The sequence below is a fragment of the Lentzea sp. NPDC036949 genome, from assembly GCF_055608075.1.
In genome coordinates this window covers 1-56,122 of sequence record NZ_JBVJRA010000017.1, presented here as the reverse complement: position 1 = coordinate 56,122, position 56,122 = coordinate 1, and the positions used below count along the sequence as shown (strand labels likewise).

Below are 56,122 nucleotides of genomic sequence, written 5' to 3'. Positions count from 1 at the left end.
GCGATCGTGGCGCCGGACTGGACCGACGTCGAGTTCGCCGCGCAGCGCATCGCCACGTTCGCCATGTACCAGGCCGGGCAGTCGTGCATCTCGGTGCAACGCGTGTACGTGCACACCGACGTCTACGACGCGGTGGCGGACGCCGTTGTGGCGCAGGTGAAGAAGCTCGACGTCGCCGGCGACGTGGGTCCGTTGATCAACGACGCCGCCGCCGACCGGGTCGAGGCGTGGGTGGCCGAGGCGGGGGCCACGGTGCTGACCGGCGGCACCCGCGACGGCCGCACCTACGCGCCGACCGTGCTCACCGACGTGCCCGCGACCGCGAAGGTCAACGCCGAGGAGGTGTTCGGCCCGGTCGTCACGCTGACCCGCGTCGACAGCGTCGAGGAGGCCTTCGACCTGGTCAACGCGTCCCGGTACGGCCTGCAGGCCGGGGTGTTCACGACCGACGTGCGGCTCGCCTTCCGCGCGGCGCACCGGCTCCAGGTCGGTGGCGTGATCGTCGGCGACGTGCCGAGCTACCGGGCCGACCAGATGCCGTACGGCGGGGTGAAGGAGTCCGGCGTCGGCCGCGAGGGGCTGCGGGCGGCGATGGAGGACCTGACCGAGCCGCGCGTGCTGGTGCTGACGGGCCTCGAACTGTGAGCTGAGCCGGTCGCGGTGCTGCCATGATGGCTCGCGTGGCCGTCACGATCAGGGATGTCGCTCGCCAGGCGCAGGTCTCCGCGTCGACGGTCTCGCGCGCGCTCAGCGCACCCGGTCTGGTCAGCGAGGCCACCCGGCAGCGGGTGCTGGAGGTCGTGCGCGGACTGGGCTACCAGCCCAACCGCGCCGCCCGCAGCCTGATCACCGGGCGCACCGGCAACCTCGGCATCGTGGTGCCCGACCTGGAGAACCCGTTCTTCCCCGCGGTGCTGCGCGGCGTGCAGACGCGGGCGGGCGAGGCGGGCACCTCGGTGTTCTTCTGCGACAGCAGGAAGGACGCGCTGGTCGAGGCCGAGCTGGTGCGGACGATGGCCGCGCAGGTCGACGGCCTGGTGCTGTGCGGGTCGCTGCTGTCCGACGAGCAGGTCGCCGAACTGGCGGACGCCACACCGCTGGTGCTGCTCAACCGCGTCGTGCCCGGTGTGTCGTCGGTGCTGATGGACAGCGCCCTCGGCATGGACCAGGTCGTCGCGCACCTGGAGTCGCTGGGGCACGCGCACCACGTCTACCTCGGCGGTCCGACCGGCTGGTCGAACCACCGGCGGGAGCAGGGCCTGCGGGGCCGTGCGGAGCTGCTCGGGTCGTTCGAGCCGAACTTCGCCGGCGGGCTGGTCGCGGCCGAACGGGCGCTGGCGACCGGTGCGACGGCGTTCATCGCCTACAACGACCTGGTCGCGCTCGGCGTGCTCAGCCACCTGGCGGCGCGCGGCGTGCGGGTGCCCGAGCAGGTGAGCGTGACCGGGTTCGACGACATCCTGTACGCGGCGATGTGCTCGCCCGCGCTCACGACCGTGACGATGCCGACCGAGGAGGGCGGTCAGGTCGCCGTCGACCTGCTGACGGACCTCCTCGGCGGTGGCGAGGCCCGGACGCGGGAGCTCCCGACGACGCTCGTGGCCCGCGCGAGCACCGGGCGAGCGCCTTGATCTCCAGCTAAGTGGAGCTCCTGGGGTCGGCGTCCTGACCGGTCGTCGAGGTGGGGGTTGTGATGCGGGCTGTTCGCGTGCACGGGTTCGGTGGTCCCGAGGTGCTCGTCGCGGAGGAGGTGCCGGACCCGGTCGCCGGGCCGGGACAGGTCGTGGTCGGGGTGGCGGCCGCGGACGTGATCTTCCTCGACACGCTGCTGCGGCGGGGCTGGGGCCTCGAGCACTTCCCCACGCACCCGCCCTACGTGCCCGGTGGGGGCGGTGCCGGACACGTGCTGTCGGCAGGCGAGGGCGTGGACCCGGCGTGGGTCGGCCGGCACGTCGTCGCGCGCGGCCCCGCGGGGTACGCGGAGCAGGTCGTCGTGCCGGTCGGTGACGTCGTCGCGGTGCCGGACGGCCTGGGCTCGCCCGAGGCGGCGGCGCTGCTGCACGACGGCGTCACGGCGCTGAACCTCCTGCGCCGCGTGGAGATCGGCGAGGGTGACTGGGTGCTGGTGGCCGCCGCGACGGGTGGCGCGGGCTCCCTGCTCGTGCAGCTGGCCCGTGCCGCCGGGGCCTTGGTCGTGGCGGCGGCCCGCGGTGACCGCAAGCTCGCCCTGGCGGAGGACCTGGGAGCGCACGTCACCGTCGACTACTCGGCCGAGGGCTGGCAGGACCGCGTGCTCGACGCGACCGACGGCGTGCAGGTGGCCTTCGACGGTGCGGGCGGGCCGCTCGGCCGGGCCGTGTTCGAGACCGTGGCCGCGGGTGGGCACTTCGTCACCTACGGCACGTCGGACGGCTTCGCGGACATCGACCCCGAGCTCGCGCGGCACCGGCAGGTGCACGTGGACAACCCGTTGGCAGACGGTCCACCCGCTCCGGCCACGGTGCACGAGCTGCTCACGGAAGCGCTCGCGCTCACGGCACGGGGCCGGCTCCGCCCGGTGATCGGCGCGACCTACCCGTTGACGCAGGCCGCGAAGGCGCACCGGGCGCTGGAGGAGCGCGCGACGCTGGGCAAGTCGCTCCTGCTCGGCTGAGGCGGGGTCAGCGCAGCGCGGCGGTCTCCGTGACCGCCCGCAGCGCGGCCACCACGGCCGAGAACGGCGGCAGGAACGGCCGGTCCACCGGCGTCTCCCCCAGCCAGCCGACACCCCCGCGGTCGATCCGCGACGGCGGCAGCGGCACGAGCGTGCCCAGCCGGTGCGTCAGCGCACCGCGGGCCCGCAGGCGGATCAGGTTCACCTGCGACGCCTCGTCGGCGGACTCGGTGAGCAGGAGCCACCGCCCGGGAGCCCCCGGCAGCGCCACCACCGGTCCGCCGAGCATCCGCAGGGCGAGGTAGTGCCGCACCTCCTCGCCGATCGCGGAACCGAGCTCGACGGCGGAAACCTGGTGGTCCGTGGTCAGCAGCAGCCTGTTCTCGGAGCGCAGCACGAGCCAGCCCCAGTCCGAGTAGCGCTGCTGGGCCGCGGAGAACGTGTCGGGGTGCGGTAGTACTCCCTTAGGCGAGCTCATGGATCTCACCCTCACTTGATCGAGGTGTAACGCCGATCACACGATTTGACTCCCCGCCGCCATGAACTCACTATCGGGCCGCCATCGGCACACTCGAACGGGGCTGGAGAGCGTGACTCACCTGCGTGAACGCCACCTGACCATGATCGCACTGGGCGGCGTGATCGGCGCCGGTCTCTTCGTCGGGACAGGGGCGGGAATCGCGATCGCCGGACCGGCGGTCCTCATCTCGTTCGGGCTCGCCGGGCTGCTCGCGCTGCTCGTGATGCGCATGCTCGGGGAGATGGCGGCCGAACACCCCAGCGGGGGCGCGTTCTCGGTGCACGCGGAGAAGGCGATCGGGCCGTGGGCCGGGTTCACCGTCGGCTGGGGCTACTGGTCGGCGGTCGTCGTGGTGCTCGCGGTCGAGGCGACCGGGGCGGCGAAGATCGCGTCCGGGTGGCTGCCCGCCGTGCCGCAGTGGGCCTGGGTGCTGGTGTTCATGTCGGTGCTGACGGCGGTGAACCTGGCGAACGTGCGGAACTTCGGCGAGTTCGAGTTCTGGTTCGCGGGCCTCAAGGTCGCCGCGATCGTGCTGTTCCTGCTGCTCGGTGGTGCCGCGGTCCTCGGTCTGCTGCCCGGCGTGGACTCCCCCGGCGTGAGCAACCTGCGCGACTTCCTCCCGCACGGCTGGGGCGGCGTGGTCGCCGGGCTGATGGCGGTCGTCTTCGCGTTCGGCGGACTGGAGGTCGTCACGATCGCCGCCGCCGACGCCGAGGACCCCAAGCGCGCCATCGGCAAGGCGGTGCGCACGTCGGTCACCCGGCTGCTGGTGTTCTACCTCGGCTCGATGGCCGTCGTCGTGACCCTGTTGCCGTGGAACGACTCCGAGGTCGGTGCGAGCCCGTACGTGGCGGTGCTCACCAGGATCGGCATCCCGGGCGCGGCGCAGATCATGAACGTCGTCATCTTCGTGGCACTGCTGAGCGCCATCAACGCCACCCTGTACGGCGCGGCCCGGATGCTGTCCTCGCTCGCCGACCGCGGCGAGGCGCCGAAGTCGTTGCTGCGGCGCAGGAACGGCGTGCCGCGCAACGCCGTGCTGGCGTCGGTGGCGTTCGGCTTCGTGTCGGTGGGGCTCAACTACCTGTGGCCGGACACGGTGTTCCTGCTGCTGCTCAACGCCGTCGGCTCGGCCCTGCTGGTCGTGTGGGGCTTCATCGCCGTGTCGCAGCTGCGGATGCGCCGCGGCATCGCCGACCCGGTCGTGCCGATGTGGGGCTACCCGTACCTGTCGTGGCTCGCGCTGGCGGCGATCGTGGGGATCGTCGGGCTGATGCTGGCCGACTCCCAGGCCCGCGGCCAGATCCTGTCGACCGGCGTGCTGTTCGCGGTCATCGCGGCCGTCGGCGTGGCCAGGTCGGCACGGCGGAGCACCGCCGGCTGAACCGCTTGCGGCACAGGCCCTGCTTGCCTGGTTCGGTATAGTTATACCGTGATCGAACTGAAGTCCGCCGCCGAGCTGGACGTCATGCGTGAAGCGGGTCGCGTCGTCGCACGGGCCCTCGCCGCGTGCCGTGCCCACGCCGCACCGGGGGTCACCCTGCGCGAGCTCGACGAGGTGGCCAGGGAGGTGATCTTCGGGGCCGGTGCGACGTCGCCGTTCCTCGACTACCACCCGCGGTGGTCGCCCAGCCCGTTCCCCGGTGTCATCTGCGCGTCGGTGAACGACGCCGTCGTGCACGGCATCCCGGGCCCGCAGGTGCTCGGTGACGGCGACCTGGTCAGCATCGACTGCGGCGCCGTGGTCGACGGGCTGTGCGGTGACGCCGCCACCAGCTTCGTGATCGGCACCGCCACCGACGCCGACCTCGCGCTCATCGACTGCACCGAACGCGCCCTGCGGGCCGGGATCGACGCCGCCCGGCCGGGCGCGCGGATCGGTGACATCTCGCACGCCATCGGTTCCGTGGCCCGTGCCGGCGGCTACGGCCTGCTCCGGCACCACGGCGGTCACGGCATCGGCCGCGCGATGCACGAGGAACCGTTCGTCCCCAACGAGGGCAAGCCCGGCGAGGGCCTGAAGCTCGTGCCCGGCGTCGTGCTGGCCCTCGAACCGATGCTGCACGCCGGCGGCCGTGACGGCTACAGCAGCGACGACGACGGCTGGACCCTGCGCACCGACGACGGCTCACGCGCCGCCCACGTCGAACACACCGTGGCCATCACCGTCGACGGCCCCACAATCCTGACCCTGCCCTGACTCCCTCTTGCCTGAACAGCAGAGGGGATCAGGCTGACTTTTGAGGGGTCAGGAGTTCGTTGAGCGCGTCCAGGGAGATGCCCAGCGCGCCGGCGAGCGCCGCGATCGTGAAGAAGGACGGTGTGGGGGCGCGACCGGTCTCGATCTTGCGCACCGTCTCGGCGGACAGACCGGCCCTGGCGGCGATCTCGACCATGCTCTCCTGGCCGCGCGCGTCGCGCAGCAACTGCCCGAGCCGCCTGCCCCGCTCCCGCTGCAGCGAACTCAAGGGGATGCGCACCATGCCTGCGGATTCTACGCGAACTCCGCCCTCCGGTCGGCGTGAGAAAAGTCCGTTGCACGGGCGGCCGACCAACGCATAGGTTCGAAGTACACAAGAGAGGAGGTGGTCCAAAGTTGTATAGCTATCGGACTCGTGAGGTGGCTGTCCGCTAGGACCAGCCCTCGGTGACGCCTGGCGAAACCCAGGCAGCCACCCGACCCCCGGACTTCGAGCGCTGGTCCCGCTCGGCCCGCTCACGCGGGAGTCGTCCGGGGGTTGTCCCATTTCCGGGGAACCGCACCGAGACGACCGAACCTCAGAGCGCCTTCTTCCGCACCGTGAGATCGGCGACGAACGCGTCATAGGACTCGGTGAAGTCCTCGGCCCTCAGCACGGCCGACGGGTGCACGGTCACGCCGACCCGCAGCCCGTCGTGCTCCACCACCCGGCCCCGGTTCTCGGTGAGCTTGAACGACGGCCCCAGCAACGCCTTCGCCGCCACGGCACCCAGGCACACCACCAGGTCGGGCTTCACCACCCGCAGCTCCTCGCGCAGCCACGGGAAGCACGCGACGACCTCGGAACGCCGTGGCTGCTGGTGAATCCTGCGCTTGCCGCGCGCGGTGAACCTGAAGTGCTTCACCGCGTTCGTGAGGTAGACGTCGGACCGGGCGATGCCCGCGGCAGCCAACGCCTTGTCCAGCAACCGGCCCGCCGGGCCGACGAACACGTGGCCGTCGACGTCCTCGCGGTCGCCGGGCTGCTCCCCCACCATCATCAGCCGGGCTTTCACCGGCCCTTCGCCGAACACCGTCTGGGTGGCGTCGCGGTACAGCTCGCACCCGCGGCAGCCGGCGGCGGCAGAACGCAACGCCGCCCAGCTCTTCCCCTCGGGGACGAACTGGGCGGCGGACGCGGTGTCTTTACTTGGTCGAGCGGAAGGCATCCTTGACCTTCTCGCCAGCCTGCTTCAGAGCGCCCTTGGCTTGCTCCGCGCGGCCCTCGGCCTGCCACTGCTCGTTGTCCGTGGCGTCGCCGACCGCGGCCTTGGCGCGGCCCTTGAGCTCCTCGGCCTTGTTCTCGAACTTCTCGTCGGCACCCATGGATCAGGCTCCTCCACTAGCGGTCAGCTACGCCGACCGGTTACCCGGCGAGCAGCGATCCAAACAGTTGATAAGGTGATCACTCGCGGTTGAGAACCCAGCCGCAAGCCGATGAGACGGCTTGCTCTGGGTGTGCCCGCCCTTCGCAAGATGAGCTACCTGGAGCGTCGTCGTCCCACCGGCATGCCGCTGTGACCATGACGACGTGAAAGGAGCCGGCGGTGTCGTCCGCGAGAATCACCGCCCTCGAGGCCGAGGTGGCAGGGTTGCGCAAGGCCCTGGCGTCACGGACCGTCATCGGGCAGGCCACGGGCCTGATCGCCGCACGCAAACCCTGCACACCCCAGCAGGCGTTCCAGCTGCTGGTGCAGATATCACAGCACCACAACATCAAGCTGCACGTCGCGGCCGACCGCCTGGTCGCCGCGTTCGTGCACGCCCACCTCGGCCGGCCGGTGAACCCGGCCGACCAGGTGTTGTGGGATCACGTCAACGCGACCACGGCGAACGAGTCCGGAGGAAGCGACGACGGGTTCGCCGAGGAGGTCAGCAGCACATCCCCGTGAGGCAGCGGGACGGGGGTCGTGCCCAGGTTGACCACCACGCGGGTCTGCCCGCGGTGCAGCACGAAGCACTCCCCGTCCTGCTCCACCACGAACCGGTCGAGTCGCGGATCGGCCAGCTCGGGGCGGGAGCGCCGCAACGCGATCAGCGCGCGATAGGTCTCGTGCACCTTCGCGTGCTCCCCCTCACCGACCTCGTCCCACCTCAGCCGCGAGTTCTCCACGGTCTGCGGCGACATGGGGTCCGGTACGTCTGATTCGCCCCACCCGTGGCGGGAGAACTCCCTGCGCCGCCCGGTCCTGACCGCCTCGGCGAGCTGCGGGTCCGGGAAGGACGCGAAGAACTGCCACGGCGTGGAGGCCGCCCACTCCTCCCCCATGAAGATCATGGGCGTGTAGGGCGAGCACAGCACGATCGCCGCCGCGCACAACAACTTCCCGGTGGGCACGGATGCGGGCAACCGGTCACCGGCCGCCCGGTTGCCGACCTGGTCGTGGTTCTGGGTGTAGGCCAGGAACCGGTGGCCGGGGATCAACGCCGTGTCGACCGGCTTGCCGTGGTGCTTCTCCCGGAACGACGACCAGGTGCCGGCGTGGAAGAAGACACCCTCCAGCGTGTTCTTCAGCGCTCCCGGTGCCGCGAAGTCCGCGTAGTACCCGAACGTCTCACCCGTCAGGGCGACGTGCAGGCAGTGGTGCAGGTCGTCCGACCACTGCGCGTGCAGGCCCGTTCCCCCGCCCTCCCGCGCGGTCACCAGTCTCGCGTCGTTCAGGTCGGACTCGGCGATCAGCGTCAACGGCCGCCCGACCGCCGCCGACAACGCGTCCACCTCGACCGCGAGCTCCTCCAGCAGGTGCACCGCGCTCCGGTCGGCCAGTGCGTGCACCGCGTCGAGCCGCAGCCCGTCCACGTGGAAGTCGCGCAGCCACTGCAGGGCGTTGTCGAGCACGTACCGGCGCACCTCGTCGGAGCCGGCGCCGTCGAGGTTGAGGCCGGGACCCCAGTCGTTGCTGCCCGCGAAGTACGGGCCGAACCGGTCGAGGTAGGCCCCCGACGGACCGAGGTGGTTGTAGACGACGTCGAGCAGCACGGCCAGGCCGCGGGCGTGGCAGGCGTCGACGAACCGCTTGAAGCCGTCCGGCCCGCCGTAGGGCTCGTGCACCGCGCCCCACAGCACGCCGTCGTAGCCCCAGCCCTCGACGCCGTCGAAGCTGTTGACCGGCATGACCTCGACGAACGTGATGCCCAGGTCCACCAGGTGGTCGAGCTTCCCGATCGCCGCGTCGAACGTGCCCTCGGGCGTGAACGTGCCGATGTGCAGCTCGTAGATCACCCCGCCGGGCAGCGCGCGGCCGGTCCAGCCGCCGTCCTGCCACTCGTAGGTGTGCTCGTAGACGCGGGACGCCTCGTGCACGCCGTTCGGCTGCCACAGCGACCGCGGGTCCGGCAGCGCCTGGCCGTCGACCACGAACGCGTAGTCGGTGCCGCTCACGTCGCAGTGCCACCAGTCGCCGTCGCGCTTCATCCCGTGGTCGACGCCGTCGACCCGGACGTGCACGGACTCGGGCTTCGGTGCCCACACGGAAAAGCTCACGATTCCCCTCGCACGAGCAGAGCCACCGGGTAGCGGTCGAGCAGCGCGGCCAGGTCCTCGGTCGCCGGCCGCCCGGTGAGCACGTCCGTCCACTCCGGACCGGGCAGCGGCAGCGCGGTGCCCTGCCAGCCCTTGCGCGCCAGCCCGACCGGGAGCCGGGTCGCGACGGTGATGACGTGCTCGCGCTGGAACGCGAGCACGTGCTCGGCGGCGGGTCCCTCCGCGCGCAGCGGGCGGTAGCCGTGGAAACCGCGGGCCTTGGCCTGCAACGCCCGGTGCACCACCAGCAGCTTCGCGGCGCCGGTGTCGTCGACCTCCGGCACCCAGCCGTCCTCGATGCGGGCCAGCAGCTCCCTGCGCAGCTCGTAGTCGACCGGCCTGCGGTTGTCCGGGTCGACCAGCGAGTAGTCCCACAGCTCGGTGCCCTGGTAGATGTCCGGCACGCCGGGCGCGGTGAGCTGGACCAGCTTCTGGCCCAGCGAGTTCGACCAGCCCGGCACCGTGAGCCGCTCGGCGAACGCGGCGACCTCGGGCAGCCCGAGCACCTTCGCGGGCCACGCGGCCACCTCGGCGTCGAACTCGGCGTCGCGGTCGACCCACGAGGTCTTGACCTTCGCCTCGCGCGAGGCCTTCTCCAGGTACTGCGCGAGGCGGTCCTCGGTGATCGGCCACGCGCCGAGCAGCGACTGCCAGGCCAGCCGGTTGAGCGACGGCTCGGACAGCCCGTGCCGCGCGGTCATGGTCTCCTCGAACGCCAGGTACTCGTCCGGGATCTCGGCCAGCACGGCGAGCCGGGCCCGCACGTCCTCCGACCGCTTGGTGTCGTGGGTGGTCAGCGTCGTCATCGACCGCGGCCAGCTGGCCTCGCGGGCGGCGGCGCGCTGGTGGAACTCCTCCACCGGCATGCCGAACCGGTCCAGTGAGCCACCGACCTCGTTGAGGGCCACGAAGTTCGTGTACCGGTAGAACGCGGTGTCCTCGGTGCCCTTGGCGACGACCATGCCGGAGGTCTGCTGGATGCGGGTGGCCAGCTCGCCGTGCGGGTCGGCGCGGACCTGCTCGTCCAGCGCCTCGACCGCGGGCGAGGACGACAGCCGCACCGCGGTGTCCCAGTGCTCCAGGCCCTCCGGCAGGTAGGACCGGTACACCGGGAAGTTGACCATCACCTCGGCGACGGCCGCGCACGCGTCCTCGAACGGCACGTCCTTCACCAGCCGCGCGATCCGGCGCACCTCGGCGACCAGGATCGAGTCGGCGACCTGGCGGCGTGACGCGTGCTCGACCTCGTGGAAGGTCGGCTGCCCGTCACGGGGTTCGAACGCGTCCGTCGGCGCGATGAACACGCCGCAGATCTCGCGCAGCGCGTCGTAGCCCGTGGTGCCGTCGACCGGCCAGCTCTGCGGCAGCGTCTCGTCCGGCCCGAGGATCTTCTCGACGACGATCCAGCCGTCGAACTTCGCGCGCAGCGCCCGGAAGTAGCCGCCGGGGTCGGCGAGGCCGTCCGGGTGGTCGATCCGCAGCCCCTCCGCGCCCCACCGCAGCACCTCGTAGTGGGTCATGTCGAACACGTCCGGGTCCTCGACCCGGATCGCGGCCAGCTCGGTGATGTCGAAGAACCGGCGGTAGTTGAGCTCCTGGTTGCCGCGCCGCCAGTTCACCTTGACGAAGTGGTCGTGCTCCTCGTCCTCGGCGTCCTCGGCCAGCACCGGCAGCAGCACCCGCCCCGAGGACCAGTCGATGTCGAAGTACTTGGCGTACTCCGACTCCTGGCCCTTTTCGAGGACGTCCTCCCACCACGGGTTCGGCACGGCCATGTGGTTCGGCACGATGTCGACGTACAGGCCGATGCCGAGTTCGGTCAGCTTGTCCTGCAACGCTTCGCGCGCCTGCTTGCCGCCGAACTCCTCCCGCGTGCGGGTCGGGTCGGTGACGTCGTAGCCGTGCGTGGAGCCTTCGCGCGCCTCCAGCAGCGGTGACGCGTAGAGCCCGTGCACGCCGAGGCGGTGCAGGTAGTCCGCGATGTTCTCGGCGTCGGCGAAGGTGAAGCCGGGGGTGAACTGGATGCGGTAGGTGGAGTACGGGGCGCCCATCAGGCGGTCCTCTCCAGCACGACCAGCGAGCGCGCGGTCAGCGCGAGGCTGCCCGCCGCCGCGATCGGCTTCTTGCCGGCACCGCCGACCTGGCCGGTCGCGGTGTCGACCACGACCGTCCACTCGGTACCGTAAGAGCTGTCGGGCAATGTCACCTGGATGTCCTCGTGGTGTGCGTTGAACGCCATCAGGAACGAGTCGTCGACCACGCGCATGCCGCGCGAGTCGAGGTCCGGCATGCCTTCGCCGTTGAGGAAGACGACGATGCACTTGCCGAAGTCGTCCTCCCAGTTCTGCTCGGTCATCTCCTCACCGGAGGGGGTGAACCACGCGATGTCGCGCAGCTCGTCGCCCTTGCGGATCGGCCGGCCCGCGAAGAACCGCTTGCGGCGGAACACGGGGTGGGCCTTGCGGAACGCGGTCAGCGCCGAGGTGAAGTCGACCAGCTCGGCGTGCCGCTCCAGCAGCGACCAGTCGACCCAGGAGACCTCGTTGTCCTGGCAGTAGGCGTTGTTGTTGCCGTTCTGCGTGCGGCCGAACTCGTCGCCGTGCAGGATCATCGGCACGCCCTGCGACAGGATCAGGGTGGCGATGAGGTTGCGCCGCTGGCGGGCCCGCAGGTCCACGACCTCCTCGTCGTCGGTCGGTCCCTCGACGCCGCAGTTCCACGAGCGGTTGTGGCTCTCGCCGTCGTTGTTGTCCTCGCCGTTGGCCTCGTTGTGCTTCTCGTTGTACGACACCAGGTCGTTGAGCGTGAAGCCGTCGTGGGCGGTGACGAAGTTGATCGACGCGTACGGCCGGCGGCCGTCGTCCTGGTACAGGTCCGACGACCCGGTGATGCGCGAGGCGAACTCGCCCAGCGTCGCCGGCTCACCGCGCCAGAAGTCCCGGACGGTGTCGCGGAACTTGCCGTTCCACTCCGTCCACAGCGGCGGGAAGTTGCCCACCTGGTACCCACCGGGACCGACGTCCCACGGCTCGGCGATCAGCTTGACCTGCGACACCACCGGGTCCTGCTGCACGACCTCGAAGAACGTCGCCAGCCGGTCCACGTCGTAGAACTCCCGCGCCAGCGTCGCCGCCAGGTCGAACCGGAAGCCATCGACGTGCATCTCGGTGACCCAGTACCGCAGCGAGTCCATGATCAGCTGCAACGTGTGCGGCGTCCGCACGTTCAGCGAGTTGCCGGTGCCCGTGTAGTCCATGTAGAACTTGGGCTCGTCGTCCATCACCCGGTAGTAGGCCAGGTTGTCGATGCCCTTCATGGACAGCGTCGGCCCGAGGTGGTTGCCCTCGGCGGTGTGGTTGTAGACCACGTCGAGGATGACCTCGATGCCCGCCTGGTGCAGGGCGCGGACCATGCCCTTGAACTCCTGCACCTGGTTCAGCGGCATGGCCGCGTAGCCGTCGTGCGGCGCGAAGAACCCGATCGTGTTGTAGCCCCAGTAGTTGCTGAGCCTGCGCTCCTGCAACGTGTGGTCGCTGATGAACTGGTGCACGGGCATCAGCTCGACCGCCGTCACGCCCAGCTTGATCAGGTGGTCGATCATCACCGGGTGCGCGAGTCCCGCGTAGGTGCCGCGCAGTCGCGGCGGGATCTCCGGGTGGTCGATCGTGAGGCCGCGGACGTGCGCCTCGTAGATGACGCTCTCGTTGTACGGCGTCCTGGGCGAGCGGTCGTTCGTCCAGTCGAAGAACGGGTTGACCACCACGGACTTCGACACGAACGGCGCCGAGTCCGCGTCGTTGCGCTCCTCGGGCGCGCCGAACTTGTAGCCGTAGAGCGCTTCATCCCACGCGAGGCCGTTGGAGATGGCCTTCGCGTACGGGTCGATGAGCAGCTTGTTGGGGTTGCAGCGAAGGCCCCGCTCCGGGTCGTACGGCCCGTGCACGCGGTACCCGTACCGCTGGCCGGGGCCGACGCCGAGCAGGTAGCCGTGGTGCACGAAACCGTCCACCTCGGGCAACCGGACGCGTGTCTCTGTGCCGTCGTCGTCGAAGAGGCAGAGCTCCACGTACTCGGCAACTTCGGAGAACAGGGCGAAATTCGTTCCTACGCCGTCATAACCAGCGCCTAGCGGATACGGCCTGCCGGGCCAGGGTCGCACGATGCTCCTCACGCGGTAGCGATACCCACACGACCCTATCCGTCTAACCGAGATGCGGCATTCCGCGCGGGTGGCGTTGCGCGGAGGCGCGGGTCAGTTCCCGCGGCCGTGCCGGGGTCCGGTCCACCGTGCGGGCAGCACGGGGTGCACCAACCCCGGCGCGTCGAGCGGTCACGCCCTTCCGTGCGCCAGCACCAGCTGCCCACGTGCGGCCATGAGCAACGTGCGGGCTTCCTGGATCTCGCAGTACTTCAGGTGTTCGACCGCCGCCTCCGCGCACGCCAGCGCGTGGGTGAGGGCCTCGTTGTCCGGTGCGGGACCGGCGTCCCGCAGCGCGTCGCGCAGCGATTCCTCCGCACGCCGTGCCCCGGCCAGCGGGTCGCCGAGCGTGGTCGGCCGCACGGCGGCGAGGACCTGCTCGACAGCCAGTTCCAGCACGTCGGTCGGTGTCCGCGTGCTCACGGCTGAGCTCATCTGGTATGCCACCTCCAAAAGATCCGGGCTTCGTCGTCCGCCGTCGGGTGACGGCCCAACAGTACTCCGCAGGTCGGCGACCTGCCGTTAAGCGGGTGTTTCCGGTGTGCGTTGACGCAGGGGGCGGGTGATGTCCCTGACCAGTGGGAAGAACTCGTCCAGCGGCACGGGGAGGGGGATCCGCCAGTTCGGGTGCTCGTCGACCGTGCCCGGCACGTTGGGCTGCCGGGTCTCCCCCAGCGCGTCCTGCGGTGAGGTCAGCACCAGCGCGCAGGGCGCGTGGGCCAGCAGCTCGTGGGCACCGGCGACGCGGTCGCCGGGGTCGATGCCCTCCGCGCGCATCAGCTCGTCGAAGTCGGGACCGTCCTCACCGGCGAAGAACGTCGCGGCGGTCGGCAGGTCGTGGGTGGAGATGCTGGCCATCGCCTTCGGGTTCCACTGCGCGGGCGGGACCAGCGGGTGGCCCTCCGCGTAGTAGTCGCGCTGGAAGTAGAGGACGGCGCTGGTGAGCATGCCGTTCTCCTGCAGCGTCTTCGTGACGACCGGCTCGACCGTGCCGAGGTCCTCGCCGACGACCACGGCACCCGCGCGGTAGGCCTCCAGCGCGAGCACGCCGAGCATCGCGTCCGCGTCGTAGTGGACGTACGTGCCGCGCGACGGCGGTTCGCCCGGCGGGATCCACCACAGCCGCCACAGGCCGGCGACGTGGTCGATGCGGATGCCGTCGGCGTGCCGCAGCACGCTGCGCAGCACCTGGCGGAACGGCCGGTAGCCGGTCTCGGCGAGCTTGTCGGGGCGCCACGGCGGCAGTCCCCAGTCCTGGCCGTCGGCGCTGAACGCGTCCGGTGGCGCACCGACCTTGACGTCGATGGCGAACGCGTCCGGGTCGGCGAAGGTGTCGGCGCCGCCGGGGTGCACGCCCACCGGGAGGTCGTGGATGACGCCGACGGTCATGCCGGCCTCGTGCGCGGCGAGCCGGACGTCCTGCAGCTGGCGGGTGCACAGGTGCTGTACCCAGGCGTGGAACGCGACCCGTTCGGCCGGTGGTTCCGCGCGGTCGGCCGGCCACGTGCGCCAGTCGCTGCCGTGGACCTCGGCGAGCGCGCAGTAGGTCGCGAACCGCTCCAGGTCGGCGTCCATCTCGATCTCGCCGCCGGGGAAGAGCAGCTCCAGCGCCTGCCGCTTCGCGTCCCACACGGCGTCGTAGTCGATCAGGTCCTCGTTGGCGGGGCGCAGGTCGCGGATGAGCTGCCGGGTCCGCGGGCAGGCCTGCAGGAACTCGGCGGTGTCGGTGATGCGCAGGTACAGCGGGTTCGCGAACCGGCGGCTCGTCGGCGAGTACGGCGAGCGCTCGACCGGGTGCGTCAGGCTGGGCGCCTGCACCGGGTTGACCAGCACGACGCCCGCGTCGAGCTCCTGGCTGCTGCGCCGGGCGACGGTCGCGAGGTCGGCGAAGTCGCCCATCCCCCACGACTCCTGCGAACGCGCGGCGTACAGCTGGAGCATCCAGCCCCAGGTGTGCGGCACGTCCGGCAACGTCCTGGGCGCCACGGCCAGGGTGACGGTCTGCGTCGCGGTGCGGATCGTGTGCCACCCGAGCGGCAACGAGTCCGGCAGGTGCCGCTCAACGCTGACCGTCCCGCCGTCCTCCAGCTCGACGGTCGCGGGCCCGCGCAGGTCGTACGTCTCCTGCTCGCGGATCACGATCGTCGGCGGCAGCGCCTGCTCCGCCCGCCTGCGTTCGACCAGAGCCAGCTCGCGCTCGACGGAGTCCGGAGTGGACGCGTCCACGCCGAACTGCGCGAGGACAGCGACGACGACGTCCGTTTCGACGGTCACCTGCTGCTGATCGGAGTTCTCGTACCTCGTGGCGACGCCCCAAGCGTCCGCCAGCCGCGCCACCAACTCCTCCACAGGTACAAGCTATGTCACAGGTGCGCGTCCATTGCCAGAGCAAATGGACCCCGGTCACCCGAAGGGTGCACACCGGTCGGGCACCACCCCGCACACCTGTTTTCGTCAAACATCCGATCGCTGATCGGGAATGGCGACCACGGCCTCGACCTCGACGAGAAATTCCGGCCCGAACAACGCCGCGACCTGGACGAGCGTGCTCGCCGGGTTGTGCACGTCTCCCAGCACCGGCCGCAGCATTTCGTCACGCACGTCCCGGACGGTCTGCACTTCCGACGCGTCGAGCACGTACCACGTGAACTTCACGACATCCGACCAGTCGGCGCCAAACCTCGAAATGACGTGATGAAGATTGCTCAGCGCCTGCCTGGTCTGCGCCGCCAGGTCGTCCACCCCGACCACACGTCCCGTCTCGTCCACCGCGACCTGACCGGAGACGAACAGGAGCCTCCCGCTCACCGCCACCGCGTGGGCGTAGCCGGGGGTGTCCGGCAGGGCGGGCAGCCGGGTCAGGCGCTCTTCGGCGGGCATGGCGCCACAGTACTTCCGCGGATGCGCCCCGCGGGGTCGCGCGGCGGCGGTACCGTCGGCCCATGGGGGCGTTGCGGATCGGCGTCAGGGTCGTGCTCGGTGTCGTGGCGCTCGTCGTCGTGGCGGTGCTGTGGACGGTGTTCTCCTGGGGTCTCGCGAGCACCCTCGCCGACCGCGAGGTCGACCGGATCACGGCGGCACTCCGGACGGCGGCGGCCGACGGCGAGCTGACCCCGGACGAGATCCGCTCGGCGGGCGGCTCCAGCTCGATGCGCTCCGGCGACGGCACCGTGTACGTGACCGCGGACAGCGGCGAGCCGCCGTGGTGGTCGCCGATCGACTGGCACCTCGTGCGGTACGCGGACTGCACGGTGCGCGGCAGCGCGGTCGAGGTCAGCCGCAGCACGCTCGGCGGCACGTACGGCGGGATCAGCTGACCGGGCCGCTGGAGTTGCGCACCACCAGCCGCGCCGAGTGCTCCACCGGTTCGATCTCGCCGCCCCTGATCAGCGTGAACAGGTCCGCGACGGCCCGCTCGCCCTGTTCCTTCGCGGCCCCCTCGACCGCGGTCAGGCCGACGACGCGGGTGAGCTCCTGGCCGTCGAGCGACACGATCGACAGCTCGTCCGGCACGGCCCGCCCGTCGCGCTGCATGCGCAGGAAGATCCCGACGGCCGCGGCACCGCTGGAGCTGATCACGGCGGTGGGCAGGCGCTCGCCGTCCAGGAGCACGTCGACCACCTGCTCGCCGCCGTCGACCGTGGGCGAGCACCAGACCGTCCACTCGGGACGCACGGTGAGCCCGGCGGCCACCAGGATCTCGTCGTAGGACTCGTCCACGCCGTCGGCGAGCACCAGCGCCACGTCCTCGTGGCCGAGCAGCTTCAGGTGCTCGACGGCGGTCTGCAGCGCGTGCCGCAGGTCGGTGTCGTCGACGGTCAGGTGCGGGACCTCCAGCGCCGTGAGCGCGGCCCGTTCCGCCTCGGCCAGCGCCATCGACAGCAGCAGCACCCCGTCGACCCGGCGGCCCAGCGGCATTTCGTCGAAGAACTTCGCGCGCGCCTCCCGCGTGCCCAGCACGTACAGCAGCACGTCGTACCCGGCCGCCCGCAGCGCGCCCTCCGCTCCGGCGAGCACCGGACTGACCTCGGCGGTCACGACCGCGATCGCGTAACGCCGGCCACCGGCCAATGAGGAGGCATCACGCGCGATGGCGTACTTCATCCGCCGCGCGACCTCGCTGACGTGTTGCCTCGTCGCCTCCGACACACCCGGTTCGCCGCGCAGCGCGCGCGATACGGTCGCAGCGGACACCCCTGCGGCCTTGGCCACGTCGGACATGCTGGTCACGGCCCCGAGCGTATTGGAGATCCATGAAGCCCGGCGACCTCGCCCCCGACTTCACCCTGCCCGACCAGGACGGAGTCGCCCGCACGCTGTCCGAACTGCTCGGCGACGGCCCGGTCGTGCTGTTCTTCTACCCCGCCGCGATGACCACCGGCTGCACCGCGCAGAGCTGTCACTTCCGCGACCTGGCCGCCGAGTTCGCCGAGGCCGGGGCCCAGCGCGTGGGCATCTCCACCGACGACGTGGCCAAGCAGAAGCAGTTCGCGGAGCTCAACGGCTTCGACTACCCGCTGCTGTCCGATGTCGAGGGTGAGGTCGCCGAGCAGTTCGGCGTGAAGCGCCGGTTCGGGCCGCTGCCGGTCAAGCGGCACACGTTCGTCATCGGCACCGACCGCAGGGTCATGGAGGTCGTGAAGAGCGAGTTCTCGATGAACGCGCACGCGGACAAGGCGCTGGCCGCGCTGCGCGCGCGTTAGCTGTCGGTGATCGTCAGCACGCCGTAGGGCCCGGAGGCCTTGCCCTCCCGGACGGTGGTGCCGTCGATCGTGTACCGGCCGTGCACCTCGGCCCCGTCGGCACCGGCCACGACGACGAGCATCACCGACTTCGAGAGCTCGTCGGCGGGCACCTCGACGGTGCGGGTCCACGGCAGCCGGACACCGGTCTCGTTCTGCACGGAAGCCCCGACGGTGGTGGCGACGGTGAACGCCGTGCCGGTGCCGGTCACCTCGAACACGACCACGCGCTTGCCGGGTGCGGGCGGCGGTTCCTGACCGGTCGGTTCCGCGACCGCCACCTCGCCGCTCGTCATCCCGCCGGCCGCCTCCCGCACCGCGTCGACGACCTTGCCGCCGTGGAGCACTCCGCCCACGGCCAGCACCGCGACCACGAGCAGCAGGACCCACGGCCACCGCGGTGACGGCGGGACCTCGTGCATCGGCGGTGCGACGCCGTACTCCGGTGGCTGCTTCGACATCGGTGCCTCCCCAGCAGAGAGGTCGATCTCCCGCGGCTCCCCGTTACCGCAGCCCGGCCAGCACGAAGTCCGCGATCTCCCCCGCCAGGGCGGCCGGTGACTTCGGCCCGTCCGGCCGGTACCACGTGGGCAGCTGGTTCACGACGCCGAACGCGATCCGCGCGACGGTCTCCGCCGGCACCGTCGAGCTGAACTCGCCGGAGGCCTGGCCCTTCTCGACCACCGCGAGGAACGTCTCGTGGTAGCGGCGGCGCTCGGCGCGGAAGTCGGTCATCCGCTCCTCGCCGAGCCGCGGCATCTCCCGGACGAACACGGCGGTCTCGTCGGCCCGTTCCGCGGTGGAGACCACCAGCGACGTCAGGATCTCCCGCACCGTCTCGGCCGCGGGCAGGCCCGCGGCGATGATCCGGTCCATGTCCGCGGACTGGGCGGTGATGAGCAGCCGGTAGATCTCGAAGAGCAGGTCGTCCTTGGAGCGGAAGTAGTGGTACAGCGCGCCCTTGGTGACCTCGGCGGCCGCCACGATCTCCTGCACCGAGGTCGCGTCGTAGCCCTGCGACGCGAACAGGCGGACGGCCGCGTCGATGATCCGCTGCTCGGTGGTGCCCGGCACCGCTACCCCTTGGGTGCCAGCGCGCGCACCTGCTCGACCTGGTCGCCACCGGTCGGGAGCAGGGCGATGATCGGGGTGTCCACGCCGGCGGCCTGGTACTCGGCGACGCGCTCGCGGCAGCGGTCGGCGGAACCGTGCACGACCAGGGCGTCGACCACGGAGTCGGGGATCGACCCCGCGGCGGCCTTGCGGTCGCCCGCGGCCCACGCCTCGTGCATCGGGCGCAGCTCCTCGCCGCGGCCCAGCCAGTCGTGGAACGCCGCGTAGGCGGGCACGGTCAGGTAGGTGCTGATCAGCATGCGGCCCAGCGCGCGTGCGGCGTCGGCGTCCTCGGTCGGGCAGACGAAGATCCGGGCGGCCAGCTCGGAGTCCGCGCCCAGCTCGGACCGGACCTGTGCGACGTCGGTGGCGGCGAGCCAGTTCGTGATGGCGCCGTCGGCCTCACGACCGGCCAGGCGCAGCATGTTCGGGCGCAGCGCCGCGAGCATGATCGGCACCCGCTCGGCCGGCGGGCGTTCCAGCTTGAAGCCCTTGACGGAGAACGTGTCGTAGTCGGCGCTGACCTTCTCCCCCGCCAGCGCGGACTTCAGGAACCGCAGGGTGTCGCGGGTGCGCTTGAACGGCTCCTCGAACGGGATCGCGTTCCAGCGCTGCACGATCGCGGGCGAGGACGAGCCGATGCCCAGCACGAACCGACCGCCGGTCACCTCGGCCAGCGTCGCCGCCGTCATCGCGAGCGTCGCGGGACCGCGGGTGTAGACGGGGGCGATCGCGGGGCCGAAGCGCAGCGACGACGACCACTGGGCGGCCAGCGCGAGCGGCGTGAAGGCGTCCGTCCCGGTCGTCTCGGCCGACCACACGTCGGTGTAGCCGAGGTCGGCCAGCTCGCTGACCAGCGCCCGGTGGTCGAGCACCGGCACGCCGATCAGCGGCAGCGTGATTCCCCAACGAGCCATGAGCGCCTCCCAAGTCCACTTGGGCGACACCCTACCGACCGGTCGGTATGCCTACAACTTCCGCGCGAGCGTCAGGCCGTCGGCGATGGGCACGAGCACCGACTCCACCCGCGGGTCGGCCAGCACGAACCGGTTGAACGCGTCGATCGCCGCCGCGTTGCCCTCGGGCTGCTCGTCGGCGGCGCCGCCGTAGTAGAGGGTGTTGTCCGCGAGCAGCAGTCCGCCCTGCCGCACACGCGGCACCAGCAGGTCCCAGTAGTGCGCGTACCCGACCTTGTCCGCGTCGATGAACACCAGGTCGATCGTGGGCTCCTCGGGCAGCTCCGCGAGCGTCTGCCCGGCGGGGCCCAGCCGCAGCTCGATGCGGTCCCGCACGCCGGCGGCCTGCCACGCCTCCTCGGCGATGCGGGTCCACTCCGGCGAGACGTCGCAGGTGATGACCTTGCCCGACGGTGGGAGCGCCTGCGCGAACGCGAGCGTGGAGTACCCGGTGTAGGTGCCGACCTCGACCACGGTCTGCGCGCCGGTGAGCTTGACCAGCAGGGAGAACAGGACCGCCTGCTCGTGCGGGACCTGCATCTCCGCCGAGTCGCCGAGCTCCAGCGTCCGCGCGATCAGCTTCTCCTGCACCGCACTGGGCTGGCCTGCCTGCTCGCGCACGTAGCGGTAGATCTGCGGGGTCATGACCACGGCCTTGAAGTCGTTCACGCGCGGCCTTCTCTCATAGTCGGGTGGCGAACGTCCTGAGGGTGTCGGCGTACTCGGGTCGCACCGGGTGCTTCGCGAGGTCGCGGTCCATGGCGGCGAAGACGGCGGCGCGGTGTGCACGGTAACGGCTGGAGCACACGTTTTCGCGGCTGACCAGGAAGAACTCGTCGAACCTGTCTCGTTCTGCGTCGGTGGTGGACATGCGCGCACGACCGGACTCCCGCAGCAGCGAGTCGCCGTCCGGCACGAGTCTGCGCATGACCTCCATGTGTGCCAACAGGTTCGCCTTGCTCGCGGAGGACAGGGGTGCGGCCGCCGCGGGCCCCAGTGCGGCACGGGCCCTGCGCAGCAGACCGGGCACGGGCTCGTAGTCACGGGCCCAGCGCCCGCTGAACGCGGGGTCGAACGACGTCATCAACGGCCGGATGACGTCCTCGTAGACCTCACGGGAACAGCTGCCCGAATACGCCAGCAGCACCGAGTACGCGTCGTATCCAAGCGCAGTGAGGCGGACTAGTTGCGAATCACGCTCGCGTATCAGCCTATCGAGTGAAGCCGAAAGAAACCTCCAGACGAAAAATGCGCCGTGGTGCCCCAGGAACCACCGGTGGACGGCCCGTCCGACCTCGTCATCGGGGACGCTGATCTCCAGCGGGATCTGGTAGCAGTCATCCGCGCACGGAATCAGTTCCGAACCGGGCATCGGCAGTCGCAGCACCGGCAGGTCGACGGCCGCGTGCCCCCAGACCGGGCTGAAAACGGGCGCGCTCATCCCACACCGTCCTTCTCCGTCGCGCTCTCGGCGGCGACGATCTCGTCCAGCAGGTCGGCCACCCGGCCGATCGCGGTGTCCAGCGGCCGGTCCTCCTCGATCGCCGGCACCTCGGCGGCGATCCGGTCGACCACGTCCGCGAGCCTCGGGGCGCGCGGGCGGCGGGCGCCGACGTGGACGGCCTGGCGCAGCGCGACGGCGAGCCCGCCGTGCAGGTAGCGCAGCAGCCTCGTCTGGTCGAGCGCGGTGAGCGCGGCCTGCGTGCCGAACGGGACGACGTCCTGGTTGTGCAGGTTGGTCGGCAGGCTCTGCGCCGAGGCGGGCAGCGTGGCCCTGCGCATGGCGGCGACCGTGGCGGTCGCGGAGATCTGGATGCCCTGCACCGCGTGCTGCTGTCCCGGCGCCGGGCTGAGCATGGGCGGGAGGCCGCCGGTGCGGTGCGGGTCGACCAGCAGGTCGAGCTGGCGTTCGGCCAGGTTGCCCAGCTGGGCCAGGGCGAGGCTGAGCGCGTCGGCGGCGAAGGCGCTGGGCTGGCCGAAGAAGTTGCCGCCGTGCAGCACCTCCCCGGTCTCGGGGAAGAACAACGGGTTGTCGCTCACGCCGTTGAGGTCGCGGCGCACCACCTCGTCGGCGTGCCGGATGCTCGTGCGGGCCGCACCGGCCAGCTGTGGCACGCACCGGATGCTGTACGCCTCCTGCAGGGGGCGTTGACCGGAGGGGGTGCTGCCGCGCAACCAGGTCCGCAGCGCGGCACCGACGTCGGCGACGTCCGGGTGGCCGAACGCGGCGAGCAGCGCGGGTGACGCGAACTCCGTGCCGCAGCCGAGGACGTCGGTCAGCAAGGCGGACAGCAGTTCCGCGACGCGGTGCGACCGCTGTGCCTGCGCGACGGCGAGACCGAGCACGGCGGCGGTGACCGAGATGCCGTTCACGACGGCGAGGGCGTCGCGACCGTCGAGCTCGACCGGGCGCAGACCAGCCTCGCGCAGCGCGTCGGCCGCGGGCACCAGCCGGCCGCCGAGGAACGCGTTCCCGTTGCCGCGCAACGCGTGTGCCACGTAGGCGAGCGGTTGCAGGTCGCCGCTCGCACCGACCGAGCCGAGCCGCGGCACGGCGGGCGCGAAGTCCGTCGCGAGCATGGCGACCAGTGCGTCGACGACGTGCTCCGAGACGCCGGAACGCCCGTGCGCCAACGAGAAGAGCCGGGCCAGCACCGCGGCCCTGGTGACCTCGGGCGGCAGCAGCTCACCGTGGCCGACGATGTGGTGCAGGATCGTGTTGTCGCTCTGGCTGCCGCTGTCCTCGCGACCCCCGAACTCGACGAGCGGCCCGAAACCCGTTGTGACACCGTAGATCGCGCGGCCGGAGCCGCTGACCTCGAGCACGAACGCACGGCAGTGCGCGATCCGCGCCCGCACCTCGTCGGGCAGCGCGACGTTCAGCGGTCCTCTCGCTCGCTCCAGGTGCTCGGGTAGCAGGGCCGCCGTCAGGCTCAGGGCAGCAGCGGGTGTTCGCACGGGCACGACGCCTCCAGGGGGATCGGGCGTTGGTTCGGCGCATGTCGTTCGGCGCGACACGAAACCGTGCCGCGCAACGACCTCAGCAGCACCCGCGACGATCCCGGTTGACCCGCCGGCGAGGAAGGGCCTTCCGTACCAACTGGTCAGATTGCCTGTTGACGATCGGGTGACAGCGCTCTCCCGTGCGGCGATGTCTCAGTCCGCGGGAGTGACGAGCCCGCCGGAGCGGTGGTCGAACTCCCCGTCGACGATGCGCGCCAGGACGCCGGCCGACTGCTCCACGGGGGTGAACCTGCCCTGCTCCCGCTGCGACCTCGCCCACCGCGCGACGCTGCGACCCGCTTCGTCGTCCGGTGCGGCCCTGCTGCCGCGGCCCATCAGGCCGACGTCGACCATGCCGGGGTCGTAGCTCAGCACGGCGATGGGCCGGTCCCTCAGCTCGGCGGCGAGGTTCTCCCCCAGCTTGAGCACGGCCGCCTTGGACACGGAGTACGCCGACAGCAGAGGCCAGCGGTGCACACCGGCGTTGCTGACGATGTTGACGATCCGGCCGCTGGTCATCGTGCGCAGCGCCGCGGTGGTGGCGAGCGCGAGCCCGCGCAGGTTGACCTCGAAGGTCCGCCACCACTCGTTCTCGTCGACCTCCCAGGTCGGCCCGACCGGCCCGCCGAGCGCGGCGTTGTTGACGAGCACGTCGATCGGCCCGACGCTCTCGATGAGCTTGGGCGTGGCCTGCGGGTCGGCGAGGTCGGCGACGTGCGCCTCGACCTCGACACCACGGGCCCGCAGCTCCTGCTCGGCCACGGCCAGCGCGCGTTCGTCGCGGCCGGTGATGACCAGCCGGTGCCCGCGCGCGCCCACGGTGTCGCTGAAGGCCCGGCCCAGCTCCTTGGCACCGCCGGTGATGAGAACGCGCATCAGCCGTCGTTCCTCGGCAGGCGGCGGAGGATCTGGCCGGACGCGGACCTCGATGTCTCTTTCACAGACACAACCTGGCGCACGTCCTCGCACGGCGCCACCTCCGCGGTCACGCACGGCCAGGTGACGTCGCCCTGCGTGACCGCGAACTCCTCGCCGTTGAGCCGATCGGGCCTACCGGCGTGAACCACCTCGGCGTCCGGCCGCGCTCAGAGCGAGATGCCCCGCGCCGCCAGCCAGCCCACCGGGTTGATCTTCTGCGACCCGTCGACCCACACCTCGAAGTGCAGGTGCGGCCCGGTCGACTGACCGCGGTTGCCCATGGTCGCGATCTGCTGCCCGGCCTTCACCACGGCACCCTGCGCGACGTCGATGGTGTTGACGTGCCCGTAGACGGTGATGGTGCCGTCCGCGTGCTGCACCCGCACCCACAGCCCGAACCCGCTGGCGGGTCCGGCCTCGACCACCGTGCCGTCCAGGACGGACAGGATCGGCGTGCCGATGGCGTTGGCGATGTCGACGCCGTTGTGACTGGTCCCCCACCGGGCACCGAAGCCCGAGGTGAACGACCCCTGCGCCGGCTTGACCGCCTTGGGCCTGCGGGCCTCTTCCTCCGCCGCCTTGCGCGCCGCCTCACGCGCCGCCTCGGCCGCCACGCGTGCCGCCTCGGCCCTGATGGCCTCCTGCCGCTGCGCGTACGCACCCTCCGCGGCCTTCATGGCCTCGCGGACGTTGAACTGCACCTGGAGCTGCTCGGCCTGCAACAGGTGGCGCGTCTCCACGGCGGTGTCGACGGCGTGCACCGTCTCCACCGCTCCTGGCTGGTGCTGCTGCTGGGTCATCGCCGCCGCCAACTCGGACGTGGCGGCAACGGGAACGATCCGGTCGACGGGGGTGACCGTGGCCATCGCCTGGGTGAAGCCGGCGCCGACGAGGGCACCTGCGGCGACGACCGCCGTGACGGCCTTCTTGCGGTCCAGGTCCACTCTGCCGATCACGTCGATCAGCGGACCCTTCGCACGATGCCGTGCCAAAACTGCCTCCATGCACACTCGGGGGGAGTCCGATCCGCCTGCTGTGCGCGCCGGGGTTTCGGGGACCCGGATGGCGCGCGGTGGACTGGACCCCTTCGGGGTGGGTCCGTGTCCTGGCGGTTATCGAACCGTGACATGCGGCAGGGAACGTAACCTCGCGTTATCGCCGGAAGCAAGCGATGTGGTTATTTGGGTGACGGAGCCCACTCATGGCTACTTTGAGTAGTCGAGTAAGGTCAGCGGTTGATAACGACCACTAGACCAATGCCGTTCTTCGGTGTTTGTACTGGTCAGTCGCTTTATCGAGAAAGGCCGACGGGGTGGTGTGAGGGGTCCGCCAGCCGTACGCGACCGGAAACCCCCGCTTGTCGCGCTTCGCGACGATCGCGGCGCCGACCTCGCGAAACTGTCAGACCCCGCGCGTACGTTGGGTCGCGGGGGACCCGAAACGCGAGAGGACCCCTGCGCGAGCGTGCCTGACGGCATCAGCCGAGCAAGACGGACGCCACGGACGGACGCGATCGTCCGCCACCTGGCACCTGGCACCCATGCGCCGAAGCTCCCGCAGAGGCGCGAGCCCAGCCCTCGCCGCCCACCCCCTCCCCTCGCCGCCCACCCCCTCCCCTCGTCCCCCAGCGAACCGAGGACGGGTGCAACCCCCACCCACCGGCGCAATGCAAAGGGCCGCCGGACGCATCACGCGTCCGACGGCCCGGAGAAAGCGGAAGGAGCTACTTGTAGCGTGCCGCCGCCGGCGGGAGCGGGGCCGGGTCCAGGCCCTCGTGGATCACCTTCATCGCGTTGAACCAGGTCGGCGCGGCCACCTGGCCGCCGTAGACGCCCGAGTTGGAGCCGGGGCAGAAGCGGATCGGGTTCGCGCAGATGACCTCGGGGCGGTTGCCGTCGGCGTAGGTCATGACGGCGCCCGCGTACTGCGGGGTGGCGGCCATGAAGGCGACCGACTTGTGCTCCTCGGTGGTGCCGGTCTTGCCGATCGTCGGGCGGGTCCAGCCGGCGGCGCGGGCGGCGTCAGCGGCGGTACCGGAGCCGACCGTGTCGTGGGACAGGCCCTGGGCCAGCGAGTTGGCGAGGTCAGGGGTGACGGCCTGCTCGCAGGGCTTCTCCTTCAGCGGCATGGGGTTGCCGTGGCGGTCCAGGACCTGCTCCACCGGGGTGGGCGGGCACCAGCTGCCGTTCGAGACGATGGTGGCGGCGACGTTCGCCAGTTCCAGGACGCTGGTCGCGCCGGGGCCGAGGGTGTAGGAGCCGGCGTTGTTCTGCTTGGTCCAGTCGCCCTGGGAGGGGCCGTTGGAGCCGTCGGACTTCAGGGGCTCGGCGCCGCGGTTGTGGGTGGCGAGGGTCTCGCGCATGCCGAGGCGGTAGCCCATGTCGACGACGCGGTCGAGGCCGGTCTTCTCCTGCAGGATCACGAAGCCGGTGTTCGGCGACGTGGCGAGCGCCTGGGTCAGCGACATCTTCTCCGCGTAGCCGCTGCCCGCGTTCTCGACCTTCCACGCCGAACCGCCGTTGGGGTACACGCGGGAGTAGTGGACCTTCGGGACCGGGATCTCGCGGTCGATGCCCGTCACGCCCTGCTCGAGCGCCGCGGCGGCGGTGAAGACCTTGTTCACCGAGCCGGGGCCGAACGGGAGCACCTCGGCGGGCACGGGGCGGGCGACCTGGCCCAGGTCGGCGTTGTTGCCGTAGTCGCGGGAGGCGACGAGGGCGCGGACGCGGTGCTTGTCCTTGCCGGGCTGGACCACGGACATGACGTTCGCGATGCCGTTCTGCATCTTCGGCACCTGCTGCTCGGCGGCCGTCTTGGCCGCCTTCGTGGCCTTCGGGTCCATCGTCGTCTTGATCGTGAGGCCGCCGCGCTGCAGCTGCGCCTTCGTGATGCCCGCGTCCTGCAGGTAGTCGAGCAGGTAGGAGCAGAAGAAGCCGTAGATCGGGCCGTCACCGGCGCCGACGCAGCCCTTGGGCAGGATCTGCAGGTCGTCGGTCACGCCCAGCGGCTCGGCCTTGTACTCGTCGGCCTTCTTCTTCGCCTCGGTCTCGTCCTGGCCGAACGCGCCGTTCTCGCGCATCTTGTCGATCACCGTGTTGCGGCGTTCGAGGGCCTTCTCCGGGTTCGCGCCGGGGTTCAGCGACGACGGGCGGTTCGCGATGGCGGCGAGCAGCGCCGCCTGCGGGACGGTCAGCTTGTCGGCGGTCGTCTTGAAGTACGCCTTGGCGGCGGCACCGACACCGTAGGTCTGGTTGCCCAGCGGCACGATGTTCAGGTAGCCGGCGAGGATCTCGTCCTTGGACATCTGCTGCTCGAGCTGCAACGCGACACGCGCCTCGCGCAGCTTGCGGCCGACGGTCGCCTCGGTGGCCTTCTCCCAGGCCTCCTGCTCGTTGTCGGCGCCGAGCACGAACGCCATGTAGTTCTTGACGTACTGCTGCGTCAGCGTCGAGGCGCCCTGGGTCGCGCCACCGTCCACACCGGCCTTGGCGGCGGCACGGGCGATGCCCTGCCAGTCGACGCCGCGGTGCTCGAAGAACCGCTTGTCCTCGATCGCGAGGATCGCGGCCTTCATCGTGTCGGAGATCTGGTTCGACTCCAGCGGGATCCGGTACTGGTCGTACAGGTAGGCGATCGGCTCGCCGTTCATGTCCGTGATGGTGGTGACGAGCGGCAGCTCCCCCTTGGCGAGGTCACCCGACGTCTGGTCGACCTGGTCGGCGGCGCGGTTCGACGCGAGCCCCAGCCCTCCTGCGAACGGGAACACCATCGCTGCCAGGAGCACGCCCGCCGTCAGGCACAACCCCATCAACTTGACCAAGCCTGACGCGCGTGCGGCGAACAAACCGCAACTCCTTCCGAACCGAACCCCAGAGAAAGCTCTACGTATTAAGTCGCGCGGGAGACCCGTGAGGTTGCGTCCGCTGATCGACTGGTTTCAACCTACCGGAGCAACCGCAGTCCGATCGTCGGGCTGGCGCGCCGGACCTCGACCCCCGTGTGGTGGGGCAGCAGGTCGTCGAGGAACCCGTAGCGGGCGAGCTCTTCGTCGGGTCGCCGGCTCACGGTGCGCCACCAGACGGCGATGTCTCCCCAGCCCGGTGCCGACAGCGAACCGCCGAAGTGCTGCACGGACAGCGCCGCGCACAGGTTCGCGAAACGCACGCGGTGCTCCAGCGGCCACCCCGCGAGTGTGCCCATCACGAACCCCGCCCCAAACACGTCACCGGCTCCGGTCGCGTCCAGCGGCGCCACGTTCAGCCCCGGCACCTCCACGCATTCCCCGGTGGAGCTGTCGACGGCGACCGCTCCGCCTCCCCCGCGTGTGACAACCACCACGGGCACGTGCTCGGCCAACGCGCGCGCGGCGGCCTCCGGCGTGTCGGTGCGCGTGTAGCCCTGCGCCTCCACGTGGTTCGGGAGGAAGACGTCAAATCCGTCAAGACGGCGCAGCAGCTCCGGCGACCACGCCCCGGTGCGGTCCCAGCCGATGTCGGCGAACAGCTTCGCGCCGTTCTGCTTCGCCGTGCGCACCCATTGTTCGTCTTCCGCCTGAATGTGCACAAAACAGGCTTTTGCCGACGGCGGCGGCGAAAACAGGTCATCGGCGACAACGGGTGCCTTGTGCCCGTGCGTGACCATCGAACGGTCGTGCTCCATCGCCATCGACACCGTCACCGGTGAATGCCATCCGTAGAACCGGCGGCAGTAGGAGAGGTCGACGCCCTCCTGCTCGGCCAGCACGTCCCAGCAGAAGTCGCCGTAGGCGTCCTCGCCGAACGCGGCCGCCAGCGCGGTCCTCAGCTCCAGCCTGCGCAACGCGACGGCGAGGTTCGCGATCCCGCCGGGGCACGACCCGAGCCCGTCCGCCCACACCTCGGTGCCCGCCGCCGGTGGCCGCGGCAGGCCGGTGAAGATGATGTCGAGGAAGACCGTCCCGGTGAGGAGCACGTCGAAGTCGGGTTCCGCCATGTGGTCCACGATGCCACCCGACACCGACAATTCCACGCGGGGCCGCGCTCAGGAGGACGCCGCGGACCTCAGCCCGTCTCCTCCGCGATCATCTCCCGCATCCTGGTCAGCGCGCGGTGCTGGGCGACCCGCACCGCACCCGGCGTCGACGACACGGCCAGCGCGACCTCTTCGGCGGACAGGCCCACCGCCACCCGCAGCACGAGGATCTCGCGCTGGCGGGGCGGCAGCCGGTGCAGCAGCCGCGTGACCTGGGCCATCATCTCGCCGTTGACCGCGTGCTGCTCGGGGCCGGCCTCGTCGGAGGCGCAGTCGGGCAACTCGGGCACGACCTCGGCGCGGTTGCGGACCGCGCGGCGGCGGGCGTCGGCGACCTTGTGGGCGGCGATGCCGTAGACGAAGGCCAGGAACGAGCCGGGCTCGTAGCGGTACTTCGACAGGGCGCCGAGGACGGCGACGCAGACCTCCTGCGCGATGTCCTCCGCCGAGACGAGCGTGCGTTCCCGGCCGCCCACGCGGGCGCGGCAGTAGCGCACGATGAGCGGCTGGATGCGGCCGAGCAGGTGCTCGACCGCCCGTCTTTCTCCTGCCAGGGCGGCGTCGACGAGGTCGGTGAACTCGGCTTCGGCGAGCCACTGGTTGGAGACCGGTTCCTGGCGCGCCCGGCGGCGCACGGGGACCGTTGGCGCGGTCCAGACCTCTTCGACTGAGAGGACGCCGACACCGCCACCGGACCGCACGGCTGTGGGCTGAACCATCCCGGCGACCTCCTCCACTACAGCGACACTAGGGGCTTCACTGGAGAAGAGAGCGCAGCGAGCCATTTGATACCGCCTGCGTGCAAGAGGACCACGAAGTCCCCTCAGGTGGGCGAAGCAGCACCCTTTTGAGGGAGAACGTGGTCCTAATGGCCCAGTCGTTCGGCCATGGCGAACTGCTGCACGCCGAGGTGGCCGACCCGGAACCCGGCCTCCGAGTAGGCCAGGTAGAACTCCCACATCCGGCGGAACGTGTCGTCGAAGCCGAGACCGGAGATCTCGTCCCAGCGGCCCAGGAAGCTCTCGCGCCACCGCCGCAGCGTCTCGGCGTAGTCGTCGCCGAACGAGCGCATCTCGGTGATCTTCAGGCGGGTGTGGTCGCGCACCGACTCCTCGACCGAGCGCACCGACGGGATGAGCCCGCCGGGGAAGATGTACTTGTGGATCCAGGTGTAGCTGGCCTTGCTCGCGATCATCCGGTCGTGCGGCATGGTGATCGCCTGCAGCCCCACCCGGCCGCCGGGGGCGAGCACCCGGTCGAGCACCGAGAAGTAGTCGGGCCAGTACTCGGCGCCGACCGCCTCGATCATCTCGACGCTGACGACGGCGTCGTACCGCCCGTGCTCCTCGCGGTAGTCGCGCAGGTGCACCGCCACCCGGTCGCGCAGGCCCGCGGCCGCCACCCGCTCCAGCGCCAGCTTGCGCTGCTCGGCGGAGATGGTCAGCGAGGTGACGGTGGCACCGCGCCGGGCGGCCCTGATGGCGAGCGCGCCCCAGCCGGTGCCGATCTCCAGCACCCGCGACCCCGCCCGCACGCCCGCGTAGTCGAGGACGCCGTCGATCTTGCGCAGCTGGGCGGCGTGCAGGTCGAGGCCGCGGTCGCCGTCGAACAACGCCGACGAGTAGGTCATCGTCTCGTCCAGGAACCGCTCGAACAGGTCGTTGGACAGGTCGTAGTGGCGGTGGATGTTCTGCCGCGAGCCCGCGATGTCGTTGACCTCGGTCTGCCGCCGCTCCGCCCACCGCCGCAGCCGCTGCAGGCCGGGCGGGATGAGCGTGGACAGCCGCGCGGCGAACGCGGTGAGCACGTCCGCGAGCTCGTCGGACTCCCAGTCGCCCACCATGTAGGCCTCGCCGAAGCCGATCTTGGCGTCGGCGCCGAGGCGGTGGAAGAACGCCGCGGGCCGCACCAGCCGCATGACCGGCCCGCCCGCGCCCCACGTCCGTCCGTCCGGGAACCGCACGGTCACCGGCAGGGTGCGCACGGCGTTGCGGAACAGCGACTCGGCGAGGCGCGCGCGCAGGGGTGAGCGCGGTGCGGTGAACAGGCCCGGCCAGACGCCCTGGTTCGGAAGGGGCAGGGACAGCGTGCTCATCTACTCACTCCTGGGAACGATCGGCAGGCGCCGCAGGTACAGGGCGATGCCATGGCGGCGGATCAGCGCGGAGACGCGCTGGGGCATCAACGGCCGGCGCAGGAGCATCCGCAGCCCGGAGGTGCGGGTCCCGCGCATGGTGGCGCTGAAGGTGGTCTTCCCGTTCTGCCGCAACGCGATGGTCACGGACAGCCGCTCCCCCGGTGCCGGCAGCCTCATCACGTAGTGGCCGTCGACGCCGAGGAACGGGGAGACGTAGAACTCCTTGTCCACCGACGCGCGGCCGTGCTCGTCGGTGCGGAGCAGGTAGCAGTGCCGTCCGCCGTACGTGTTGTGGACCTCCGCCACCACACACACGAGCTCGCCATCGGCGTTGTGGCACCAATAAACGGACAGCGGGTTGAACACGTACCCCAGCACGCGGGCGTTGGCGAGCATCAGGACCCGGCCGCCGCCCAGCTCGATCCCGCGTTCACCGAGCCACTCCTCCAGGTTCTCCCTGATGGACCGGTCCGGTGACCCGAGGTGGTCGCGCGCCTCGAACCGGGCGAACGGCCGCGCCCACCACGGCAGCCGCGGCATCCCGTCGAGGTCGACGAGCCACAGGTAGGCGCGGTGGCGGAACGCCCGGTCGATCAGCTCGCGGCGGGTGTGCGTGATGACGACGTCATAGATCACCAGTCCACCCCGAAGTGCCGGGCGGCGCGCACGCCGGACGCACAGCCGTCCTCGTGGAAGCCCCAGCCGTGGTAGGCACCCGCGTACGCGGTGGTGCCGGTGTTGAGCTCGGGCAGACGTCGTTGCGCGGCAACGGAGCCGGGCGTGTAGACGGGGTGCTCGTAGGTCATCCTGGCGAGCACCCGGCCGGGGTCGACGTCGTGCGGGTTGAGGGTGACGACGTACTCGCGCGGTTCCCGCAGCCGCATCAGCCGGTTCATGTGGTAGCTGACGAGCACTTGGTCGCCGTCCTCTCGGCAGGCCCGTTTGTAGAGGTTCCACGACGCCCGCGCGCCGCGGGTGCGCGGCAGGACCGACGCGTCGGTGTGCAGCCAGGTCTCGTTGCGGGAGTAACGGAAGGCGCCCAGCACCTCCTTCTCCTCGCGCGTGGGGTCGGCGAGCAGGCCGAGCGCCTGGTCCGGGTGCGTGGCGACGACGACGTGGTCGGCGGTGTGCAGCACGTCGTCCTCGTCGCGGATCTCCACGCCGCCGCCGGTGCGGATGACCGCGCGGACCGGGGTGCCCACGTGGACGGCGCTGAGGCCTTGCACCGCGCGGTCGACGTAGGTGCGGGAGCCGCCGGTCACGGTCTTCCACTGCGGGGTGCCGCCGACGGCGAGCATGCCGTGGTTGGCGAGGAACTCGAACAGGTACCAGGCCGGGTACTCCGTGCTGAGCGCGGCGCCGGCCGACCACACGGCGCTGACCAGCGGGACGATGAAGTGGTCGACGAAGTAGCGGGAGTAGCCGCCGATCGCGAGGAACGCGCCGAGCGTGACGTCGTGCGCCTCCTCGTTGCGCAGGACGCGCTGGGCGTGCCGGTAGAAGCGGGTGACCTCGGCGAGCATGCGCACGTACCGGGCGTTGGCGGCGTTGGAGCGCTTCGCGAACAGGCCCGGCAGCTTCTTCGCCCCGGCGTACTCCAGCCCGCAGCCGTCGCAGCGCACGCTCATGGACATCTCGGAGTCCTGGGTGGGCACGCCGAGCTCGCGGAACAGCCTGACCAGGTTCGGGTAGGTGCGTTCGTTGTGGACGATGAACCCGCTGTCGACGTGGACGCCGTCCAGGTCGTGGGTGTGCGCGTGCCCGCCGAGCCGGTCGTCGGCCTCGAAGAGCGTGACGTCGTGCGCGCGTTGCAGCACGTACGCGGCCGTGAGCCCGGCGACCCCGGCTCCGATGACGGCAACCTCAGCCACGCGACCCTCCCAGGGGGACGTCGAGGCCTCGTGGGGAGGCTTCCCGCATCGCGTTCGCGATGTCCGCTGCCACCGGTTCGAGGCCGAGCTCACCGTGGACGAAGTCGACGGTGAGCCGGGTCCAGTCGCGGGCCCGGCGCAGCATGGCGTGGTCGCCGCCCTCGACGGTGAACCGCGCGACCCGGTCGGTCACGGTCTTCGCCTGCCGCGCGTACGCCAGCGACTTCGCCGGGTCGGTCATCCGCTCCCGGTCGCCGTGCGCGATGAGCAGCGCCTTGCCCCTGAGCTGGTCGAAGGGCTCCCCCGGCACGATCCACGGCGCGAGCGCGCACACCGCCACGACGCTCGGGTCGCCGGCGACGCGCAACGCGGTCCGGCCGCCCATGGAGTGCCCGACGAGCACGACCGGTGCGCCGGGGTGCAGCTCGCCGATCCGGTCGAGCGCCCACCGAGCGTCCCTGACCGGGTCGAGGCTCGGCGCGTTCCAGCCGCGCATCCGGTAGCGCAGGTTCCACACCTCGACGCCCGGCGCGCGCAGGGCCCTGGCCAAGGGGACCATGCGCAGGTGAGCGAGGTTGTGGCGGCGGACCGGCTCGGTGCTGCGCTCCCGTCCGCCGTGCAACACGAGCACGACGGCATTCGTTCTGCCCGATGGTTTCGCCACGTCGACTTGCGGATGCACACCAGGCCTTCGGCACACGGCCCCGTTCGGCTCGGACCTTGAGATCCAGGTCACACAGGTAGGGTTCGCACCCGTGATCGAGCACCTCAGCATCCCCACCGAGGCGGGCACCTTCGACGCGATCGCGGCCGGTCCGGAGGACGGCCGCCCGGTGCTGCTCCTGCACGGCTTCCCCGAGGCCGCGATCGAGTGGGAGCACCAGGTCGCGGTCCTGGGCGCCAACGGCTTCCGCGCCGTCGCGCCCGACCAGCGCGGCTACTCCCCCGGCGTGCGGCCGGAGCGGTACCAGGAGTACACGACGACGCACCTGGTCGGGGACGTGCTGGCGATGGCCGACGCGCTGGGCTGGGGCACGGTCGACCTGGTCGGCCACGACTGGGGTGGCGCGGTCGCGTGGTGGACGGCGATCGAGCACCCGGACCGGCTGCGCACGCTCACCGTGTTCTCCACCCCGCACCCCGGCGCCCTGCGGACCGCGTTGCAGACCGACGAGGAACAGCGGATGCGGTCGCAGTACGTGCTGGACTGGCGTGAGCGCAGCACCGAGAGGCGGATGCTGGACAACAACGCCCACGCGCTGCGGCAGATGTTCGAGTACCGCGTGCGGCCCTCGCACGTCGACGAGTACGTCCAGCGCCTCTCCGAGCCGGGAGCGCTGTCGGCGGCGCTCAACTGGTACCGCGCGGGCAGGCCGGACGGCGTCGCGGACAAGGTCGGCGTCAAGACCATGTACGTGTGGAGCACCGAGGACGTGGCGTTCGGGTCGGTGGCGGCGTTCGAGACCGAGAAGTGGTGCACGGGCGCGTACCGGTTCGAGATGGTTGAGGACGTCAGCCACTGGATTCCCGAGGAGGTCCCGGAGGCCGCGTCCGGCCTGATCCTGGAGAACCTCGGCTGAACCTGCTCCTCCGCTGGCGGCAACTGCCGGAAGAGGAAGCTGTTCTGGCTGGTCAGCGGCTGCGGCAGCGCTTCGGCACCCGGTCGCGCACGGCGCTCGGCTTCCGGCCGGCCCGCCACACCGGCTAGGTTCGGGGCATGCGCGTCGCCGGGCTCCTGCTGGCCGCGGGGGCAGGCCGCCGGTTCGGCACCCCGAAGGCCCTCGTTGCGGTGCACGGCAAGCTCTTCGTCGACATCGCGGCCGAGGCGCTGCGGTCCGCGGGCTGTGCTCCCGTGGTCGTGGTGCTGGGTGCCGCGGCCGGTGAGGTGCGGGCGAGGGCGGCGCTGACCGGGGTGACCGTCGTCGACAACCCCGGCTGGGAGTCGGGCATGGGGTCGTCGTTGCGCACCGGCCTGCACGCGGTGGGCGTGGTGGACGCCGTGGTGGTGCTGCCGGTGGACACCCCCGGTGTCACGGTCGCCGCACTGCGCCGGCTGATGGCGCTCGCCGCTCCGGACGTGCTGGCGCGGGCGGTGTACGACGGCGAGATCGGTCATCCGGTGCTGATCGGCAGCGACCACTTCCCCGGTGTCGTGTCGTCGGCGGCCGGCGACCAGGGCGCCCGGGAGTACCTGAGGTCGGCCTCCGTGCGGCACGTCGAGTGCTCGGACGTGGCGGACGGCGCCGACGTGGACCGGCCGGAGGACCTGAGCACCGGCTCTCAGGGCCGTGCGCAGACAGCGGCCCGCGCGCACCCGACCGCGACCACGAGCTGCGCCAACGCCACCCACACCGGCCACAGCTCGGCGTAGGTGACCGCCAGGGTGATGTGCGTGGCGGCTGCGGCGGTGAACACGGCGGTCAGCACGACCCAGGTGACGAAGTACCGCCTGATCCGACCCACCCCCCGTCCGCCGCGGACTGCCCTCATGGCGCGTATCGGCAGTTGTGGTGCTCGGGTTACTGGTGAGGCCTGCAGCAATCGGGTACTACTGGGCCGCATGACGACCGACACCGTGACCGGGTCCGACTACGGCACCTTCGTGCGCACGCACCTGACCCGCGTCGAGCAGCACAACTCCAGCGCGCTGGACGACGTGGCGGAGCTGGTGCTCGCCGCAGTGCAGGCCGACGGCACGATCCTCACCGCCGGCGCCGGCCACTCCCTGGCGGCGGTCGCCGAGACCTTCTACCGCGCGGGCGGCCTGGCCTGCGTGCGCCCGATCTACCACCCCGAGCTGCTGCCGATGCACGGTGCGATCAGCAGCACGGCCGCCGAACGCCGCTCCGGGCTCGCGGGCGAGGTGCTGCGGGAGGCCGGTCTGGCGCCGCACGACGTGCTGTTCGTGTTCTCGACCTCAGGCGTCAACCACTACCCGGTGGAGCTGGCGCTGGAGGCGGCGGAGGCCGGCTGCCCGGTCGTGGCCGTCACCTCGGTGTCGGCGAGCTCCCAGGCCCCGCGCCGCGCGGGCACGACGCTGGCCGAGGTCGCGACCGTCGTGCTGGACAACCTGGTGCCGCCCGGTGACTCCACCTACCCCGAGCAGGCACCGGTGACGGCCGCGGTGTCGACCATCGCGACGGCGTTCCTGTGGAACCTGCTGATGGTGCGGCTGCTCGACAAGGCGACCGAGACGGGTGTGCAGCTGCCGTTGTGGCGCAGCGCGAATGTCGAGGGCGGCGACGCGGCCAACGCCGACATGCTGCGGCACTACCAGACCCGGATTCCCCAGCTGGGCTAGTCCTATCGGCCGGTGCTCGTCCTAACGGCCAAAAGCTGTCACAGCAACGGGAACTTCCACAGGATCTCCACATCGCCGCGTTAGCCTCCCACCGGGGAAAGACCTACCTGGGGGGAGCTTCACCGGTGGAACACAGGACACGCAGACTCGTGTTGATCGGCGGAACGCTCGTCACGGCCACCGTTGTGGGCGTGGCGGGCGTAATGCTGTGGGGTGGCGGTTCGGCCAGTTCGAGCGGACCGGGCGGGACACCGGCCAAGCCGGTGGTCGACTCACCGGGCTCGGTGGCGCAGTCGTTCGCGACCAGGCTGTTCTCGAACGACTCGACCGCCGCCGCCGCGTTGACGGACGCACCCGACGTGGCCGGCAAGGCGTTCGCCGCGACCAGGACGGGCATGGGGTCCTCGGCCTACCAGGCCAGGCTGCTCACGGCGCCCACCGTCGCGGAGGACGCGACCACGACCGAGGTCCCGGCCGCGGTGACGTGGTCGCTGCCGAACTCGGCGGTGCTGAAGTACGAGGTCAGGATCGGCCTGCAGCGCGCGGGCACCACGTGGAAGGTCCGCTGGACCCCCGCGCTCATCCACCCGCAGCTCACCGAGGGCGGCTCCCTGGTCTACCGCGCCGCGCTCGCGGACGGGGCGCTGCTGGGCCGCGACGGCAAACCGCTGGTGCCGGGTGCGCTGCCGGAGGGCCTGTACACGACGATCACCGGTGCCGCGGGTGACCTGAAGGGCACCGACGGCTGGGAGGTCGGGCTCCAGTCGCCCGCCGGGTTCGTGCCGCTCGACGGCAAGAAGCCGGAGATGGGCGAGAAGCTCACCGTCACGATCGACCCGGCCCGCCAGGCCGCAGCGCAGGCCGCCGTCGACGCCCTGCCGCAGGGCGCCGCGATCGTCGCACTCGACCCGGCCACGACCGAGGTCCTCGCGGTGGCGCAGAACAAGGCGCTGGCCGGCACCAACCCGTTCATCGGCCGCTACGCCCCCGGCTCGACGATGAAGATCGTGACCGCGGCCGCGGCGATGGACGCCGGCCTGGTGCAGCCCGGCACCACCGTGCCGTGCCCGGCGCGCGCCACCATCGGCACCCGCACGGTGAACAACGACGGCTTCGGTCACGAGACCCTGCCGTTCCACACCGCGTTCGCCCTGTCCTGCAACACGACCTTCGGCCAGCTCGGCCTGAAGCTCGGCCCGCAGGCCCTGCCCGCGATGGCCAAGCGCTTCGGCCTCGGCGCCGACTGGGACATGGCCGGCGCCACCACCAACACCGGCAAGGTGCCGCCCGCCACCGGCGACCAGCAGGTGGAGAACAGCTTCGGCCAGGGCAACGTCGAGGCCAGCCCGTTCGGCATGGCCCTGGTCGCCGCCACCGTGGCCTCCGGCCGCACCCCGACCCCGACCCTGCTGCGCGGCCGCACCGGCGTACCGGGCGACGTCGGCGCGCCCCCGCCCCGCGCCGCACTGCCCGCGCTGCGGCAGATGATGTCCGAGGTCGTCACCAGCGGCACGGCGAAGCAACTGGCCGGTCTCCGCGGCCTGGCCGGCAAGACCGGCACGGCCGAGGCCGGTGGCGGTACGGCGCACGGCTGGTTCGTGGGCTACCAGGGGAACGTGGCGTTCGCGGTGTTCGTCGAGAAGGCCGGGTCGTCGCAGAGTGCGGTGAACGCGGCTGGCGCGTTTCTCCGGGGGTGATGCTGCGGGTGGTCCGCCAGAGGTGATGCCGAGGGGTGGTTCGCCTGGGGTGAGCAGGTTTCGGCGGAACGCTCGTGGGTCCGGCGGAAGGCTGAGGGGCGCGGCGGTGGTCTCCTTGGTGCCCGCGTGCCGCGTGCGGCGCGCAGTGAGGCGCGGCGCGTGGGGTGGCGCGGCGAGGTGCGCGGCGAGGTGCGCGGTGCGGGGCGCGGTGCGGGGCAAGGCGTGGCGTGCGGTGCGAGGTGCGCGGCGAAGCCCGGCGGCGGTTTCCTTGGTGCCCGCGTGCCGCGTAGTGAGGCGCGGCGCGTGGGGTGGTGCGGCGAGGTGCGCGGCGTGAGCCGAGGTACGGCGCGCGGTGCGGGGCGAGGCGCGGTGCGGTGCGAGGTGCGGCGCGCGGCGCGCGGCGAGGCCCGGCGGGTGGCGAGGTGCGGCCCGGCGCGTGGCGAGGCGCGGCGCACCGGGCGGCGGAACGGGCGCGCAATGCCTCGCCCAGCGGGACGCCTCGGGCACGACAGCGGCCGCCCGGTCGTCATGCAGCGGCGCGCGCAGCGCCGTGGTGACCGAGGCGTTGCGTCGGGCGTACGCCCCCGTGGTGCTCGCGAGCGACGACGCGCCGCCCGGCGGCATCACGCGCGGCGCTCACGCCAGCTCGTCGCGCGACGACACGAGCGCCGCCGCGCCAGCGGAGCCCCGTCAAGGCGGCCGACCAACGGCGCCACGACGCGAGCGCCGTGGCGCGGGTGCCGTCAGGGGGACGTGGCCTCCGCGTGGGCGCTGAACTGCGGAGTCGGGTACACCCCGACGACCGGGGGCTCGGCGAACTGCGTGTTGTACAGGTCCGCGTACCGCCCCTCGGCCCGCATCAGCTGGGCGTGCGTCCCCCGCTCCACGATCTCGCCGTGTTCCAGCACCAGGATCTGGTCGGCGTTGCGGATGGTCGACAGCCGGTGCGCGATCACGAGCGCGGTGCGGCCCTTCAACGCCTCGGTCAGCGCCGCCTGCACCGCCGCCTCGGACTCCGAGTCCAGGTGCGCGGTGGCCTCGTCGAGGATCACGACGCGGGGCTTGGCCAGCAGCAGGCGCGCGATGGTCAGGCGTTGGCGTTCGCCGCCGGACAACCGGTAGCCGCGTTCGCCGACGACGGTGTCGAGCCGGTCGGGCAGCGACTCCACCAGCTCGACCAGGCGGGCCCGCCGCAGCGCGTCCCACAGCTCGTCGTCGGACGCGCCGGGGGCCGCGTACTCCAGGTTCGCGCGGATCGTGTCGTGGAACAGGTGCCCGTCCTGCGTCACGACGCCCACGGTGCCGCGCAGCGAGTCGAAGCTCAGGTCGCGAACGTCCACATCGGACAGGCGCACGGACCCGGAGTCGATGTCGTAGAGCCGGGGTACGAGGGAGGCCAGCGTCGACTTGCCCGCGCCGGACGAGCCGACGACCGCGACCAGCTGGCCGGCCTCCGCCTTGAAGCTGACGCCGTGCAGCACCTCCTCGCCGCCGCGGGTGTCCAGGGTGGCGACCGACTCCAGCGAGGCGAGCGACACCTTCGCGGCGGCCGGGTAGCCGAACCGCACGTCGTCGAACTCGACCGACACCGGCCCGTCCGGCACCGCACGCGCGCCGGGGCGTTCCTGGATCATCGGTTCCAGGTCGAGCACCTCGAAGACCCGCTCGAACGACACCAGCGCCGTCATCACGTCGACGCGGGCGTTCGCCAGCGCCGTCAGCGGGGCGTACAGGCGGGTCAGCAGCAGCGCCAGCGACACCACGGTGCCCGCGGCCAGGTGGCCGGTCAGCGCCAGGTAGCCGCCGAGGCCGTAGACCAGGGCCTGCGCGAGCGCGGACACGAGCGTCAGCCCGGTCATGAACCAGCGGGTGGCCATGGCGGTGCGGATGCCGATGTCGCGGACCTTCGCGGCCTTGTCGGAGAACTCCTGCTCCTCGCGGTCCGGGCGGCCGAAGAGCTTCACCAGGGTCGCGCCGGGAGCGGAGAAGCGCTCGGTCGACTGGGTGACCATCGAGGCGTTGAGAGTGGAGGCCTCGCGCTGCATGTCCGCCATCCGCCGGCCCATCCGCTTGGCGGGCAGCACGAACACCGGCAGCAGCACCAGGGCCAGCGCGGTGACCTGCCACGACAGCGTGAACATCACGCCCAGCGACAGGACCAGCTGGATGATGTTGGTGACGAACCCGGACAGCGTCGAGGTGAACGCGCGCTGGGCGCCGATCACGTCGTTGTTCAACCGGGAGACGAGCGCGCCGGTGCGCGTGCGGGTGAAGAACGCGACCGGCATCTTCTGCACATGGCCGAACACGGCCCGGCGCAGGTCGTAGATCAGGCCCTCACCGATGCGCGTGGACTGCCACCGCTCCACCACGCCCAGACCGGCGTCGACCACCGCGATGAGCGCGATGGCCACCGCGAGCCACACCACCACCGAGGGCGCGGACCCACCGACGATCGCGTCGACGACGCGACCGGCCAGCAGCGGGGTCGACACGGCGAGGACCGAGGAGATCACCGTGAGCAGGAGGAACACGACGAGCTTCGCGCGGTGGGGCCGGGCGAAGGCCAGCACGCGCCGGAAGGTGCCGCGGCGCACCTTGGCCGGTGCGTCCGAGGTCACCCCCATCATGAATCGCCAGGAGCTGTAGCCGTCCACGCCTTCTAGAACAGCACAGCGGTCTGACAATTCCTGCACAGAACGCCTGGAGCTGCGGTTCAGCTCTGAGCGGACGCCAGTGCCGCGAGCGAGCGGATGCGGCGCAGCTGCGCGGCGCGTTCCGCGGCCAGCTGGTCGGCGAAGGGCACGCCGGAAGCCGCCGACGCCACCAGCGCCAGCGTCTCGGTGACCGCGCCCGCCATCGGCTTGAGCACGGAGGCCACCAGCGCCTCGACCGTCGCGTCCAGCTCGGCCGCGGGCACGACGGAGTTCGCGAGGCCGATCCGCAGCGACTCGTCGGCGGGGACCCGCCGGGAGGTCACGCAGATCTCGGCCGCGCGCGAGTACCCCACGAGGCGCACCAGGGGCAGTGTGCCGCCGAGGTCGGGCACCAGTCCCAGCCCGGTCTCGGCCATGCAGAACTGCGCGTCCTCGGTGAGCACGCGGAAGTCGCACGCCAGCGCCAGCTGGAAGCCCGCGCCGATGGCGTGCCCCTGCACCGCCGCGATCGTCACGCGCGCCGGGTCGCTCAGCCACGTGAACCCGGCCTGGTACGAGGCGATCCGCGCGTCCGCCTCCTCGGGCGGCAGCGCGAGCATCCCCGGCAGGCCACCGGGTTCTCCGTCGACCGGCTCACCGGTGAACATGCGCCGGTCCAGCCCCGCCGAGAAGGCGCGGCCGGCACCCCGGACGACCACGACGCGGACGTCCGGGTCCAGCTGTTCACCGATGTGCCGCAACGCCTGCCAGGTGGCGGGCGTCTGCGCGTTCAGCACGTCGGGACGGTCGAGCGTGACGGTGGCGAGCGGTCCGGCAAGAGCGAGCCGGACGCCACCGCGCTCGAGCACACCAGCGTCGACAGCGGGCACTGGCATGTCGGTACCTCCGGCGGACTAGAAGCTAGTTACCGGAGAGTAGCAGTCTGGTGGGGTACTACTTCTTCTTCGTCCGGGTGGCGCCACCGCGACCGCGCAGCGTGACGCCGGATTCCGACAGAACCCGGTGCACGAAGCCGTAGGAACGCCCGGTGCTTTCGGCCAAAGCCCGGATGCTCGCGCCCTTTTCGTACTTCTTCTTCAGGTCAGCGGCCAGCTTGTCCCGCGTGGCGCCGGTGATCCGGGCACCCTTCTTCAGGTCAGCCACCTCGTCCCGCCTTCCGTACGAGCAGGTCGGGCCGTTCGACGGCCCCTGTCGTCGCAATGATCGAACAGGTTCACGCAGAACGCCAGGTGATCAAGCAAAGAGATCGCCGAACGGTCGATTCGATCACACTCAGTTGATCACAGGGTGCGCACGGTAGTCCTTTGACGCGTGGAGATCACGCGAGCTGCACGAGCTCCAGGTAGTCCTCGGACCAGTGGTCCTCCGTGCCGTCGGGCAGCAGGATCACCCGCTCGGGCTCCAGCGCCTCGACCGCGCCGGGGTCGTGCGTGACGAGGACGACCGCGCCCTCGTAGCGCCGCAGCGCGTCGAGCACCTGCTCGCGCGAGGCCGGGTCGAGGTTGTTGGTGGGCTCGTCGAGCAGCAGCACGTTCGCCGCCGAGGACACCAGGCCGGCGAGCGCCAGCCGGGTCTTCTCGCCGCCGGACAGGGTGCCGGCGGGCTGGTCGAGCTGCTCGCCACTGAACAGGAACGTGCCGAGCAGCGACCGCAGCCGCTGTTCCTGCTCGTCCGGTGCCATGTGCCGGATGTTCTCCCACACCGACGCGCCGTGGTCGAGCGTCTCGTGCTCCTGCGCGAAGTAGCCGATCTTGAGGCCGTGGCCGGGCACGACCTGGCCCGCGTCCATCTTCTCGCTGCCGCCCAGCAACCGCAGCAGCGTCGTCTTGCCCGCGCCGTTGAAGCCGAGCACGACGACGCGGGAACCCCGGTCGATCGCGAGGTCCACGCCGGTGAAGATCTCCAGCGAGCCGTAGGACTTGCTCAGACCCTCTGCCATCAAAGGGGTCTTGCCGCACGGGGCCGGCGCCGGGAAGCTGATCTTCGCGACCTTGTCGCTCTGGCGCACGTCGTCGAGACCGTCGAGGAGCTTCTGCGCGCGCTTCGCCATGTTCTGCGCAGCAACGGCCTTCGTGGCCTTCGCGCCCATCTTCGCGGCCTGCGTCATCAGCGCGCCGGCCTTCTTCTCGGCGTTCGCGCGCTCGCGGCGACGGCGCTTCTCGTCCGTGGCGCGGGCTTCGAGGTACTTCTTCCAGCCGAGGTTGTAGATGTCGACCTCGCCGCGGATCGCGTCGAGGAACCACACCTTGTTCACGACGTCGTCGAGCAGCTCGACGTCGTGGGAGATCACGACGAGGCCGCCGTCGTGGGACTTGAGGAAGCCGCGCAGCCAGGTGATCGAGTCGGCGTCGAGGTGGTTGGTCGGCTCGTCGATCAGCAGGATGGTGCTGGACTTCGCGCCGATGCCCGCCTCGGAGGCGGCGAACAGGATGCGCGCCAGCTCGACGCGGCGGCGCTGACCGCCCGACAGCGTGCTGAGCGGCTGCGCGAGCACCCGGTCGGGCAGACCGAGGTTGGAGCAGATGCGGGCCGCCTCGGACTCGGCCGCGTACCCGCCGAGCGCGGCGAACCGCTCTTCGAGCTTGCCGTAGCGGGTGACGGCTTTTTCGAGCTCGTCGGGGTCGACCAGCTCGGACATCTTCGACTGGGCCTTCTCCAGGTCGCGGAGCAGCTGGTCGAGGCCGCGGGCGGACAGGACGCGGTCCTTGGCGATGACGGACAGGTCGCCCTCGCGCGGGTCCTGCGGCAGGTAGCCGAGCTCGCCCTTGCGGGTGATGGTGCCGCCGTAGGGCTGGCCCTCACCGGCGAGGACGCGCAGGGAGGTGGTCTTGCCGGCGCCGTTGCGCCCGACGAGGCCGATCCGGTCGCCGGGCTGGACGCGCAGGTTGGCGCCGCTCACGAGGATGCGTGAGCCCGCGCGCAACTCCATGTCGGTTGCGGTGATCAAAGAAGACTCCGGGTAGGTGGGTACGGCAAAGGGGCGGCACGTACTGCGGCGGCCTACTCCAGGAGGATCACGCGAACCATTCTACGGGTCGCGGGCCACCGGATTTCCCACCTGTGTCCAGACGCATAGATTGCCGGCCATGAGCGACGACTTCTCCGGCAAGACCGCGCTGGTCACCGGTGCCTCCCGCGGCATCGGCCTCGGCATCGCGCGCGAGCTGCTCTCCCGCGGCGCGTCCGTCACGATCACCGGCCGCAAGGCCGACCAGCTCGCCGCGGCCGCCGCTGAACTCGGCGGCGGGGTGCTGACGGTCCAGGGCAACGCGGGCGACGACGCGTCCCGCGAAGAGGTCGTGGCGCGCACGATGGCGGAGTTCGGCAGCCTCGACGTGCTGGTGAACAACACCGGCATCAACCCCCAGTTCGGTTCCCTGATGGACGCCGACCTGGCCGCGGTGCGCAAGATCTTCGACGTGAACGTGGTGGCGGCACTGGGTTTCGTGCAGCTCGCGTGGAAGGCGTGGATGGGCGAGCACGGTGGCGCGGTCGTCAACGTCGCCTCCGTCGGCGGCATCCGCTCGACCGGTGTGATCGGCGCGTACGGCGCCTCGAAGGCGGCGCTGATCCGCCTGACCGAGGAGCTGGCGTGGCAGCTGGGCCCGAAGGTCCGCGTCAACGCCGTTGCACCGGCCGTGGTGAAGACGAAGTTCGCCGAGGCGCTGTACACCGGCCGCGAGGAGGAGGCGTCGCAGCAGTACCCGATGAAGCGGCTCGGGACGCCGCAGGACGTGGCGGGGCTGGTGGCGTTCCTGTGCTCGGACGCGGCGTCGTGGATCACCGGGGAGACCGTGCGGGTCGACGGCGGGCTGCTGGCGACGGGCACGGCGGGCTGAACGGCCCGCCAGCGCGACATGAGACGCGGCGGCAGGTTCCCCGGAGGCCCGGACCACCTGATGCGGCTCACACGGCTCTCAGGACGGCTCCGCGGCCTCCCCCGGCACCCCGAGCACCTCCAGGAACGCCGCGGCGGCCGGTGTCAGCCCGGCCGTGCTCCACACCAGGTGCTCCACCCGTGCCGGCCCGTCCACGACCGGCACGGTCACCACCCCGCCCAACCGCGGCGCGTACCGCGACGGCAGCACCGCGACCGCCAGCCCCTCGCGGATCAGCCCTGCCATCAGCTCCGCCGTCGTGACCTCGAACGCGACCTCCCGAACCAGCCCGGCCGCCGCGAACGCCTGGTCGGACTGCGACCGCCCCGGCGATCCCGTCGGGAAGTCCACGAACGGCTCCGCGGCCAGCGCCTCCAGCCCCACCTCGTCCCGCTCCGCCAACGGGTGCGATGGCGCGAACACGGCGACATGCCGGTCGCGCGCCAGTTCACGCCCGCGCACCCCCTCGGGGCGCGCGGTGGGTGGCAGGCCGAGGAACGCCAGGTCCAGGGCGCCTTGGCGGACCTGCTCGACGAGCTCGTGGCTCGGCTGCATCCGCAACGCCACCCGCACCTGCGGGTAGCGCTCCCGGAACACCTTCAGCGCCGCCGGCAGGTCCACGGCCGCCACGGTCGGGATCACGCCGATCAGCACCCGCCCGCGCACCTCCCCCACGGCCGCCGCCACCTCGGCCGCGGCGCGGTCCGCGAAGTCGAGGCACTGGCGTGCGGCGGGCAGGAACGCCGTGCCCGCCGGGGTCAGCCGCACGCTGCGGCTGGTGCGGTCGAACAGGCGCGCGCCGAGCTCGCGTTCGAGGCGGGCGACCTGGTGGCTCAGCGCCGACTGCACGACCAGGCAGCGCTGGGCGGCACGGGTGAAGCTGCCGGTCTCGGCGACCGCGACGACGTAGCGCATCTGCTGGAGTTCCACCCATCCATCTTGAACCACGATGGATGACGTGACAAACATGCGTTGGACTCATCCACGCTGGTCACCAACACTGGGAGGCGTGCAGAACAACGACCTCTCCCGCACCGCGCTCGCGGCTTTCGCGCCGGTGGTCTGGGGCTCGACCTACGTGGTCACCACTGAACTGCTGCCCGCGGGGCACCCGCTGTTCGCCGGGTTGCTGCGCGCGCTGCCGGCGGGCCTGGTCGCGCTGGCGTTCACCAGGACGCTGCCGCGCGGGTCCTGGTGGTGGCGGGCCGGCGCGCTCGGCGTGCTCAACATCGGCCTGTTCTTCCCGTTCCTGTTCATCGCCGCCGAACGCCTGCCCGGTGGCGTCGCGGCCACGCTGGGGGCGGCCCAGCCGCTGGTGGTGGCGCTGCTGGCGGTCGGGGTGCTCAAGGAGAGCCCGTCGGCGTGGCGGTGCGCGTGGGGTGTCGTCGGCGTGGTCGGCGTCGGTCTCGTGGTGCTGGGGCCCGCGGCCGGGTTCGACCTCGTCGGCGTGCTGGCGGGCCTCGGCGGGGCGGCGACGATGGCGCTCGGCGTGACCTTGACGAAGAAGTGGGGGCGGCCCGCCGGTGTGGGGCCGACGGCGTTCGCCGGGTGGCAGCTGACCGCGGGCGGGCTGTTCCTGGTGCCGGTGACGTTCCTGGTCGAGGGACCGCCACCGGCGGTCGGGCCGGCGGCGGTGATCGGGTACCTGTGGCTCGGCGGTGTCGGCGGGCTGCTCGCCTACGTGCTGTGGTTCCGCGCGATCACCACGCTGCCGGTCACCTCGGTCTCGGTGCTCGGCCTGCTGTCCCCGATGGTCGCGGCGCTGCTGGGCGTGGTGGTGCTCGGCCAGACGCTCGGCCCGGTGCAGCTCACCGGTTTCGCCCTCGCACTGGCCGCGATCGTCGCGAGCCAGCGTCCCGCGCCCGTGCTCGCCGGGGGCGTTCTCCGGTGAAGATCGCAGTGGTCGGCGCCGCGGGCATGGTCGGCGCCGAGGTGGTGGCCGAGGCGGCACGGCGCGGGCACGACGTGACGGCGGTGGTCCGCAGCACGGTGCCCGAGGTGCCGGACGGGGTGCGGGTGGTGCGCGGTGACGCGACCGACCGCGCGCTCATGGCCGACGTGCTGTCCGGAGTGGACGGTGTCGTCGCCGCCACCCGGCCGCGGCCGGGGCAGGAGCAGAGCGCCGGGCCGGCCACCGCGGCACTGCTGGACGCCGCGCTGGCCGCCGGGACGAGGGTGCTGGTCGTGGGTGGTGCCGCGCCGCTGCGGTCACCGGGTGGCACGGGGCTCGTGCTCGACGACGACCGGTTCGTGCCGGCGCACGTCCGCCCCATCGCGGCGGCGAGCGTGCGGCAGCTGGAGGTGTGTCGGGCGCACGCGGCGGACTGGGTCTACCTGAGCCCGCCGACGTTGCTCGAACCCGGTGAGCGCACCGGCACCTACCGGCGCGGCGGCGACGAGATGCTCACCGGTCCGTCCGCGATCTCGGCGGCGGACCTGGCCATCGCGGTGGTCGACGAGCTCGAACGGCCCCGCGGCGACCGGCACTTCACGGTCGCGAGCTGAGGTCCAGCCGCAGCACGACCTCGCCGTCCTCCACCTCGCCGGTCGGCACGAAGCCGTAACCGAGGTAGAACGGCCCCGGCGTGCCCTCACCCGGCACGTAGCTGGTGAGCAGCTCGGGAACGCCGTGCGCGCGCAGCAGTGCCACGACCTCGTCGAGGATCGCCGTGCCGTAGCCGCGGCCCTGGTGCTCGGCGCCGATGAGCAGGCGCCACAGGAAGTACGGCCCCAGCAGGCCCGGTCCTGGCGTCACGTCCCAGCTGAGCATGACGAACCCGACCGGCACGTCACCGGTGTAGGCGGCGCGGTACCAGGGGTTGCCCTCCGGGTGGTCCTCCGCGTCCTGGAACGACTTCTCGACCGGGGCGACGAAGCGTTCCTGGGACGGGTGCACGCGCACGGCCGCCACGGCGGCGCGGTTGGCGTCGGTGACCTCGACGAGGCGGATCCGGGTGGTCATGCCCGGATTGTGCCGCTCAGCAGCACGACGTGGGCGTGGTCGGCAGGAACTGCCCCGAGGCGGAGGTCGTGGTGGCCGGTGTGCCCGGCGGGGACACCGCGTTCGACGTGTCCGGCGTGCCGGGTGGGCTCGACGCCGGCGGCGGCGTCTGCGGTGGCCGGGTCTGCTGCGTGCCCGACGGCGGAGTGGTGCCGGGCGGCAGCGTCGTCGTCGGCGGCGGTGTCCGCTCGGCCGACTCCGGTGACGGTGAGGTGCTCGCCGGGGCCGGCGCGCTGGTCGACGACGAGGGTCCCGGTGTCAGCGGTTCCGGTGGTGCGGCGCCGGGCAGCACGGCCAGCGCCACGGCCACGACACCGACGGTCGCGAGCCCGGTGCCGGCCACGGCGACCGCACGCCGCCGGGACCGCACGGCCCGCCCGCGCCGGATGAGGTCGGCGGCCGTGACGGCGGGCGGCGGCGTCCCCTCCGCGTGCAGGGCGGAGAAGGTCTCCCGCAGGTCGTCCTCGCGAACCATCACACCTCCAGCCTCAGGTGGTCGAACTCCGGTCCCAGCTTGCGCCGCAGGGTCTCCAGCCCCTTGCTGGCCTGCGACTTCACCGTGCCCGCGGAGCACTTCAACGCGGCGGCGGTGTCCTCGACGCTCAGATCGTGCCAATAGCGCAGCACGAGCACGGCGCGCTGCCGTGCGGGCACGGCGGACAGCGCCTGCCAGACGACGAGCCTGTCCTCCGCCCCTGCGGCGGAGGACAGGCCCTCTGGAGGCGTGTCGGTGAGCTTCTCCCTGCGCCAGCGGACCTTGCGGCGTTCGGCGAGGAACGTCCGCACGACGATCTGCCGCAGGTACGGTTCGAGCCCCGACCGGTCGGCGAGCTTCGGACCGGCCAGGTAGAGCTTCAAGAACGCCGACTGCACGACGTCCTCCGCTTCGTGCCAGCTACCGCACAGCAGGAACGCGGTGAACCGCATCGAGTCGGCTGACCGGTCGAAGCAGTCGGTGAACTCGGCCTCCCAGTTCAGCGGTGACTCCTCACCCGGCGGGCTGCGACGAGACCGGCGGCGTCGTCGCGGGCGGCGTCCAGGTCGTCGGCGGCAGCGCGGGGCTCGTGGCCCAGGTGGTCGTCGGCGGCTGCTGCGGGGTGGTGGGCAGCGGCGTCGGCAGGATCGACGACGGCGGCGGCGTGGTCGGCGGCAGGCTCGTCCCAGGGGACGTCGGCAGCACCGTCGTCGACGGCGGTTGCTCCGGCGTGCTCGACATCGAGGTGGGCGCCGGCGTGGTCGGCGGGGCCTGCGCCGTGGAGGAGGTCGGCCGCGGCGCCGAGGACGTCGGCGCGTGGTCCGGTGTGCCGCCGCCACCGTTCAGGGCGAGCGCGGGCACCGCGATGCCCACCGCTCCGAGCGCGACGGCACCCGCCACGATCACCATTCGTTTGCGCACTTGCGACTCCAGCAGGTCGGTGGCGCCCTCTAGGCACCCTCACCCCCATCCATGCGGTCGGCGCCCGGCCGGGTTGCCCGCGTGTCCTGGATCACGATCTCGACGCACCGGGCGCGGCGGGCGGCCTCGTCCAGCACCGCGCGCCGCGGTTCGGGCACGTCGAGCACCCGGTCCTCCGCCCTGGTGAAGACGCCGGCGAGCCTGCGGTCGTCGCGCAGGACGTCGAGCGCCTGCCGGTCACCGCCCAGCACCACGCCGTCCAGCTCCGCGAGCCGGGGCACCAGGACGCGGGCCACGTCGTCGGCGGCGGCCCGCAGCGCGACGCGCGCCTGCCCCTCCCGGCGGCGGGCGAACCGCTGTTGCGACCAGCCGCCTGCCCGGATGCGGCCGTGGACCTGCTTGCGGTCGGTCGCGGACATCTCGACCCGGTCACCGAACGCGACACCGACGCTGTGACCGCCGAGCCGGACGAGCACGAGTCCGACCCGCCGCGGTTCGGCGAGCTTCTCCACCACCTCGTCGAGGGTGGTTCCGCCGCGCGTGACGAAGGTCGCTGTTGCTCCGTCTGCCGCGGTGATGACGACGTTGCCATCAACCCGCACGTCAACGGGCCCGTGACGCTCCGCGAACCGTGCGACCCACCCGTGCACGCGCTCGGGTTCGACCTCCACCGCGCGCCCTCCGGGAACGGGCCGGACCCGGCTCACCGCCCCGCCACCCTGCGCGACATGCGGAGTTTCCCGGTCGTTTCCCATCCGGCGGTGCGCGCGGGCCGCGTCCGGACCACCGGAACGGGCGGGGAACCTCCGGGCGCGCGGTCCCGTCGGAGGGGGGTCATCGTGCACACACTAGAACCACCTCGACACGGCGCGTGAGCAGCACGCGGATGTTACTGATCGGTTCATGACGCTTGACAGATGAGCCTCGAAAGCGTGAACTCGTGAACCGTATGGATTAACCATTGACTCCATCCGGCGCCGACCAGCGCAGTTCACGGGCGGGTAGGGTCACTGGGGCGTGATCTTATGACAGCGGGGAGTCACCATGACCACTGCTGCCGGTCGACCAACACTGACTGTTGACGACACCGACTCAACGGGCCACGGCAGCCTTACGCAGCTCTTGACCACCGGACCGTTTCCGGAGGCTCTTCGAGCCGCGATCAAGGCCAGTCGACTCAGCCTCGACCGCATCCAGCACCGGTTGGCACTGCGCGGCGTGACGATCAGCGTCGCGACGCTCAGCTACTGGCAGTCCGGGCGGCGCAGGCCAGAGCGCCCGGAGTCGCTGGAGGCGCTTCGTCACCTCGAGTCGGTCCTCGGCGTACCTCAGTCCGGTCTCTCGGCGCTGCTCGGCCCACCTCGACCACGGGGACGCCGGTGCCGCCCGACGACCATGATGCCCATCGACGCACTGTGGGCTCGCCGCGAACGCGTGGCGAACCTGCTCTCGAAGGTCGACACCTCGTCCGACCTGAAGCTCGGCCGGATCAGCCAGCACGACCGCATCGAGATCTCTGCCGACGGCGGGCAGAAGTCCGTGTGGGTGCGGCAGATCCTGCGCGCGGAACAGGACGGCCCCGACCGCTGGGCGCTCGTCTTCGAGACCGAGGAGTCCGACGTGCTCCCCGAGATCGTGAACGTGCGCAACTGCCACCTGGGCCGCATCGCCCGTGACCACGAGGCCAACATCATGGTCGCGGAGATGATGTTCGAGCGGCCGCTGACCCGCGGCGAGACCCTCATCATGGAGTACCAGCTGGTGTTCCCCGAGGGCCACGCCCCAAAGGGCAACAACACGTTCGCCCGCAAGTTCCGGCTGCCGGTCCGCGAGTACGTCATCGAGGTGCGCTTCGACGAGGCGAACCTCCCCTCGCGGGTCCAGCAGTACAGCGTGCCCGCCGGTGACGAGACCCCGTCCCGCCGCCGCAACCTGACGCTGGACTCCGGCGGCGGGGTGCACGCGGTGGCGCTCGGGTTCGGTCCCGGTGTGTTCGGCATCCGCTGGGAGTGGCCGAACCGCTAGTCCTTCCGCTTCGCCCAGGAGGGCCGCTTCCCCGGTGGGGAGGCGGCCCTCCTGCGTTGAGCGGCCGGTGAGGACGTGACGGGGCCCTGGCACCCGTGAGCTCGGTGCCAGGGCCCCTGTCAGCCGTTCAGGTCACACCCAGCCGGCGACGTGCAGCGTCACCGCCCGGACCGAGCCGCGGTCGGAGCTGACCACGTCGGCGACCTTGAACGTCCAGGTGCCGTCCGCCGCCTCGCCGAGCAGCGACGACAGCTGTCCGGCCGGCCGCCAGGTGCCGGTGAACGGCTGGTCGGCCGAGGTCAGCGTCGAGAACGCCCGCGCGGCCGAGTCGTCGAACACGGCCTGGCAGATGTTGTTGCCGAGGCTGCCGGTGCGCGAGAACAGCGTGACCGACTTGCCCGAGGGCGCCGTCAGCGTGCCGACCAGGTCACCGACGAACGTGTGGTCGATGCCGACGGTCGTGGCACCGTCCGCGGTCGAACACGTCGCACCGTCGACGGAGAGCTTCAGGTTCGACGCCGCACCCACACCCGTGACGGGCAGGGAGATGGACGCGCCCGTCGGGTCGTTGTCCGGGATCGCGACCGGTGCGCCGGTGTAGGCGAACGTCTTGAAGTCGCGTGACGGCTCACCGACGCGGAGGGTGAACGACGCCGTGGTCGGCGACGTCGAACCCGCGTAGGTCACCCTGGCGTCGAGCCGGACCGCAGAACCGAGGCCCGCGGACGCCGGCACGGTCACCTTGAAGGTGTTCGAGGCCGTCTGGCCGACCTCGATGGTGCCGTAGAACTTGGACCGCGGCGCGATGGTCACGCCGGCGGTCGGCGAGGTCAGCACCAGGGACGTCGACGCGGCCGGGCCGTCGCCGCCGTTGGTGACCGGCACGGTGACCGTGGAGGTCGTGCCGGGCTTGAGGAAAGCGCTTCCGTCGTTGTCGTTCACGACGGTCGGCTTCTGCGCGCGGGCCAGTGCCTGCGGGGACGCACCGGTGTAGGCGAGCGCCCGGTCGGCCATGACGATGCCGGCGCCGGTGCGGTTGTCCACTCCGGACTCGACGATGTCGATCGCCGTGGTGACGAGGGCTTCCTTGACCTCGGCGGGCGTGAGCGTCGGGTTGCCGGACAGGATCAGGCCGGCGATGGCGGCGGCGTTCGGCGCGGCGGCCGAGGTGCCGAAGAACGGGTTGAAGCCGCTGACCGAGGTGGCGACGCCGTCGGCCGCGGTGATGTCCGGCTTCTGGCGGGTCTCGGCGAGGGGCGTGCCGTCGGCGGCGAAGAACGTCTTGCGCGGGCCGTCGGAGGTGAAGCGCTCCGGCTTCTGCGCGCTGTCGAAGGCACCGGGGTACGGGCCCTTCGGGTTGGCCGGGTCACCGGGTTCGAGGTCGAACGGCAGTGCCCCGGCGGCCGGGGCGGCCGCGACCGAGATCGCACCCTTGGCGGCGGAGTGACCGCGGGTCACCCCGGGCGTGACGAACTTCTTCAGCCCGTCGTTCGAGTCGGCGAAGCGGCCGCCGAACAGCGTGAGCCCGAAGTGCACGTCCTCACCGCGGAACTTGACGACCGCGAGCCGCGTGCCGGTCGAGCTCGTCGGGGTGTTGAGGCGCTCGTACGGGTCCTGGGCGCCGTCCTGGTTGTTCTGGCTGAAGGTGACGACGTTGCCCTGAGCGTTGACCAGGTACAGGTCGTAGTCGTTGAACGACTGGCCCAGCGGGTCGGCCCAGTGCAGCGTGACCGGGGCGTCACCGGAGTAGTTCGACAGCGGGTTGAACAGCTGCTTGGCGTTCGGGTCGGGGTTGAAGTCGTGGGCGGTGCCCGCGAACTTGCCGACGCCGACACCGGAGTCGACGAACTTGCCCTCCCAGTAGCCGGCCGTGCCGTCGGCGACGTTGCCCTGGTTGCCGGCGCTGGAGAAGAACACGGCACCGTCGGCGGCGACCGCGTCGACCGCGCGGGCGATGATGCCGTCCTGGAACGGCGACTCGTTGAAGTAGATGACGTCGTCGACGATGACGTCGCAGCCGAGCTGGAAGCGCAGCTTCCTGATGTTGTCGGCGAAGCTCGCGTCGCCGTTGAACGCCGTCGCGAAGCCGAGCTCCGCGTTGGGCGCGAGGTCGTGGAGGATCTCGAGCATCGCCGTGCCCTCGTCGCCGGAGCCCTCCTGGCCCGGGACGACGTCGACGGCGGGCAGCTCACCCGCGGCCTGCGACACGGCCAGCGACGAGATGCCGTCGGACAGGGCGCACAGCTTCACGCCGACGCCGGTGACGTGGAACGAGCCACGCGCGGCGTCGGCGCTGTGGGCCTTGTCGCTCTCGGCGGTCTTGGCCGCCAGCACCGCGGTCCGCTGCTCGGCGAGCCGGCGCTCGATCTGCCGCGCCTTGTCCTCTTTGGACGGAGCAGCCTTCTTGCTCTTGCGGTCCCGCTTGTTCTCGACGCTCTGCGTCATCGCGTCACTGCCCCGCTCGACGCGGGCGACGTCGGCGCGACCGGCGATGTCGGCGAGCTTGGTCAGCGGCAGCTCGGCGCGAACCGTGCGGTTCTCAGGGGACACCGCCCGGATCTGCCCGCCCGCGGCACGGACGGCGTCGACCAGGCCCTCGGAGTACTGCTTCGCACGGACGTCGACGACGGTCGTCGAGCTCGACGACACCGCGACACCGGTCTGGACCTGCGGGAGGGCGCTGGTGACGCCGACCTGGACGCGCTTGCGGGCCTCGACGACCAGAGCGCTGTCTACTTTGGACTCAGCTGGGGTGAGCGACTTCTTGATGCTCTGCAACGCGGCGATCTGTGCCGCCGTGCGGTCGTTGATGGACTTCGACGCCTTGACCGGATCCGCGCTCGCCGGCGCGACCGCGGTCAGCGCGGCCAGCAGCACCGCGGTGCCCGCCGTGACCAGTGTCGTGCCTCTTCGAGATGGGCGCACAGGGCTTTCCCCCCGAACGTTGGCGTGTCCCCCGAGAACACGCGGCCTACGACCGGATGATCCCGGTCGAGGCGCCAACGTATGGTGCACGACTGATCACAGTCAGCATCCTTTTGGGCTACTTCCCACTGAGCAGGCGCAATCACAGTTCACAGAACAAACGCGTCAGTCCACAACTGACCGGTTCGTCCCGACAGAGCTTCCAGCAACGCGGCCGCCTGGTTGTCGGTGAGGGACGCGACGAAGTCCACGACGGCCCTTCCCCTTGCCAGGCCTCGCACGACGTCCGGTCCGACCGACAGCTCACCCGCGGGACCGACCAATGTGGACGGCTCCGTCCGGGCGAGCGCCGCGTACTCCGTTTCGGCCAACTCGACGAGGTCGTGCAGCCTGCGCGGCAACCGGTCCGCCTCGGTGCGGTCCGTGACCCACTGGTCGAGCGCGTCCACGAGCGAGGTCAGCAACCGCGCCTGCCCGCGCTGGTGCAACGCCAAGTCCGGCCGCAACAACACGAACCGCCGGTGGACGAACTTGAGCACCTGCACCTCGTGCCACTGCGCGACCGCGAGCACCACGTGCCCCGATCGCGGCGTCGGCTCCTCGATCACACCGACCGCGTCGACGAGCCGGCGCGTCCACCGCGCACTGAACCCGGCCACCGCCTGCTCCGCCTCGACCGACCCGTCGAACGGCACCGCGAGCAACCCGTCGACCAGCTCCTTGCTGACCTTGCGCACCGCCATCGCGAACGCCTCGTCGTTCATCACCCACGAGTCCTTGAGGTGCATGCGCCGCCGCAACGTCTCCAGCGACCGCCCCGGCATCCGGATCTCGGCCTCGAGCTCCGCATCGCTCAACCCGGCGAGCTCCAGCGCCTGCGCCTGCCACGTGCCGAGCTCCGCCGCGACCGTCGCGTGCTGCAACACCCCGACCCGGTGGAAGTCCTCCAGGTCGTGGATGGCGTAGGCGATGTCGTCCGCGGTGTCCATGACACTCGCCTCGACCGTCTGCTGCCACGCCTCGATCCGCCCCTCGAACGGCTCGCGCGCCTGCTGCAGGTCGCTCATCTCCGTGACGTAGGCGGAGAACTTCGCACTGCCGGTCCCCGGCATGTCAGCCGGCTCGGCCGCACCGCGGGGCGCGATGGCGAGCCCCAGGTCCTGGTGACGGGTCCACGGGTACTTGAGCATCGCGGCACGGACGGCGACGGTCAGGTCCAGCCCGAGCGCCTTGGGCCCGCGCACGTCGGTGGTGGTGATGATGCGGAACGACTGCGCGTTGCCCTCGAACCCGTCGGGCAGGGCGAACCGGTGGCGGGCCAACCGGTCGAGCACCTGCTCGCCGAGGTGGCCGAACGGCGGGTGGCCCAGGTCGTGGGCGAGGGCGGCGGCCTCGACGACGTCGGGGTCGCAACCGCCGAGCTTCTCCAGCACCGCGGTCAGCTCGGGGCGGTTCGTGAGGCGTTCGGCGATGGCGCGGGCGGCCTGGGCGACCTTCAGGCTGTGGGTCAGCCGGTTGTGCACGAGCAGACCGGAGCCGGTGGAGCTGACGACCTGCGTGACACCGCCGAGCCGCGCGAAGAACGGGGAGCTCGCAACGCGGTCGCGATCCACCCGGAACGGGTTGGTCGCGAGGTCCGCGGTCTTGCTCGTGCCCCCGGACCGGCGGGCGGTGCGCTGCTCGTTGTGCATGTGCAGAAGGTACCTGTGGCGGGTCGGCTGTTCGGTACGGCTCTGGGGTGTCCGGGGTTGGGCAGTGATTCCGGTTGCAGTGGCTGGGATTGGGCGGCGATTGGCGTTGCGGAGGCTGGGGTTGCGGTGACTGGGGGTTGGGATGACCGAGGTCGGAGCAGCTGAGGCCTGGGCGGCTGAGGCCTGGGCCGGCTGGGTTCGGCTTCGGGGCGATCGAGTTCGTGGGATGACTCGGCTTGAGGGCGACTGGGCTCGGCGGGCTCCGCGGTGGGTGAGTTCCGGAGGGGCGGCTTGGGGCTCAGCTCGGGAGTGGTCGGGTTGGAGTCGTTGAGGACATGCGGCCTCCCCCACGCGGTTCCATATTGGCGGGCGAAGATGACCATGAGTTCCGGACAGCTCGGATGGGTGGACATCTACAAGACGGAGGAAGGACGAGATCCGGACAACGTTCACCCGGTCGAGTGAGCCCTGGGCGCAGGGGCGGCTGGAGCGCGGCTGCGGGAGTGCTGAGGGGGTGAGCCGGCAAATGCAGAAAGCCCCTGAGGGGAGCGGCTGGCGCTCGACCCTCAGGGGCTTCTGTACGTAAGTTCGGCGGCGACCTACTCTCCCACACCGTAACCAGTGCAGTACCATCGGCGCAGAAGGGCTTAACTACCGGGTTCGGAATG

At 71.4% G+C, this 56,122-nt stretch carries 54 protein-coding genes and 1 rRNA gene (1 of these 55 cut by a window edge); 16 read left to right on the top strand and 39 right to left on the bottom strand.

Going from position 1 to position 56,122, the window contains the following annotated elements; genetic code table 11:
* From ACZ7CD_RS34680 to ACZ7CD_RS34670, 3 genes are all read left to right on the top strand, one after another.
* Positions 1 to 645 carry the end of an aldehyde dehydrogenase family protein gene (locus ACZ7CD_RS34680; RefSeq protein ID WP_458431261.1) on the top strand. 666 nt of this gene lie to the left of the window's left edge, so the window shows 645 of its 1,311 coding nt (coding positions 667-1,311); the start codon falls outside the window, past its left edge; its stop codon occupies positions 643 to 645.
* 26 nt (positions 646 to 671) lie between these two features.
* The gene (locus ACZ7CD_RS34675) at positions 672 to 1,631 is read left to right on the top strand and encodes a LacI family DNA-binding transcriptional regulator (RefSeq protein ID WP_470380582.1); all 960 of its coding nucleotides are present in this window, start codon (positions 672 to 674) and stop codon (positions 1,629 to 1,631) included.
* Between the two features lie 62 nt (positions 1,632 to 1,693).
* The gene (locus tag ACZ7CD_RS34670; protein ID WP_470380563.1) at positions 1,694 to 2,653 is read left to right on the top strand and encodes a zinc-binding dehydrogenase; all 960 of its coding nucleotides are present in this window, start codon (positions 1,694 to 1,696) and stop codon (positions 2,651 to 2,653) included.
* Between the two features lie 7 nt (positions 2,654 to 2,660).
* Here the strand turns inward: ACZ7CD_RS34670 and ACZ7CD_RS34665 are convergent, their stop codons facing one another.
* A complete protein-coding gene (locus ACZ7CD_RS34665) occupies positions 2,661 to 3,131 on the bottom strand; it encodes a hypothetical protein (protein ID WP_360396157.1) in 471 nt (156 codons plus the stop codon).
* 112 nt (positions 3,132 to 3,243) lie between these two features.
* Here ACZ7CD_RS34665 and ACZ7CD_RS34660 point away from each other — a divergent pair, with 112 nt between their 5' ends.
* Positions 3,244 to 4,557: an amino acid permease gene (locus tag ACZ7CD_RS34660; protein WP_458431259.1), complete on the top strand. Its 1,314-nt coding sequence runs from the start codon at positions 3,244 to 3,246 to the stop codon at positions 4,555 to 4,557.
* Positions 4,558 to 4,605: 48 nt separating this feature from the next.
* Positions 4,606 to 5,373 carry a type I methionyl aminopeptidase gene (gene map / locus ACZ7CD_RS34655; RefSeq protein WP_458431258.1) on the top strand — a complete coding sequence of 256 codons (768 nt, stop codon included), beginning with the start codon at positions 4,606 to 4,608 and terminating at the stop codon, positions 5,371 to 5,373.
* Between the two features lie 28 nt (positions 5,374 to 5,401).
* On the opposite strand, the gene ACZ7CD_RS34650 is transcribed toward map, so the two are convergent.
* The 3 genes from ACZ7CD_RS34650 to ACZ7CD_RS34640 form a co-directional block, all read right to left on the bottom strand.
* Positions 5,402 to 5,656, bottom strand: coding sequence for a helix-turn-helix domain-containing protein (locus ACZ7CD_RS34650; protein WP_360396151.1), 255 nt, complete (start codon positions 5,654 to 5,656; stop codon positions 5,402 to 5,404).
* Between the two features lie 295 nt (positions 5,657 to 5,951).
* Positions 5,952 to 6,581: a UdgX family uracil-DNA binding protein gene (locus ACZ7CD_RS34645; RefSeq protein ID WP_470380562.1), complete on the bottom strand. Its 630-nt coding sequence runs from the start codon at positions 6,579 to 6,581 to the stop codon at positions 5,952 to 5,954.
* Entirely contained in the window at positions 6,559 to 6,738 is a 180-nt protein-coding gene (locus ACZ7CD_RS34640; protein WP_360396148.1) for a CsbD family protein, read from the bottom strand. The genes ACZ7CD_RS34645 and ACZ7CD_RS34640 overlap by 23 nt, the downstream gene beginning before the upstream one ends.
* Before the next feature lie 221 nt (positions 6,739 to 6,959).
* On the opposite strand from ACZ7CD_RS34640, the gene ACZ7CD_RS34635 reads away from it, so the two are divergent.
* Positions 6,960 to 7,304 (top strand): ANTAR domain-containing protein, encoded by a 345-nt coding sequence (locus ACZ7CD_RS34635; RefSeq protein WP_360396146.1) that lies wholly within the window; start codon positions 6,960 to 6,962, stop codon positions 7,302 to 7,304.
* Here ACZ7CD_RS34635 and treZ read toward each other — a convergent pair.
* The 6 genes from treZ to ACZ7CD_RS34605 form a co-directional block, all read right to left on the bottom strand.
* Entirely contained in the window at positions 7,223 to 8,896 is a 1,674-nt protein-coding gene (gene treZ / locus ACZ7CD_RS34630; RefSeq protein ID WP_470380561.1) for a malto-oligosyltrehalose trehalohydrolase, read from the bottom strand. The genes ACZ7CD_RS34635 and treZ overlap by 82 nt on opposite strands.
* Entirely contained in the window at positions 8,893 to 10,986 is a 2,094-nt protein-coding gene (gene treY, locus ACZ7CD_RS34625; protein WP_470380560.1) for a malto-oligosyltrehalose synthase, read from the bottom strand. The genes treZ and treY overlap by 4 nt, the downstream gene beginning before the upstream one ends.
* Complete coding sequence (gene glgX, locus ACZ7CD_RS34620; protein ID WP_360396142.1) at positions 10,986 to 13,094, bottom strand: glycogen debranching protein GlgX; 2,109 nt, start codon at positions 13,092 to 13,094, stop codon at positions 10,986 to 10,988. The genes treY and glgX overlap by 1 nt, the downstream gene beginning before the upstream one ends.
* A gap of 171 nt (positions 13,095 to 13,265) precedes the next feature.
* The gene (locus ACZ7CD_RS34615; protein ID WP_470380559.1) at positions 13,266 to 13,568 is read right to left on the bottom strand and encodes a hypothetical protein; all 303 of its coding nucleotides are present in this window, start codon (positions 13,566 to 13,568) and stop codon (positions 13,266 to 13,268) included.
* A gap of 87 nt (positions 13,569 to 13,655) precedes the next feature.
* A complete protein-coding gene (locus tag ACZ7CD_RS34610; protein WP_470380558.1) occupies positions 13,656 to 15,482 on the bottom strand; it encodes a 4-alpha-glucanotransferase in 1,827 nt (608 codons plus the stop codon).
* 105 nt (positions 15,483 to 15,587) lie between these two features.
* The gene (locus ACZ7CD_RS34605) at positions 15,588 to 16,013 is read right to left on the bottom strand and encodes a RidA family protein (RefSeq protein ID WP_360396137.1); all 426 of its coding nucleotides are present in this window, start codon (positions 16,011 to 16,013) and stop codon (positions 15,588 to 15,590) included.
* Positions 16,014 to 16,075: 62 nt separating this feature from the next.
* On the opposite strand from ACZ7CD_RS34605, the gene ACZ7CD_RS34600 reads away from it, so the two are divergent.
* The gene (locus ACZ7CD_RS34600) at positions 16,076 to 16,450 is read left to right on the top strand and encodes a hypothetical protein (RefSeq protein ID WP_360396135.1); all 375 of its coding nucleotides are present in this window, start codon (positions 16,076 to 16,078) and stop codon (positions 16,448 to 16,450) included.
* On the opposite strand, the gene ACZ7CD_RS34595 is transcribed toward ACZ7CD_RS34600, so the two are convergent.
* A complete protein-coding gene (locus ACZ7CD_RS34595; protein WP_360396484.1) occupies positions 16,443 to 17,354 on the bottom strand; it encodes a LacI family DNA-binding transcriptional regulator in 912 nt (303 codons plus the stop codon). The two genes, ACZ7CD_RS34600 and ACZ7CD_RS34595, sit on opposite strands and share 8 nt — an antisense overlap.
* Before the next feature lie 32 nt (positions 17,355 to 17,386).
* Between ACZ7CD_RS34595 and ACZ7CD_RS34590 the strand changes: the two genes are divergently transcribed.
* Positions 17,387 to 17,836, top strand: coding sequence for a peroxiredoxin (locus ACZ7CD_RS34590; RefSeq protein WP_360396134.1), 450 nt, complete (start codon positions 17,387 to 17,389; stop codon positions 17,834 to 17,836).
* Here the strand turns inward: ACZ7CD_RS34590 and ACZ7CD_RS34585 are convergent.
* The 15 genes from ACZ7CD_RS34585 to ACZ7CD_RS34515 all read right to left on the bottom strand — a co-directional run bounded on the left by ACZ7CD_RS34585 (position 17,833) and on the right by ACZ7CD_RS34515 (position 33,514).
* Positions 17,833 to 18,336 (bottom strand): MmpS family transport accessory protein, encoded by a 504-nt coding sequence (locus ACZ7CD_RS34585; RefSeq protein ID WP_360396132.1) that lies wholly within the window; start codon positions 18,334 to 18,336, stop codon positions 17,833 to 17,835. The two genes, ACZ7CD_RS34590 and ACZ7CD_RS34585, sit on opposite strands and share 4 nt — an antisense overlap.
* A gap of 43 nt (positions 18,337 to 18,379) precedes the next feature.
* Positions 18,380 to 18,949 carry a TetR/AcrR family transcriptional regulator gene (locus ACZ7CD_RS34580; RefSeq protein ID WP_360396131.1) on the bottom strand — a complete coding sequence of 190 codons (570 nt, stop codon included), beginning with the start codon at positions 18,947 to 18,949 and terminating at the stop codon, positions 18,380 to 18,382.
* A 2-nt stretch (positions 18,950 to 18,951) separates the two neighbouring features.
* Positions 18,952 to 19,905 (bottom strand): LLM class F420-dependent oxidoreductase, encoded by a 954-nt coding sequence (locus tag ACZ7CD_RS34575; protein WP_470374750.1) that lies wholly within the window; start codon positions 19,903 to 19,905, stop codon positions 18,952 to 18,954.
* A gap of 51 nt (positions 19,906 to 19,956) precedes the next feature.
* Positions 19,957 to 20,613, bottom strand: coding sequence for an O-methyltransferase (locus ACZ7CD_RS34570; protein ID WP_360396127.1), 657 nt, complete (start codon positions 20,611 to 20,613; stop codon positions 19,957 to 19,959).
* Positions 20,614 to 20,626: 13 nt separating this feature from the next.
* A complete protein-coding gene (locus ACZ7CD_RS34565; protein ID WP_360396125.1) occupies positions 20,627 to 21,385 on the bottom strand; it encodes an L-tyrosine 3-hydroxylase in 759 nt (252 codons plus the stop codon).
* Complete coding sequence (locus tag ACZ7CD_RS34560; RefSeq protein WP_360396123.1) at positions 21,382 to 22,908, bottom strand: HAL/PAL/TAL family ammonia-lyase; 1,527 nt, start codon at positions 22,906 to 22,908, stop codon at positions 21,382 to 21,384. Before ACZ7CD_RS34560 ends, ACZ7CD_RS34565 begins: the two co-directional genes overlap by 4 nt.
* 192 nt (positions 22,909 to 23,100) lie before the next feature.
* A complete protein-coding gene (locus ACZ7CD_RS34555; RefSeq protein WP_360396122.1) occupies positions 23,101 to 23,823 on the bottom strand; it encodes an SDR family NAD(P)-dependent oxidoreductase in 723 nt (240 codons plus the stop codon).
* Between the two features lie 209 nt (positions 23,824 to 24,032).
* Positions 24,033 to 24,857, bottom strand: a complete 825-nt coding sequence (locus ACZ7CD_RS34550; RefSeq protein WP_470371269.1) for a M23 family metallopeptidase — start codon at positions 24,855 to 24,857, stop codon at positions 24,033 to 24,035.
* A 731-nt stretch (positions 24,858 to 25,588) separates the two neighbouring features.
* Positions 25,589 to 27,673, bottom strand: a complete 2,085-nt coding sequence (locus ACZ7CD_RS34545) for a transglycosylase domain-containing protein (protein WP_360396118.1) — start codon at positions 27,671 to 27,673, stop codon at positions 25,589 to 25,591.
* A 134-nt stretch (positions 27,674 to 27,807) separates the two neighbouring features.
* On the bottom strand, positions 27,808 to 28,836 hold the full coding sequence (locus tag ACZ7CD_RS34540; RefSeq protein WP_360396117.1) for a carbohydrate kinase family protein: 1,029 nt from the start codon (positions 28,834 to 28,836) through the stop codon (positions 27,808 to 27,810).
* 68 nt (positions 28,837 to 28,904) lie between these two features.
* Positions 28,905 to 29,594 (bottom strand): RNA polymerase sigma factor ShbA, encoded by a 690-nt coding sequence (gene shbA / locus ACZ7CD_RS34535; protein WP_360396115.1) that lies wholly within the window; start codon positions 29,592 to 29,594, stop codon positions 28,905 to 28,907.
* Positions 29,595 to 29,740: 146 nt separating this feature from the next.
* Positions 29,741 to 30,970, bottom strand: a complete 1,230-nt coding sequence (locus ACZ7CD_RS34530; RefSeq protein ID WP_360396113.1) for a cyclopropane-fatty-acyl-phospholipid synthase family protein — start codon at positions 30,968 to 30,970, stop codon at positions 29,741 to 29,743.
* Entirely contained in the window at positions 30,971 to 31,648 is a 678-nt protein-coding gene (locus ACZ7CD_RS34525; RefSeq protein WP_360396111.1) for a DUF1365 domain-containing protein, read from the bottom strand. It lies immediately after the preceding gene.
* Positions 31,645 to 32,883 (bottom strand): NAD(P)/FAD-dependent oxidoreductase, encoded by a 1,239-nt coding sequence (locus tag ACZ7CD_RS34520; protein WP_470374747.1) that lies wholly within the window; start codon positions 32,881 to 32,883, stop codon positions 31,645 to 31,647. Before ACZ7CD_RS34520 ends, ACZ7CD_RS34525 begins: the two co-directional genes overlap by 4 nt.
* Positions 32,876 to 33,514, bottom strand: coding sequence for an alpha/beta fold hydrolase (locus tag ACZ7CD_RS34515; RefSeq protein WP_458431244.1), 639 nt, complete (start codon positions 33,512 to 33,514; stop codon positions 32,876 to 32,878). Before ACZ7CD_RS34515 ends, ACZ7CD_RS34520 begins: the two co-directional genes overlap by 8 nt.
* Positions 33,515 to 33,638: 124 nt before the next feature.
* Between ACZ7CD_RS34515 and ACZ7CD_RS34510 the strand changes: the two genes are divergently transcribed.
* From ACZ7CD_RS34510 to ACZ7CD_RS34495, 4 genes are all read left to right on the top strand, one after another.
* A complete protein-coding gene (locus ACZ7CD_RS34510) occupies positions 33,639 to 34,463 on the top strand; it encodes an alpha/beta fold hydrolase (protein WP_360396106.1) in 825 nt (274 codons plus the stop codon).
* A 137-nt stretch (positions 34,464 to 34,600) separates the two neighbouring features.
* The gene (locus tag ACZ7CD_RS34505) at positions 34,601 to 35,254 is read left to right on the top strand and encodes a nucleotidyltransferase family protein (protein ID WP_470380557.1); all 654 of its coding nucleotides are present in this window, start codon (positions 34,601 to 34,603) and stop codon (positions 35,252 to 35,254) included.
* Positions 35,255 to 35,443: 189 nt separating this feature from the next.
* Positions 35,444 to 36,184: an SIS domain-containing protein gene (locus tag ACZ7CD_RS34500; protein WP_360396103.1), complete on the top strand. Its 741-nt coding sequence runs from the start codon at positions 35,444 to 35,446 to the stop codon at positions 36,182 to 36,184.
* A gap of 125 nt (positions 36,185 to 36,309) precedes the next feature.
* The gene (locus ACZ7CD_RS34495) at positions 36,310 to 37,881 is read left to right on the top strand and encodes a penicillin-binding transpeptidase domain-containing protein (protein WP_470380556.1); all 1,572 of its coding nucleotides are present in this window, start codon (positions 36,310 to 36,312) and stop codon (positions 37,879 to 37,881) included.
* 743 nt (positions 37,882 to 38,624) lie between these two features.
* Here ACZ7CD_RS34495 and ACZ7CD_RS34490 read toward each other — a convergent pair.
* The 4 genes from ACZ7CD_RS34490 to ACZ7CD_RS34475 all read right to left on the bottom strand — a co-directional run bounded on the left by ACZ7CD_RS34490 (position 38,625) and on the right by ACZ7CD_RS34475 (position 43,485).
* Positions 38,625 to 40,511 (bottom strand): ABC transporter ATP-binding protein, encoded by a 1,887-nt coding sequence (locus ACZ7CD_RS34490; RefSeq protein ID WP_360396483.1) that lies wholly within the window; start codon positions 40,509 to 40,511, stop codon positions 38,625 to 38,627.
* Between the two features lie 86 nt (positions 40,512 to 40,597).
* Positions 40,598 to 41,413 carry an enoyl-CoA hydratase/isomerase family protein gene (locus ACZ7CD_RS34485; protein ID WP_360396099.1) on the bottom strand — a complete coding sequence of 272 codons (816 nt, stop codon included), beginning with the start codon at positions 41,411 to 41,413 and terminating at the stop codon, positions 40,598 to 40,600.
* 58 nt (positions 41,414 to 41,471) lie between these two features.
* Positions 41,472 to 41,681 (bottom strand): helix-turn-helix domain-containing protein, encoded by a 210-nt coding sequence (locus ACZ7CD_RS34480; protein WP_030473247.1) that lies wholly within the window; start codon positions 41,679 to 41,681, stop codon positions 41,472 to 41,474.
* Positions 41,682 to 41,856: 175 nt separating this feature from the next.
* Positions 41,857 to 43,485 carry an ABC-F family ATP-binding cassette domain-containing protein gene (locus ACZ7CD_RS34475; protein WP_360396095.1) on the bottom strand — a complete coding sequence of 543 codons (1,629 nt, stop codon included), beginning with the start codon at positions 43,483 to 43,485 and terminating at the stop codon, positions 41,857 to 41,859.
* Positions 43,486 to 43,624: 139 nt separating this feature from the next.
* On the opposite strand from ACZ7CD_RS34475, the gene ACZ7CD_RS34470 reads away from it, so the two are divergent.
* The gene (locus tag ACZ7CD_RS34470) at positions 43,625 to 44,377 is read left to right on the top strand and encodes an SDR family oxidoreductase (RefSeq protein WP_470380555.1); all 753 of its coding nucleotides are present in this window, start codon (positions 43,625 to 43,627) and stop codon (positions 44,375 to 44,377) included.
* Positions 44,378 to 44,455: 78 nt separating this feature from the next.
* Here the strand turns inward: ACZ7CD_RS34470 and ACZ7CD_RS34465 are convergent, their stop codons facing one another.
* On the bottom strand, positions 44,456 to 45,346 hold the full coding sequence (locus ACZ7CD_RS34465; RefSeq protein ID WP_470380554.1) for a LysR family transcriptional regulator: 891 nt from the start codon (positions 45,344 to 45,346) through the stop codon (positions 44,456 to 44,458).
* 79 nt (positions 45,347 to 45,425) lie between these two features.
* Between ACZ7CD_RS34465 and ACZ7CD_RS34460 the strand changes: the two genes are divergently transcribed.
* Together ACZ7CD_RS34460 and ACZ7CD_RS34455 are read left to right on the top strand one after the other, a co-directional pair.
* The gene (locus tag ACZ7CD_RS34460) at positions 45,426 to 46,307 is read left to right on the top strand and encodes an EamA family transporter (protein WP_470380553.1); all 882 of its coding nucleotides are present in this window, start codon (positions 45,426 to 45,428) and stop codon (positions 46,305 to 46,307) included.
* Entirely contained in the window at positions 46,304 to 46,921 is a 618-nt protein-coding gene (locus ACZ7CD_RS34455) for an NAD(P)-dependent oxidoreductase (RefSeq protein ID WP_470380552.1), read from the top strand. The genes ACZ7CD_RS34460 and ACZ7CD_RS34455 overlap by 4 nt, the downstream gene beginning before the upstream one ends.
* Here the strand turns inward: ACZ7CD_RS34455 and ACZ7CD_RS34450 are convergent.
* The 5 genes from ACZ7CD_RS34450 to ACZ7CD_RS34430 form a co-directional block, all read right to left on the bottom strand.
* The gene (locus ACZ7CD_RS34450; protein WP_458431237.1) at positions 46,905 to 47,378 is read right to left on the bottom strand and encodes a GNAT family N-acetyltransferase; all 474 of its coding nucleotides are present in this window, start codon (positions 47,376 to 47,378) and stop codon (positions 46,905 to 46,907) included. The two genes, ACZ7CD_RS34455 and ACZ7CD_RS34450, sit on opposite strands and share 17 nt — an antisense overlap.
* A 16-nt stretch (positions 47,379 to 47,394) precedes the next feature.
* A complete protein-coding gene (locus ACZ7CD_RS34445; protein ID WP_360396086.1) occupies positions 47,395 to 47,892 on the bottom strand; it encodes a hypothetical protein in 498 nt (165 codons plus the stop codon).
* Entirely contained in the window at positions 47,892 to 48,344 is a 453-nt protein-coding gene (locus tag ACZ7CD_RS34440) for a SigE family RNA polymerase sigma factor (RefSeq protein WP_360396084.1), read from the bottom strand. Before ACZ7CD_RS34440 ends, ACZ7CD_RS34445 begins: the two co-directional genes overlap by 1 nt.
* Before the next feature lie 61 nt (positions 48,345 to 48,405).
* Positions 48,406 to 48,813: a hypothetical protein gene (locus ACZ7CD_RS34435; protein ID WP_458431234.1), complete on the bottom strand. Its 408-nt coding sequence runs from the start codon at positions 48,811 to 48,813 to the stop codon at positions 48,406 to 48,408.
* Positions 48,814 to 48,842: 29 nt separating this feature from the next.
* Positions 48,843 to 49,520, bottom strand: coding sequence for an acVLRF1 family peptidyl-tRNA hydrolase (locus ACZ7CD_RS34430; protein ID WP_470380551.1), 678 nt, complete (start codon positions 49,518 to 49,520; stop codon positions 48,843 to 48,845).
* A 415-nt stretch (positions 49,521 to 49,935) separates the two neighbouring features.
* On the opposite strand from ACZ7CD_RS34430, the gene ACZ7CD_RS34425 reads away from it, so the two are divergent.
* A complete protein-coding gene (locus ACZ7CD_RS34425; protein ID WP_232837002.1) occupies positions 49,936 to 50,838 on the top strand; it encodes a hypothetical protein in 903 nt (300 codons plus the stop codon).
* A gap of 132 nt (positions 50,839 to 50,970) precedes the next feature.
* On the opposite strand, the gene ACZ7CD_RS34420 is transcribed toward ACZ7CD_RS34425, so the two are convergent.
* The 3 genes from ACZ7CD_RS34420 to rrf all read right to left on the bottom strand — a co-directional run.
* Positions 50,971 to 53,763: a S8 family serine peptidase gene (locus tag ACZ7CD_RS34420; RefSeq protein ID WP_360396079.1), complete on the bottom strand. Its 2,793-nt coding sequence runs from the start codon at positions 53,761 to 53,763 to the stop codon at positions 50,971 to 50,973.
* Between the two features lie 149 nt (positions 53,764 to 53,912).
* Positions 53,913 to 55,454: a deoxyguanosinetriphosphate triphosphohydrolase family protein gene (locus ACZ7CD_RS34415; protein ID WP_360396077.1), complete on the bottom strand. Its 1,542-nt coding sequence runs from the start codon at positions 55,452 to 55,454 to the stop codon at positions 53,913 to 53,915.
* 586 nt (positions 55,455 to 56,040) lie between these two features.
* Positions 56,041 to 56,122: ribosomal RNA gene (gene rrf / locus ACZ7CD_RS34410) — 5S ribosomal RNA — on the bottom strand; the annotation flags it as partial.

Excerpts from the sequence above, each read along its gene's own strand:
- ACZ7CD_RS34650 (WP_360396151.1), bottom strand. The coding sequence starts at position 5,656 with ATGGTGCGCATCCCCTTGAGTTCGCTGCAGCGGGAGCGGGGCAGGCGG.
- ACZ7CD_RS34415 (WP_360396077.1), bottom strand. The coding sequence starts at position 55,454 with ATGCACAACGAGCAGCGCACCGCCCGCCGGTCCGGGGGCACGAGCAAG.
- ACZ7CD_RS34545 (WP_360396118.1), bottom strand. The coding sequence starts at position 27,673 with ATGGGGTTGTGCCTGACGGCGGGCGTGCTCCTGGCAGCGATGGTGTTC.
- ACZ7CD_RS34605 (WP_360396137.1), bottom strand. The coding sequence starts at position 16,013 with ATGCCCGCCGAAGAGCGCCTGACCCGGCTGCCCGCCCTGCCGGACACC.
- ACZ7CD_RS34585 (WP_360396132.1), bottom strand. The coding sequence starts at position 18,336 with ATGTCGAAGCAGCCACCGGAGTACGGCGTCGCACCGCCGATGCACGAG.
- ACZ7CD_RS34670 (WP_470380563.1), top strand. The coding sequence starts at position 1,694 with ATGCGGGCTGTTCGCGTGCACGGGTTCGGTGGTCCCGAGGTGCTCGTC.
- ACZ7CD_RS34640 (WP_360396148.1), bottom strand. The coding sequence starts at position 6,738 with ATGGGTGCCGACGAGAAGTTCGAGAACAAGGCCGAGGAGCTCAAGGGC.
- treY (WP_470380560.1), bottom strand. The coding sequence starts at position 10,986 with ATGGGCGCCCCGTACTCCACCTACCGCATCCAGTTCACCCCCGGCTTC.
- ACZ7CD_RS34615 (WP_470380559.1), bottom strand. The coding sequence starts at position 13,568 with ATGAGCTCAGCCGTGAGCACGCGGACACCGACCGACGTGCTGGAACTG.
- ACZ7CD_RS34530 (WP_360396113.1), bottom strand. The coding sequence starts at position 30,970 with ATGAGCACGCTGTCCCTGCCCCTTCCGAACCAGGGCGTCTGGCCGGGC.
- ACZ7CD_RS34440 (WP_360396084.1), bottom strand. The coding sequence starts at position 48,344 with ATGCGGTTCACCGCGTTCCTGCTGTGCGGTAGCTGGCACGAAGCGGAG.
- ACZ7CD_RS34665 (WP_360396157.1), bottom strand. The coding sequence starts at position 3,131 with ATGAGCTCGCCTAAGGGAGTACTACCGCACCCCGACACGTTCTCCGCG.
- ACZ7CD_RS34565 (WP_360396125.1), bottom strand. The coding sequence starts at position 21,385 with ATGAGCGCGCCCGTTTTCAGCCCGGTCTGGGGGCACGCGGCCGTCGAC.
- ACZ7CD_RS34645 (WP_470380562.1), bottom strand. The coding sequence starts at position 6,581 with ATGCCTTCCGCTCGACCAAGTAAAGACACCGCGTCCGCCGCCCAGTTC.
- ACZ7CD_RS34450 (WP_458431237.1), bottom strand. The coding sequence starts at position 47,378 with ATGACCACCCGGATCCGCCTCGTCGAGGTCACCGACGCCAACCGCGCC.
- shbA (WP_360396115.1), bottom strand. The coding sequence starts at position 29,594 with ATGGTTCAGCCCACAGCCGTGCGGTCCGGTGGCGGTGTCGGCGTCCTC.
- ACZ7CD_RS34485 (WP_360396099.1), bottom strand. The coding sequence starts at position 41,413 with ATGCCAGTGCCCGCTGTCGACGCTGGTGTGCTCGAGCGCGGTGGCGTC.
- ACZ7CD_RS34445 (WP_360396086.1), bottom strand. The coding sequence starts at position 47,892 with ATGGTTCGCGAGGACGACCTGCGGGAGACCTTCTCCGCCCTGCACGCG.
- ACZ7CD_RS34500 (WP_360396103.1), top strand. The coding sequence starts at position 35,444 with ATGACGACCGACACCGTGACCGGGTCCGACTACGGCACCTTCGTGCGC.
- ACZ7CD_RS34595 (WP_360396484.1), bottom strand. The coding sequence starts at position 17,354 with ATGTCCGACGTGGCCAAGGCCGCAGGGGTGTCCGCTGCGACCGTATCG.
- ACZ7CD_RS34575 (WP_470374750.1), bottom strand. The coding sequence starts at position 19,905 with ATGGCTCGTTGGGGAATCACGCTGCCGCTGATCGGCGTGCCGGTGCTC.
- ACZ7CD_RS34555 (WP_360396122.1), bottom strand. The coding sequence starts at position 23,823 with ATGCGCGTTCTCATCACCGGCGGTGCCAAGGAGCTGGGCCGGGCCTTC.
- ACZ7CD_RS34505 (WP_470380557.1), top strand. The coding sequence starts at position 34,601 with ATGCGCGTCGCCGGGCTCCTGCTGGCCGCGGGGGCAGGCCGCCGGTTC.
- ACZ7CD_RS34600 (WP_360396135.1), top strand. The coding sequence starts at position 16,076 with ATGGGGGCGTTGCGGATCGGCGTCAGGGTCGTGCTCGGTGTCGTGGCG.
- ACZ7CD_RS34590 (WP_360396134.1), top strand. The coding sequence starts at position 17,387 with ATGAAGCCCGGCGACCTCGCCCCCGACTTCACCCTGCCCGACCAGGAC.
- ACZ7CD_RS34675 (WP_470380582.1), top strand. The coding sequence starts at position 672 with ATGGCTCGCGTGGCCGTCACGATCAGGGATGTCGCTCGCCAGGCGCAG.
- ACZ7CD_RS34540 (WP_360396117.1), bottom strand. The coding sequence starts at position 28,836 with ATGGCGGAACCCGACTTCGACGTGCTCCTCACCGGGACGGTCTTCCTC.
- ACZ7CD_RS34470 (WP_470380555.1), top strand. The coding sequence starts at position 43,625 with ATGAGCGACGACTTCTCCGGCAAGACCGCGCTGGTCACCGGTGCCTCC.
- ACZ7CD_RS34490 (WP_360396483.1), bottom strand. The coding sequence starts at position 40,511 with ATGATGGGGGTGACCTCGGACGCACCGGCCAAGGTGCGCCGCGGCACC.